This window comes from Nocardioides bizhenqiangii, assembly GCF_034661235.1.
GTDB classification, from domain to species: domain Bacteria; phylum Actinomycetota; class Actinomycetes; order Propionibacteriales; family Nocardioidaceae; genus Nocardioides; species Nocardioides bizhenqiangii.
In genome coordinates, this window is record NZ_CP141059.1 from 2,312,504 (window position 1) to 2,368,158 (window position 55,655).

Below are 55,655 nucleotides of genomic sequence, written 5' to 3' on the forward strand. Positions count from 1 at the left end.
TCGCACCGGGGGCTATTTGGGCTCTTCGCAGTCGCAGTTGAGGGTGTAGTCCGGTCGGCGCGTCGGTGGCCGGGTAGGGGTCGAGGTCTCCCGAGGATGGAGGTGACTATGCCGTCCATCTGGAAGACCTCGACGTGTCTGACGCTACCTTCGCCCGCCCTGACCTGACCACGTTCGCTCGTCTTGATGATCTCGGGCTCGAAGTGCTCGGGCAGCGGTTGGAGCCCGATCGGGCGATTCTCCGGTGCCGGGTTGTCGAGCCCGACAGATGGTGTCGTCGCTGCGGATGCCAGGGCGCGGCCAGGGACACGGTGGTCCGGCGGTTGGCGCAGGAGCCGTTCGGGTGGAGGCCCACGGTGTTGGAGGTCAGCCTCCGCCGATACCGGTGCACCGGGTGCGGTCACGTGTGGCGCCAGGACACGTCGCGGGCCGCCGAGCCGCGGGCGACGCTGTCGCGACGAGGCCTGTGGTGGGCGCTGGAAGCCCTGGTGTGCCAACACCTGAGTGTCGCCCGCGTCGCCGACGCTCTGGGGGTCTCGTGGAACACCGCCAACGACGCGGTCCTGGCCGAGGGCCGCCGGGTCCTGATCGACGATCCGCACCGCTTCGACGACGTGCAGGTCATCGGCGTGGTTTCCGCAGGTCAGGAGGCGATTCCTCGTTGACAGCGGGGTAGTGGATCCAAGCTGCGTGGGTGATTCATCTGATGCGATACGCAGACTAGTACATGACATAATGTCACTTATCGGCGAACTGCTAGCCGGGCCCCTGATCACTCCTGTGGCCAGTGGGACCAGTGACATCAACGGTGTCGGGATTGCCCGTTCAACGCCCTAAGCACCGGTCCGTTCCGGCCCTGATCCGTCGCCGGCTTCTGGTTTGCTCGACATGTTGCGGCGGCTCCACGTCGCAACTATCAGGGGGATCAAGATGAATACTGCTACGCCTACGCGACCGGAATTCCACGGGACGATCGACCGTCTGCGGGAGATTCGACCACGCATCGCCGCTTCGCTCGAACGCCTCGACCTGCCCGAGGGCGGGCCGCATCAGCAGACCTTCGCACGCCTGCTCCAGGAGCTGGACTCCTTCTCCGCGTCCTCCCGGCACGATGTGCAGGCGGCCGTCCTCGCCAACATGTTCGAAGTCGTTGCGCGCGGTGACGCCGAGGACTACGCGGAGACGGCGCTGCTGTCCCAGACGTGGGGCAAGCGTGTCGCCCAGGTCCAGAACGAGTTCGAGGATCAGCTGGGCATCGCGCCGAACAGGCCGTACACGACCGCGGCCGTCCTTCGGCTCGCCCGTGGCGAGCACATCCGCGGGGTCCTGACCGACGCCGGACACACGGACGCCGACGCCGAGCGGATCGCGGCCGAGTGCGGGAAGGTCGCCCTCCGGTTGCTCCTGGAGGGCGTGGACGGGGCAAACCCCGTGCCGCTCCCCGACTCGCCGGAACTCCTGCGGCTGATCGTCGAGAAGCGTGGCGTGAGCGTGTGGCGTGCACTCCTGGCGAACATCGCTGCCAACCCGTTCGGGCCGGAGGCCCGCCAGCTGACCGACCTTGCCCACGAAGCGGAGCTCCCGCCCGTGGCACTGGTGGTCGAAGCCTGCACGAGGGCCTACCGCAAGCGGATCGAGGTTGCCGAACGACTCGAGGTCTCCCGGGAGATCCGCAGGCTGGTGGCCATCAGCGGCTGCAGCCAGCGGCGGTTCGCGGCGCACATCGGCACCTCGGCGTCGCGACTCTCGACCTATGTCAACGGCTTGGTGACGCCGTCCGCGACCCTGATGGTCAGGATCCGCTGGGCTGCGGCCGAACTGACGCCGAGCATGGCGGAGCGCAGCCGACTGGCCAGCTAGGTCACGACGACCCGTAGAGCCGGGCGACATCGGGCGAGTCGAGCCACTTGGAGTAGGTGGGCGACTTCGGCCAGCCGTCGGGTGAGTCCTGCCATTCCTCTTGGCGGCCCCACGGCAGGATGTCGATCAACGCGAACGTGTAGCTGAGCTGTTCGGTGCCGCGGCCGTCGGTGCGCCAGGTGTGGTAGACCTTCTCGCCGTCGCGGAGGAACACGTTCACCGCGAAGCCGCCGCCGGGTGGCGCGCCGACGTCGGCGCCGAACGAGCTGTCCGACGACGAGTACCAGTGCATCTTGTTGCCGACCTTGGTCCGGTAGGCCAGCGCTTCTTCGATGGGGCCGTTGGTGACGATGACGAACCGGGCATCGTAGTTGCTCAGGAACTCCAGTCGGACGTACTGCGACGTGAGCCCGGTGCAGCCACCGCACTGCCATTCCTCGCCGTCGGACCACATGTGGTTGTAGACGATGAGCTGCGAGCGCCCGTCGAACACGTCGACCAGGCGGACGGGCCCGTCCGGACCATGCAGGGTGTAGTCCGGGAGCTCGACCATCGGCAGTCTTCGACGTTGTGCAGCGACGGCGTCCAGCTCACGGGTGGCGGCCTTCTCCCGGATCCGCAGGTCGTCGAGGGCAGCCTGCCAGGTCTGTCGGTCGACGATCGGGGGCAGGGCAGCGGCGGACTGATCGGTCACGGTTCCTCCCGGGCTCGGATGGATCTGCGCTGATGTGTTGACCAGCGAGAGCCGCAGAAATCATCGCGGCCGGTCCCCCGCCGTCCGCCCCCCAAGGCCGAAAGGCCCGCGCCGTGACCAAATCAGCGCAGCCAAGTTGAAGGAATATGGTCAATCTCGGTTCTTCACGAAAGGCATCGACGTGGTCTCTCGGGTTCGTAGTCTCGCCCTCGCTGGCGCCGCCAGCCTTGCCCTCACCGGCATCGCCGTAACGGCTGATTCCGCTGCTCAGGCCGCACCCACCTGGGCGCCGGCCGCCACCGCCGCGATCACCCCCGGCGTGCAGACCAACACCGACGGCTCGGGTCAGTGCACCGCCAACTTCGTGTTCACCGACGCGGCAGGGAACGTTTATCTCGGTCAGGCTGCGCACTGCTCCGGCACGGGCGCCGCGACCGACACCAACGGCTGTGACGCCGGGACGCTCCCCCTCGGCACCGCGGTGACCTTCAACCGCGGCGGCAGCCTGCTGAGCGCGGGCACCCAGGTCGGGTCCGGAACGCTCGCCTACTCGTCGTGGAACACGATGCAGGCGCGCGGTGAGACCGACGCGAACACCTGCGCGTACAACGACTTCGCGCTGGTCAAGGTCAACCCCGCCGACGTCTCCAAGGTGAACCCGACGATCCCGTTCTGGGGCGGTCCGGACGGCATCAACACGACCGGGACGGCCGCCGGCGACCGGGTGTACAGCTACGGCAACTCGGGGCTGCGGTTCGGTGTCGAGCAGCTTTCCCCGAAGACGGGCACCAGCCTCGGCCAGGACCCGGCGGACGGCGGCTGGACACACCCGCTGTACACCGTGACACCCGGTGTTCCCGGTGACTCCGGCAGCGCCTTCCTGGACGCCTCAGGGAACGCCGTCGGCACCCTCTCGACCCTCGGGCTCGCGCCGCTCCCGGCTTCCAACAACATCGGCGACCTGGCCCACGAGCTCGCGTACGCGCAGCAGCACTCGGGCATCGCGGGTCTGCAGCTGGCGCTCGGCACCGAGCCGTTCGACCCGTCGATCTAGCGCGCGTAGCTCGCGGCGATCGCAGCGGCGCGGTTGCGCAGGGAGTCGCGCAACCACTGCGGGGTGAGGACCTCCGCGTGGCTGGCGAGCTGCCACAGCGCCCACTCGGCATGTCGAGGATCCTGGAAGGTCACCTCCAGCCGCAGCCGGCCGTCCGGATCGGAGTCTTCGGTCAGGACGACCAGCGCGGTGCCGACCAGGTCCTCCCGCCGCGACGGCTCCACTCGCGCCTGCACGGTGACCTGGTCACCGCCGGTCCGGAACCGGACGCTGCGCTCCTGCCAGGCCCGGTCAAGGTCGACCCGGTCTGACCGTTGCGCCAGCTCGGGGAGCTCCTCGGCCTCCAGGATCCGGGACAACCGGTAGGTGCGGTCCGCGCCCGACCTGGTGGCCAGCAAGTAGCCCTGGTCGCGGACGGTGACGAGGCCGATCGGGTCCACCGTGCGCCACTGCGGGGTCTGGTCGACGGCTGCGTAGTGGATGCGCAGCTTATGACCGGCGAGCACGGCGCGCCGGACCTCGGCCACGACGGCGTCGGGCGCTTCCTCGGCGACCAGCCGGCGCGAGAGGAGATCGGTCTCCGGGTCGACGAGCAGGCGCTCGGACGCGTCGGCGGCGGAGTCGCGATGGCTGTCGGGTAGCGCATCGGCCACCTTCAGCATGGCCGAAGCGAGCGCCGAGCCGAGCCCGAACGCCTGCGCGCCGCGCCGCGACCCGGCGACGAGCAGCGCGAGCGCCTCATCGTGGTTGAGTCCGGTCAGCTCCGTCTGGAAACCGGGCAGCACCGCGAACCCACCGTGCCGGCCGCGTTCGGCGTAGACAGGGACGCCGGCCGCGGACAGCGCCTCGATGTCGCGCAGCACGGTGCGGGTCGACACCTCCAGTTCGCGGGCCAGCGTGTCCGCCGACAAACGACCGCGCTGGCGCAGGAGCAGCACCAAGGAGACCAACCGGTCCGCGCGCATGCGGAAATTGTACGGAAATACATGACAGAAGATGTCGTGATTCGCTGGAAGGCTCCGGCGTACGAACTCTCGACGAACTTGACTGGAGCTGAAGTGGCGATGGAGCGTACGGCGATCAACCCGTGGGAGTGGTCGGTGGAGCTGGGCTACCACCAGGGTGAGGTCGTCTCCGGGCACAGCCGCACTCTCTACTGCGCCGGACAAACCGCGATGAGCGGCGCCGGACAGCCCCAGCATGCCGGCGACATGGCGGCGCAGGTGGCGCTGAGCCTCGACAACCTGGAGGCCGTTCTCGTTGAGGCCGGCATGTCCCTCGCGAACATCGTCCGGCTCAACGTCTACACCACCGACGTCGATCTGCTCTTCCAGCACTACGGCGTGCTGGCTGCGCGGTTGGGCGCCGTCCGGGTGGCACCGCCCACCACGATGCTCGGGGTGACCCGGCTGGCGATCCCCGTCCTGATGGTCGAGCTGGAGGCGACCGCCGTCGCGTGACCTCCGACTACAGCCCCTCCAGTTACAACGTATAGCGCGTCGGGGGGCTTGCCGCAAGACCCTGGTCGTGCCGGAGAATCGCCCGCCGTGACTCCCTTGTCGACCACCGCGTTCGCTCTTCCCGACCACCTCTCCCCCAAGGCCGACCCGGCGCTGATCGCCGCCGACGAGCGGCATTTTGCCGCCATCGCCCGCACCCTCGAGCACACGATCGGCGACCTCTCCGAGCGCCTCGACGCCGAGCGGAAGGCTCCCGCCGGGAGCGGCCAGGAGGCCATGGACCGCGACAACGAGATCCACCGGCTGACCGCCCGCCTCCGCACGCTGCGGCGGTTCAGCCTGGACCTGTGCCTGGGCCGCGTCGTGAGTGCGGAGGACGGCGAGCCCGTCTATGTCGGACGGCTCGGTCTCACCGATCGCGAGGGACGCCGGCTGCTCGTGGACTGGCGCTCCCCCGCGGCGGAGCCGTTCTTCGCGGCGACCCACGCCAACCCCATGGGCCTGGCCAGCCGCCGCAGGTACCGGTGGACCGGTGGCCGGGTCAGCGACTACTGGGACGAGGTGTTCACGCCGGACGGCCTGGAGGGCCACGCCGCGCTCGATGACCAGTCCGCGTTCATCGCCAGCCTCGGCGCCAGCAGGTCGCCGCAGATGCGGGACGTCCTCGGCACCATCCAGGCCGACCAGGACGCGATCATCCGAGCCGGGTCCCGCGGCGCCCTGGTCGTCGACGGTGGTCCGGGCACGGGCAAGACGGTGGTCGCGCTGCACCGCGCGGCGTACCTCCTCTACGCCGACCCTCGGCTGGGTCACCGACGCGGCGGAGTGCTCTTCGTCGGGCCGCACCAGCCCTACCTGGCGTACGTCGCCGACGTCCTTCCCAGCCTCGGCGAGGAGGGCGTGCAGACCTGCACCGTGCGCGACCTGGTCGTGGAGGGTGCCTCCGCCGCGGACGAGACCGACCCCGAGGTGGCGCGACTGAAGGCGTCGGCCGCGATGGTCACCGCGATCGAGCCCGCCGTCCAGCTGTACGAGGAGGCCCCCACCGACGGCATGGTCGTCGAGACGCAGTGGTCCGACGTCTGGCTCAGCGCGACCGACTGGGCCGAGGCCTTCGACGCGCCGGATCCCGGCACGCCGCACAACGAGGCGCGGGACCAGGTCTGGGAGGAGCTCATCTCCATCCTCGTCGACAAGCACGACGACGAGGAGGTACCACCCGAGCTGGTACGGAGGTCCCTGCTCGGCAACCGGGACCTGGCCGAGACCTTCAACAGGGCGTGGCCGCTGATCGAGCCGACCGACCTGGTCGGCGACCTGTGGGAGGTGCCCGCCTACCTGCGCCGGTGCGCGCCGTGGCTCTCCCCCGACGAAGTCAGGTTGCTGCAGCGCGCCGATCCCCAGGCGTGGACCGTCTCAGACCTGCCACTCCTGGACGCTGCCCGGCGACGGCTCGGAGATCCGGAGGCGTCCCGGCGTCGGCGACGCCGGGCCGCCGCGATCGCGGCCGAACGGGAGGAGATGGACCGGGTCGTCGACCACCTGGTCGCGACCGACGACACCGAGATGAAGGTGATGTCGATGCTGCGCGTGGAGGACGCGCAGAGCATCATCGTCGACGAGGATGCGCTGCCCACGACCGAGCCCAACCTGCTCGCCGGCCCGTTCGCTCACATCGTCGTCGACGAGGCCCAGGAGCTGACCGACGCGGAGTGGCAGATGCTGCTGAGCCGCTGCCCGTCGCGGAGCCTCACGATCGTCGGCGACCGCGCCCAGGCCCGGCACGGGTTCACGGAGTCGTGGGAGGAGCGACTGCTACGGGTCGGGCTCGACCACGTCGCCCTGGCATCGCTCGGAATCAACTACCGGACCCCGGAGGAGGTCATGGTGGAGGCCGCGCCCGTGATCAGGGCAGTGCTGCCGGACGCCAACGTCCCGACGTCGATCCGCAGCACCGGCGTCCCCGTTGTCCACGAACACCCCGAGCAGCTGGAGACGATCCTCGACGGGTGGCTGGCCACGCACGTCGACGGCACCGCGTGCGTGATCGGCGACGCCACGTTCGCCGAGACCGCCCGGGTTCGCTCGCTGAGTCCCGAGCACGTCAAGGGGCTCGAGTTCGACCTGGTCGTGCTGGTGGACCCCGAGAGGTTCGGGTCCGGCATCGAAGGTGCAGTCGACCGCTACGTCGCGATGACCCGGGCCACCCAGCAGCTCGTCGTCCTGACGCGCGCGTGATCAGGTCGCGGGCGCGAGCTCCTCGATCAGCTGGACGACGCGCGCCCTGATCTCGTCGCGGATCGGACGCACCGCATCGATCCTCTGCCCGGCCGGGTCGTCGAGCGTCCAGTCCTCGTAGCGCTTGCCGGGGTAGAACGGGCACTCGTCGCCGCAGCCCATCGTGATCACGACGTCGGAGTCCTGGACCGCGTCGGACGTCAGGACCTTCGGCTGTTCCCGCGCGATATCGATGCCCTCCTCGGCCATGGCCGCCACGGCAACCGGGTTGATCCGGTCCGCCGGCTGCGACCCCGCGGACAGGACCTGGATCCGATCCCCCGCCAGGTGCTGGAGATAGCCCGCGGCCATCTGGGAGCGGCCGGCGTTGTGGACGCAGACGAAGAGGACGGTCGGCTTCGGGGTCATGTGGCTCCTCCGGGATCGTCGGCGGTCGGGAACAAGACGTGCACCAGGGCGGCGGCCAGACCACCGCCGAGGATCTGCATGAGGATGAAGACCGGCACGGACGCCGGGTCGATGCCGGCGAAGGTGTCGGAGAACATCCGAGCGAGGGTCACCGCCGGGTTCGCGAACGAGGTCGACGAGGTGAACCAGTACGCCGCGCTGATGTACGCGCCGACCGCGAACGCGATCGTCTCCGTGCGGCCGGACCGGACCGCACCGAACACGACGAGCACCAGCCCGAGGGTGGCGACGACCTCACCGAGCCACAGGCCGGCGCCGGTGCGCTCCTGGGTGGAGAAGGAGACGGCGTCGAGCTCGAACATGAGGTTCGCGACCACGGCGCCGACGGTGCCGCCGAGGACCTGCGCAACGGCGTACAGGCCCGCCTCCCGCCAGGAGATGTGACCGAGGAGCGCCTCGACCGCGGTCACGACGGGGTTGAACGATGCCGAGACCGGTTGCAGCGTGAGGATCAGCGCCACCAGCACCGCCCCGGTGACCAGGCTGTTCTCCAGGAGCTGCAGTCCGACGTCGTCCGGAGAGAGCCGGGCCGCCATGATGCCCGAGCCGACGACCGCCGCGACCAGGAACGCGGTGCCGACGAGCTCCGCAGCGACCTTGCGCGGCAGGTCGGTCGTCATCCTCGCGCCGGCCGCTGGGCATGGCGCTCCAGGGCTGCGCCCACGCGCGGGAGGGCGGCCTGCACGTGGCCGTCTGCCTTGCCACGGAGCGCCCGGTAGACCTTCTTGACCGGTTCCCGGCCACTGCCCGCGATCTTCGCGTCGGTGACCGCCAGCAGCGCCGCGGACACCTCGCGACCTCGTCCGGCGAGGTGCTGACCGAAGGCGGTCGCACCCGACGACTCGTAGCTGGCCCAGAACGGGTCGAGGGCGACGCTCAGGTCAGGAAGCAGCTTGTTGAGCGCCCGCTCGGTGAGGTCGGGCACCACCCGCGACGCGGCGCCGTACCCGGCCTTGACGGCCGTGCCCGCCACGCCCTTCTTGGACGCAACCTCCTGCTGCACGACCTCGACCAGGTCCTTGATCACGGCAGGACGGGTCCTCCTCGCCAGGAGCTGCTGCGACAACATCATGGGAGCGAACCGTAGCGGCCAGCGGTGAACCCCGGATGAGGCGCCCGAAGTCGGGTATCTAAACACCCTCGGTCGACTAGGTGTCGACGCGAAGAACGGAGTCGGATAATGGTCATCCTTGGAGTCATCTTGCTGATCGTCGGCCTGGTGGCCGACATCGGGATTCTCGCCATCATCGGCGCGATTCTGGCCATCGTCGGCCTGGTCCTCAACCTGGTGCCGATCGGTGGCACCCGCCGCCTGTACTACTAGCGGCAGCAGCCAACCCAGCGCCGCCGCGCCCGACGAGCTCGTGCGCGGCGGCGCTGCTGGTTTTCAGCCCGGTCCTTAGTCCAGGCAGAACTCGTTGCCCTCGGGATCCGCCATCACGATGAACCCGGCGCTCATCGGCGGCTCCGGCTCGGAGCGACGGAGCCGGGCAGCGCCGAGGGCCACCAGCCGCTCGCACTCGGCCTCGAGCGCAGCCATCCGCTCCTCGCCCGCCAGGCCCGGCGCGGCGCGGACGTCGAGGTGGACGCGGTTCTTGGCGACCTTGTCCTCGGGCACCTGCTGGAAGAAGAGTCGCGGCCCGGTGCCGTCCGGGTCCTCGATGGCCGAGGCGGAGTTGCGGCGGTCCTCCGGCACCCCGGCGCTCTCGAGGAAGTCGTCCCAGGCTGCCAGCGGATCGGCGCCCGCGGCGAGGTCGGCACCCGGCGGCCCCGGATGGACGTAGCCGAGGGTGTCGCGCCAGAAGGACGAGAGTGCCCGCGGATCGTGTGCGTCGAAGGTGACTTGGATCTGACGGCTCATCTGCTCATCGTGGCACCGGCCGCCGACAGCCCTCAGCCGCCGACGTACTCCGCCAGGTGCTCGCCGGTCAACGTCGACTTCGCGGCGATCAGGTCGGCCGGAGTGCCCTCGAAGACGATCTTGCCGCCGTCGTGGCCGGCGCCCGGCCCGAGGTCGATGATCCAGTCCGCGTGCGCCATCACCGCCTGGTGGTGCTCGATCACGACCACCGACTTGCCCGAGTCGACGAGCCGGTCCAGCAGGCCCAGCAGGTTGTCGACGTCGGCGAGGTGCAGGCCGCTGGTCGGCTCGTCGAGGACGTAGACCCCGCCCTTGTCCGAGAGGTGGGTGGCCAGCTTGAGACGCTGCCGCTCTCCCCCGGACAGGGTGTTGAGCGGCTGGCCCAGCTTGACATAACCGAGCCCCACGTCCTCCAGTCGCGCGAGGATCGTCGCAGCCGCCGGGGTCTTGGCATCACCGGACGCGAAGAAGGTGTGCGCCTCGGACACCGGCAGGTCCAGCACCTCGGCGATGTTGAGCCCGCCGAACCGCAGCTCGAGCACCTCCGCCTGGAACCGCTTGCCGCCGCAGTCCTCGCACACGGTCGCGACGGTCTCCATGAAACCAAGCTCGGTGTAGATCATCCCATTGCCGTTGCACGACTCGCAGGCGCCCTCGGAGTTCGAGGAGAACAGCGCCGGCTTCACCCCGTTGGCCTTCGCGAACGCCTTGCGGATCGGCTCGAGCAAACCGGTGTACGTCGCGGGGTTGCTGCGGCGGGAGCCCTTGATCGCCGACTGGTCGACCACCACGACGTCCGCGTCGCCCGCCCCTCCCCCACGAGCCAGGGACCCATGGATCAGCGAGCTCTTGCCGGACCCGGCGACGCCGGTCACCACGCAGAGCACTCCGAGCGGCACGTCGACGTCGACGTCCTGCAGGTTGTGCGTGTTGGCACCGCGGATCTCGATCTTTCCCGTCGCCGCCCGCACTGCCTCCTTGAGGCGCACCCGGTGGTCGAGGTGGAGGCCGGTCATGGTCCCGCTCGACCGCAGGCCCGCGACAGTGCCCTCGAAGCACACCGAGCCGCCCGCCGTACCGGCCTCCGGCCCGAGGTCGACGACATGATCGGCGATCGCGATGGTCTCGGGCTTGTGCTCGACGACCAGCACGGTGTTGCCCTTGTCGCGGAGGCTCAGCAGCAGCTTGTTCATCCGCTGGATGTCGTGCGGGTGGAGGCCGACGGTCGGCTCGTCGAAGACGTAGGTCACGTCGGTGAGGGCCGAGCCCAGGTGCCGGATCATCTTCGTGCGCTGGGCCTCTCCACCCGAGAGGCTGCCGGACGGCCGGTCGAGCGACAGGTAGCCGAGGCCGATCTCGACGAACGCGTCGAACAGGTGGAGCAGGTTGGCGACCAGGGGCGCCACCCCGCGGTCCTCAATGGTGCGGATCCAGTCCGCGGCGTCGTTGATCTGCATGGCGCACACGTCAGCGATGTTGACGCCCTTGATCGTCGACGACCGCGCGGACTCGTTGAGCCGGGTGCCGTCGCACTTCGGGCACGCGGCGAACACGGCAGCGCGTTCGACGAAGGCCTTGATGTGGGGCTGAAGCGAGTCGACGTCCTTGCTGAACATCGACTTGCGGATCTTGGGGATCAGCCCTTCGTAGGTGATGTTGATCTTCTCGACCTTGACCTTGCGGGTCTCGCCGTACAGCAGATCGTTGCGCTGCTTCTCCGTGAGGTCCTTGATCGGTACGTCGGGCGGCACGACCTGCTTGTACGGCGCCACCATCCACCCGTCCGCGGTGTAGCCGGGCACCAGGATCGCGCCCTCGACGAGCGACTTCGACTCGTCGATGATCTCCGACATGTCGAGGTCGGAGATGGTGCCCCGGCCCTCGCACTCGGCGCACATGCCGCCGAGGTAGATCGCTTGGCGGACCACGTTCTTCTCCACCTTGCCGCCGGCCTTCTCGGTGGACATGACCCCGCTCGCCTTGCGGGTGGGCACGTTGAAGGAGAACGCCGTCGGCGGGCCGATGTACGGCGTCCCGAGCCGGCTGAAGAGCACGCGGAGCATCGCGTTGGCGTCGGTCACGGTGCCGACCGTCGAGCGGGCATTGGCTCCCATCCGCTCCTGGTCGACGACGATCGCCGGCGTGATGCCTTCGAGCACGTCGTAGTCGGCGCGGTTCAGCGACGGCATGAACCCCTGGACGAACGTCGAGTAGGTCTCGTTGATCAGCCGTTGGGACTCAGCGGCGATGGTCCCGAACACCAGCGAGCTCTTGCCGGAGCCGGAGACCCCGGTGAACACGGTGAGCCTTCGCTTCGGGAGCTCGACGTTGACGTCCTTGAGGTTGTTCTCGCGGGCGCCTTGGACGCGGATCAGGTCGTGGCTGTCAGCCGTGGGGGTCGCCATGGGTCAATCCCTATCAGGAAGCAGGTCAGCCGGCCTGCTGGATCCGGAGCTCGTTGCCGGCCGGGTCGCGGAAGGCGCAGTCGCGCACGCCGTACGGCTGGTCCATCGGCTCCTGGATCACCTCTGCTCCGCGACCCTGGAGGGTGTCGAAGGTGCCGTCGACGTCCGTCGTCGCCAGGTTGACACCGAAGTAGGTGCCCTTGGCCATCAGCTCGAGCAGCATCCGGCGCTCGTCCTCGGTCAGCCCCGGCGTGGCGGCGGGCGGGTGGAGCACGATGTTGGTGTCCGGCTGGCCGGCGGGACCGACGGTGATCCACCGCATCCCTTCGTAGCCGACGTCGTTGCGCACCTCGAAGCCGAGCACGTCGCGGAAGAACTCGAGGGACTCGTCAGGGCTGGAGTGCGGGAGGAAGCTGGCATTGATCTTGAGGTCCATGGGCGCCACCGTAGTAGCGGGTTAGGAGCCGCTGCTTCTCGATTCCTGATCAGTGTCGGCGCAGGCCGACGATGACCAGCGCGACACCCAGCCCGGCGATGGCGGGGCCGGCGATCGCCCAGAAGTCGACGTCGGACATCGGGCTGCCCCCGACGTACCCGAGTCCCTGCAACGTGAACACCGCACCGGCCAGGACCATCACCAAGCCGGCGACCACCGCGAGCGGGTTGCGCACGGGTCAGAGCACCTCGGCGCTGATCCACGCCTCGCTGCGCTCCCACAGCTCGGCTGCCAGCTCCGGGGTGGCCACCTTCGACGGCGCCTTCTCGCGCTCGCCGTCGTAGTAGCGCCCGGTGTGCTCGGCGACGTCGGGCGACGTCGCGCAGTACAGCGACGTGCGAGCGCCCTGCTCGGTCGACTTCATGAACAGCTTCATCGCCTGGCGGAGCCCGAACGGCACCTCGCGCCACACGTCCGACGCGATCGTGCCCGGGTGGAGGGAGTACGTCGTCACGCCCGTCCCCTCGAGCCGCCGGCCGAGCTCCTGCGCGTGCAGCACGTTGGCCAGCTTCGACACGCAGTACTCGTCGAACGCCGTGCGCGTGACCGTCGGTCGGCGGACGGCGTCCCAGTCGATGCCCTTCGGTCGGTAGTGGCCGGTGCTGGCGACGTTCACGATCCGGCCGGGCCCGCTGGCGACGATGTGGTCGCGCAGCAGCTCGGTGAGGTAGAAGGTCCCGACGTGGTTGGTGCCGAAGGCCAGCTCGAACCCGCTCTTGGTCATGCCCCGTGACCCCGCCAGGCCGGCGTTGTTGACCAGGACGTGCAACGGCTCGCCGCCGGCGAGGACGGTCTCGGCCGCGGTCCGCACCGACGCCAGGTCACCCAGGTCGAGCGGGACGAAGTCGAGATCGGTGTTGCCGGTGTCGTCGGCGATCTCCTTCATCGCGGCGCGTGTCTTCTCCTCCGAGCGGCCGGCCAGCACCACGCGGGCGCCGCGGCCGGCCAGGCCACGAGCGGTCTCCTTGCCGATGCCGGAATTGGCTCCTGTCACCAGGAAGGTGCGTCCGTCGAGGTCCGTCATGCGTCACATCGTCGCGGGATCGGTCGTCACTGTCGTCCGACCACGGTCGGATTCCTGACCGGGCGGGTCACCTTCTTCGCCACGCAGGCGATCATCCCCTCCGTCGACCGCTCGGGGTCGCTCCGGTAGACGCTCGGCGACACCCCGACCAGCTCGGTGAACCGGGTGCTGAAAGTGCCCAGCGAGGAGCAGCCGACGGCGAAGCAGACGTCGGTCACGCTGAGGTCGCCGCGGCGCAGCAGGGTCATCGCTCTCTCGATGCGCCGCGTCATCAGGTAGGAGTACGGCGGCTCGCCGTACGCCTCCCGGAACTGGCGGCTGAGGTGGCCCGCCGACATCCCGACACCCGCCGCGAGCGCGGCGACGTCGAGGGGCTGGTCGTAGTCGCGGTCCATCCGGTCCTTGACGCGGCGGAGCAGGGCGAGGTCGCGCAGGCGCTGCTCGTCGGCTGGTCGGCTGGTCATGGCACAGATCGTGCCATGCCCCCGCGGCCCCGGGCGCTAGTCATCGATGAGGTACTGGTCCGCCCACGCCGAGATGATCCGCCCGGCCCGCTGGCCCTGGCCGGGCTTGGTCAGCAGGTGGTCGGAGCCCTCCAGCGACACGAAGCTGCGCGGGTGGCGAGCGGTGCGGAAGATCTCGCTCGCGTTGGCGATCCCCACCGTGTTGTCGGTCGGCGAGTGCATCACCAGCAGCGGGCGGCGGAGGGAGCGGATGGCCTCCCGGAGATCGGCCCGGCGCATGTCCTCGACGAAGGAGCGCCGGAGCGTCAGCGCCCGCCCGCCGACCAGCCACTCGGCCTGCCCCTCGGCGAGCACCCGGTCGACCAGCGCGTCGTACTGGTTCTCCGCGTGGCCGGGCTCGATCGGCGCGCCGATGCTCACGACCGCCCGGACGTCGGTCTCGCCGGCGGTGGCGAGCGCGGCGGCGCCGCCGAGCGAGTGGCCGACGAGGACGTCGACGGGCGTGCCGCGCTCCGCCATGAACCGGATGGCCTCGATGGTGTCGGCGACCTTCTGGGTGAACGAGCCGTCCCCCCAGTCTCCGTCGGAGTCCGCCAGCCCCAGGTTGTCGTAGCGCAGCATCCCGATGCCGTCGCGTGCGAGCTGCTTGCAGATCCGCGCGGCCGCCGGACAGTCCTTGCCGAGCGTCAGCCCGTGGACGAACAGCCCCCAGCCGCGCACCGGCTCCGCGGGCTCGTCGATGAGCCCCGCCAGGAGCGGACCGGTGCTGCTGGAGAACCGGACACGGGTCGCCATGACCGCAGGCTACTGCGCTGAGCGGCTAACCGATCCGCTGGATCAGCACGTCGAGGTCACGCTCCGCATAGAGCCGGTGCTGCCACTCCTCGTTGAGGACGACGAGGAGTGGCTCCGCGAGCGGGAGCTCCTCCGAGGGCGGCCAGCTGTCACCGGGCGGGGGTGTGATCGACGACGAGAGCCTCTCGACGGTCAGACCATCGATCACGCTGGCGACCATCGCCCGTCGCTCGGCGCGCAGGGCGAGCACGGTCTCGAGGTCGGGCCGCACCTCCCGGTCCCGCGGGATGCCCGGCTTGTCGGGCATCCCGTCCCAGGGCAGGTCGAGCGGGTGCCAGGGAGTGAGGTCGCCGAGGATCCCCCGACCCACCCAGGCGGCGCTCGCGAACGACAGGTGGCGCAGCGTCTCGATGAACGACCACTCCCCGTCGACGCGCTCGTGCAGCTTCTCCGGCGGCAGCGCGCGGGCACGGTCGACGGTGCCGCCCCAGAGCCGCCCCAGGATCTCCCACGCCTCGGCGAAGCCGGCTGCCGTGGTCGGCCGCATCTTCTGGCGTTGCGGGTAGCGCCGGTCGAGCTCGGCCTCCACCAGGGGCGCGACATCGACGCCGTTGATCCGCACGTTGCGGATCTCCGCGTTGATCTCGACGTCGTCGAGGATCGCTTCGTTGACCCGCATGCCGCTCAGGATCGCGTCACGGATCCGGACGTCGTTGAGATAGGCGTCGGTGAACGTGGAACCGCGCAAGTCGACACGCTCGAACCGCGAGCCGCTGAGGTCCTGGTAGTCCGCCATGGGAGGAGCCTGCCACCCGGCGCCGACACTGGCCACGGCTGCGTCTGGTCATTTCGGGCCATGACGGCAGGGCCGACAGTGCCGACTCGGCGCGTTCCCGAGGCACCCGAGCGCAGGGGACCTAGTGTCGGTGGTGCCTGGAAAACTCGGGCACCAGCGATGAGTCAGGACCCCCGTCGGGGTCTCAATCTGCAGGACGACGTATCACCAGCGTCAGGTAGCGATCAGTAGGAGAGGAGGTGCCGAAAATGTGGACCGACACACTGACCACGACCCACGTGGGTCACCTGTCCCACGACCTGCCGTGCCTGAGCTGCGGACACGGCATCCACACCTTCCTCCCCTGCGGCGACGGCTGTGACTGCCCGCCGGTGGTGCTTCCCGGCAACGCGGCCTGAACGTCGCTGTCGGCGGCTCCGTCTAGGTTGCCGCCATGACGACACCACCGATCGTGCTGGTCCCCGGTTTCTGGCTCGGCGCCTGGGCGTGGGATGAGGTCGCCGCGCAGCTCCGCAACCAAGGACACGACGTCCATCCCGTCACGCTGCCCGGTCTCGACTCCCCCTCGACCGACCGCTCGTCGATCACCTTCGCCGACCATGTCGACGCCATCTGCGACGCGGTGGCCGCGGCCGGCCCGCCCGTCGTGCTGGCCGTCCACAGCGGCGCGGGGATGCCGGGCTACGCCGTCACCGACAAGATCCCTGACCAGATCGCAGCGATGGTCTATGTCGACACGGCGCCCGGCAAGGGGTCGATCAACCCGGAGCTCGAGGGTGTCGAGCTGCCCCTCCCCCCGACCTGGGAGGAGCTCGGAGAGAACCTCGACGGGATCTCCGAGGAGCAGCTCGCGCGGTTCCGCGAACGGGCGGTGCCCGAGCCGGCGGCGGCGCTGCGGGAGGAGTGGACCTTCGCCAACGACGACCGACGTGCGGTGCCGAGCACGATCATCTGCACCGCCTTCACCTCCGAGCAGAACCAGCAGGGCGCCGAGGAGGGCCACAGCTTCCTCGCCGGGCTCGGCGAGCTGACCGACGTCACCTGGGTGGACCTCCCGACCAGCCACTGGCCGATGTGGTCGCGCCCGGACGACCTGGCCACGATCCTCGGCGACGTTGCGAAGGGTGTGGGAACCTGACGGCGTGACGCCACGTCCCATCGGCATGAGACTGACGCTTCTGGCCGCGACCGCGCTGCTCGCGGTGACCCTGGCCGGCTGCGGCGACGAGGAGCCCACCACCATGGCTGACGACGCACCCGCGGCACTCTCCCGCGACGACCTCGACGGTCGCGCGTTCTCGTCCGTGCGGGTCGACGGTCACCAGCTGGTCGGCGACACGCGGGTCCGGCTCGGGTTCTCCGGCGAAGAGGTCCGGGCCGAAGCCGGCTGCAACCACCTCTTCGGCACGGTGGCGATCGATGGCGGCACCCTGACCGCCAGCAACATGGGTGGCACCGAGATGGGCTGCCCGAACGGGCTCCACGACCAGGACTCCTGGCTCGCGGCGTTCCTGTCCGCCGGTCCCGAGGCGGTCCTCGTCGACGACACGCTGACCCTCAGCAAGGACGGTGTCGTCATCGAGCTGGTCGAGCTGGACCTGCCCGACGCACCCACTGGCGATCCGGACGAGCCGAGGTCCGACGACGACGGCAGTGTCGTCAGCAGCGGCTAGCCTGCGTCCGACCGTGCGGCCGAACGCAAGGCCGAGAAGGCAGCGGAACGCGCATCTCCGCGTGGCTACTCACCAGGGCTGACCAAACCGCACTCGTACGCGAGAATCACGGCTTGGACCCGGTCGCGGAGCCCCAGCTTGCGCAGCAGCGACGACACGTGGGTCTTGACCGTCGACTCACCGACGAACAGCCGGTCGGCGATCTCGGTGTTGGTAAGCCCGCGTCCGATCTCGACGAGCACCTCGCGCTCGCGTGCCGTGAGGGACGCGAGTCGTCCGTCCTCGCGCCGCACCGGGCGGGCGAAGCGCTCCACGAGGCGGCGGGTGACGGCGGGGTCCACCAGCATGTCGCCACGGGCCACAGCTCGCACGGCCTCGGCGAGCCGTTCCCGGGGCGCGTCCTTGAGTAGGAACCCGGAGGCGCCCGCGCGAACGGCTTCGTAGACGTACTCGTCGAGGTCGAACGTCGTCAGCACGAGGACCCGCGCAAGCCCGGCGGTCACGACCGCACGGGTGGCCTCGATCCCGTCCACCCCCGGCATCCGGACATCCATCAGCACGACGTCCGGGCGCAGCCGCCGCGCGGCCGCCAGCGCCTCCGCGCCGTCGGCGGCCGTCCCGACCACGTCGAGATCGGGCTCCGCGTCGAGGATGGCCGCGAGCCCGTCCCGCACCATCGCGTGGTCGTCGGCCACCAGCAGGCGAGTCACGCCGTCAGCTCCGGCGTCGGCAGGACGGCCCGTACGCGGAAGCCGCCCTCGGGGACCGGGCCGGCCTCCAGGCTCCCGCCCACGAAGGCCGCCCGCTCCCGCATCCCCGCGAGCCCGTGGCCCGGCTGCGGTTCCGGGACGGTCGGGCCGTTGTTCTCGACGCACACCTCGACAGCACCGAGCAGGTAGGCCAGATGCACGCGGGTCGGCGCCGCGCCGGCGTGCTTAACGACGTTGGTGAGCGACTCCTGGACGATCCGGAACGACGCGAGGGAGACGGCCGGCGGCACCGGTCGCGGCTCTCCGTCGATGGTGAAGCCTGCTGGCAACCCGCCTGCTCGGACCTCGTCCACCAGGTCGCCGAGGCGGCCCAGGTCCGTGTGGCGCGGTGAGCGGGACGCCGGCGGCTCCTCGTGCAACAGGCCGAGTATCGACCGCAGCTCCACGAGAGCCTCCCGTCCGGCATCCTCCACAGCGCCGATGGCGACGCGGGCCCCGGCAGGGTCCCGCTCGAGCAACGTGTCGGCAAGCTGACTCTGCACGACGATCATCGACACCCGGTGCGCCACGACGTCGTGGAGCTCGCGGGCGATCCGGAGCCGCTCCTCCTCGGCACCGGCACGCGTCGCCGCGAGTCGACGCAGCTCGAGCGATCCGAGGTCGTCCGTGCGGCGCCCCACCACGACGCCGGCCGCCCATGCCGAGCCGAGCACGACCATCACGAACAGGTTGTCCGCGAGGTCTTCGCCGATCCCGAAGCTCGCGCCGGCCACGAGCGCGGCGCCGGAGTACCCGGCCGGTCGCGGCGCGTAGCGACCCAGCGAATAAGCCACCACCAGCATCGCCAGCAGGTTGCCGAGACCGTCCGAGAGGGTCCCGAGCCTGCTCTGGGCCACCACGGTGCCGAGCGCGACCGTGGCAACGGTCCACGGCGCGGTACGGCGGAACGCCAGCGGCACGGTGACCAACAGGCTCGAGACCGCAAGCCAGCCTCGCCCCGACCCGATCGGGTCCGCGCCGAGCAGCTCAGGCACGAGGATCTCGACCTGGAGGGCGAGCGTGACGGCCAGGGCGAGGACCACGTCGACCGGGTCGACCTTGGCCCAGGGCACGCGCATGGCCTGACGCTACTGCCGCCCCTCGCTCGACGCCTCCCACCACGGGGGGAGAGGAATCAGTCCGTAGCGGGGCGCTCTGGGCAGCTAGCGCACCCATGCTCGATGCTCCCGAACAAAGGAGAACGCCATGAAGAACATCGCCATCGCCGCCATCGCCGGCCAACTCGTCGGGCTGCTCGGCTACGTCGACCCGATCTACGTCCTGCTCGTCCTGGCGGCCCCGTTGGTCACAGGCGCCGTCGCCGCCGCCCGCAAGGTCCCGCTCATCCTCGTCGCCGTCCTCTGGCTGAGTGCCGGCATCTGCATGACATGGGTCGACTGGGCGCGCTTCCGGGAGGACGTCGCCTACCACTTGGTCCTGACCGCGGTCATGCCCGCGCTCGCGGCGCTGGGTTTCGGCGTCGTGGCAGGGTTCACCCGGCTCCGCCGGCGGAGCCCTAGCCCCGCCCACTAGCCGCGACAGCCCTACGGCTGGAGCAGCACCTTGATCGCGCGCCGCTCGTCCATCGCCCGGTATGCCTCCGGCGCCTCCTCGAGCGGGAGGGTCAGGTCGAAGACCCGACCGGGGTCGATCCGGCCAGCAACCACCAGGTCGAGCAGGTCCGGGAGGTAACGCCGCACCGGCGCGATGCCGCCGCGCAGCCCGACGTTCTTCTGGAACATCTTGCGGACCGGCAGCTCCACGCCGTGCGGCACGCCGACGAAGCCGACCATCGCGCCGGGGCGGGCGACGGCGAACGCCGCCCCCATCGAGTCGTCGGTGCCGACGCACTCGAGGACCGCGTCCGCCCCCACTCCCCCGGTGATCTCCTTGACTGCCTTGGCGCCCTCACGGCCGCGTTCGGCGACGATGTGGGTCGCGCCGAACGCGCTGGCCAGCTGCTGCCGGCTCTCGTGGCGGGACATGGCGATGATCGTCTCGGCGCCCATCACCGATGCGGCGAGCACGCCGCACAGTCCGACCGCACCGTCGCCGACCACGACGACCGAGCCGCCGGCGGTGACGCCCGCCGACACCGCTGCGTGCCAGCCCGTCGGCATCACGTCGGACAGGGCAAGCAGCGACGCGAACAGCTCCGGATCGGGCACACCGTCGGTGGCGACCAGGCTGCCGTCTGCCTGCCCTACCAGGGCGTACTCGCCCTGACCGCTCGCCGTCATGCCGAGGTTGACGCACGCGGACTGCACGCCGGCCAGGCAGTGTGGACAGGAGTTGTCACAGGTGCAGAACGGCACGATCACGAAGTCACCGGGCCGGAAGTCGCTGACCTCGGCACCGACCTCCTCCACGACGCCGATGCACTCGTGCCCGATCGTCGAGCCGGCCTGGATCGGGTTCTCCCCGCGGTAGGGCCAGAGGTCGGACCCGCAGACGCATCCGGCGGCGATCTTGACGATGGCGTCGGTGGGTCGTCTGATCGCGGGATCCGGCACGTCCTCGACGCGGACGTCGCGGGTCCCGTGGATCGTCGTGGCGCGCATGGCGGCCATCCTGCCGCACCGCGGATGACGCGCTCGGGGCGGCCGGGTTGTTGGCGATATCTCACATGTGAGTTACCGTCTTTGCCATGACAGTCTCCCCTGATGTCGAGAGCGAATCCGGCCACGGCACCGACTACAAGGGCCGGATCGGCAACCTGATCCGCGACGCGCGCAAGCATCGCGGGCTCACGCAGACCCAGCTCGCCGAACGCCTCGCCACCAGCCAGAGCGCGATCAACCGGATCGAGAAGGGCCACCAGAACCTCTCCCTCGAGATGCTGGCCCGGATCGGCTCGGCCCTCGACTCCGAGATCGTCGCCCTCGGTGCCGGCCCGACCCACCTGCGCGTCAAGGGCCCGACCACCCTGTCCGGCACCATCGACGTCAAGACCTCCAAGAACGCCGGCGTCGCACTGCTGTGCGCGTCCCTCCTCAACCGGGGCCGCACCACGCTCCGCAAGGTCGCCCGGATCGAGGAGGTCAACCGCCTGCTCGAGGTTCTCGGCAGCCTCGGGGTCCAGACCCGATGGATCAACGAGGAGAACGACCTCGAGATCATCCCGCCCAAGGAGCTCGACCTCAGCCGGATCGACGAGGTGGCCGCGCGCCGGACCCGCTCCGTGCTGATGTTCCTCGGCCCGCTCCTCCACCGGGCGGAGACCTTCGAGCTCCCCTACGCAGGCGGCTGCAACCTCGGCAATCGCACGGTCGAGCCGCACATGTCCGCCCTGCGGCCGTTCGGGCTCGAGGTCAAGGCCACCGACGGCTGGTACCACGGCCAGGTCAACCGGGCTATCGTCCCCGGCCGGCCGATCGTGCTCACGGAGCGCGGTGACACCGTGACCGAGAACGCGCTGATGGCGGCTGCGCTGCATCCCGGCACCACCGTCATCCGCAACGCCTCGTCCAACTACATGGTCCAGGACCTCTGCTTCTACCTGCAGGCGCTGGGCGTCGGGGTCGAGGGCATCGGTACGACGACGCTCACCATCACCGGACAGTCGGTCATCGACGTCGACGTCGACTACGCGCCGAGCGAGGACCCGATCGAAGCGATGTCGCTGCTCGCCGCGGCGATCGTCACCCAGTCCGAGATCACGGTGCGGCGCGCGCCGATCGAGTTCCTCGAGATCGAGCTGGCCGTCCTCGAGGAGATGGGCTTCCGCTACGAGCTCTCCGAGGAGTACCTCGCCGCCAACGGTCACACCCGCCTCGTCGACATCCGCACGCTGCCGTCCGAGCTGGTCGCCCCGCGCGACAAGATCCACCCGATGCCGTTCCCCGGCCTCAACATCGACAACCTGCCGTTCTTCGCGGTCATCGCGGCGGTCGCGGAAGGCCAGACCTACATCCACGACTGGGTCTACGACAACCGCGCGATCTACCTGACCGACCTCAACAAGCTCGGCGGCCGGGTGACCCTGCTCGACCCGCACCGGGTCATGATCGAGGGCCCGACGTCGTGGACCGGAGCCGAGCTGATGTGCCCGCCGGCGTTGCGTCCGGCCGTGGTCGTGCTGCTCGCGATGCTGGCCAGCAAGGGCACGTCGGTCCTGCGGGGCACCTACGTGATCCACCGCGGCTACGAGGATCTCGCCGAGCGGCTCAGCTCGCTCGGCGCCGAGATCGAAACGTTCCGGGACATCTGAGCCACTGCCGAGCTCGCGAGGCAGTGGATCCAGGAGCCAGACCGAGTAGCGCCACGACCGAGCTCGCGAGGTCGTGACGCGCGTATCGAGATCACATCTGCAAGGCTCAGCACATGGCGTACCTCTCGCACGGGCGGGTCCTGGCGTTCGCCCACCGGGGTGGGGCCTACCACCCCGAGATCGAGGGGCTCGAGAACACGCTGGCCGCGTTCCGGCACGCGGTGGAGCTCGGTTACACCTACCTCGAGACCGACGTGCACGTCACCAAGGACGGCGCCCTGCTGGCCTTCCACGACCACGTGCTCGACCGCGTGACCGACCGGATGGGCTCGATCGCCGACCTGACGCTCTCCGAGATCCGCGAGGCACGGATCGCCGGCCGTGAGGAGATCCCCACCTTCGGCCAGCTCCTCGAATCATTCCCGGACGCCTTCTTCAACATCGACATCAAGGGCCCGGGCGCGGCGGCGGTGCTGGCGGACGTCATCCGTGCCCACGAGCTCTGGGACCGGGTGCTCGTCGGCTCGTTCTCACCGGCCCGGATCCGTGAGTTCCGCCGGCTCACCGACGGCCGGGTGCCGACCGCGGCGCACGTCTGGGAGATCCTCGCCTTCCGTTTCCTGCCCAGCGCGCCGCTCGCCGACCGGCTCGCGGGGCGCCACTTCGTCGCGTTCCAGATACCCCACCGGCGGTACGGATTGCGCGTCGTCACCCCCGGCCTGGTCCGCCGCGCGCACGCCACCGGCAAGCAGGTGCACGTCTGGACCGTCGACGACCCCGACGAGATGCGGCTGCTGCTCGACCTCGGGGTCGACGGCCTCTTCACGGACCGCACGGACCTGCTCAAGGATGTGCTGCTGGCCAGAGGTCAGTGGCAGTAGTCTCCCGGCGGGAGGGGAGCCCATGAACAGCACGACGCCCATCGCGGACCTAGGACCGCTCAACCGCGCCCGCGAGCAGAAGGCGTGGTTCTTCTACGACTGGGCGAACTCGGCGTTCGCGACCACGATCGCCGGGGTCCTGTTCGCGCCGTACCTGATCACCATCGCCGAGCGCGCCGCCTGCGGGTTCGTCGGCGACGAGGACCGGAAGTGCCGCGAGACGCTCGAGGTGCTCGGCATCGGCATCGCGCCCGGGTCGCTGCCGTCGTACGTCATCACGCTGTCCACGGTGCTGGGAGCAGTCCTCTACCCGCTGATCGGTGCGATGGCCGACCGCACCGAGCGGAAGACCGACCTCCTCGCGGGCTTCGCATGGGTGGGCGCGGCCGCCGCCGGGCTGCTGTTCTTCCTGACCGACGACCGCTGGCTGTTCGGCAGCCTGGTCTTCCTCGTGGCCAACCTCTGCTTCGGCGCGTCGATCGTGATCAGCGACTCCCTGCTCAACCTGATCTCCGAGGAGCACGAGCGCGACCGGGTGTCGTCCGTCGGATGGGCCTACGGGTACGCCGGCGGCGGGCTGCTGCTCGCCGCCAACTTCCTCGTCGTGACCTTCCACGACTCGATCGGACTCAGCACCGAGATGGCGGTGCGGATCAGCCTGCTCTCCGGCGCCGTCTGGTGGGCGGCGTTCACCCTGATCCCGTGGCGCGGCATCAAGGACAAGCCGCCCGTAGGTGTCGAGGAGGCCAGCGGCGGTCTCGTGGCCCGGTCGTTCGGCCAGCTGCTGGCGACGCTCAAGGACCTCCGCAACTATCCGGTGGCGGTGACCTTCCTCCTCGCCTACCTGTTCTTCAACGACGGCATCCAGACGGTGATCGCGTCGGCCGCGATCTTCGGCGAGAAGGAGCTCGGCTTCGACACCGGCGTCGTGCTCGGCGCCTACCTCCTGGTGCAGTTCGTGGCGGTCGGTGGCGCGATCGCGTTCGGCCGGGCGGCGGCGCGTGTCGGCGCCAAGCGGGTGATCCTGGCCGGCCTCGTCGTCTGGATGGTGATCGTCACCGTGGCGCTGTTCGTGCCGGAGGAGAACCTGGTCGCGTTCCTCCTGCTCGCCACGGCCATCGGCATCGTCCTGGGGGGCACCCAGGCGCTCGCCCGCTCCTACTTCTCCCTGCTCATCCCCCGCGGCAAGGAGGCGGAGTTCTTCAGCCTCTACCACGCGATGGACCGCGGTACGTCGTGGCTCGGCACGCTCACGTTCGGCCTCGTCTACCAGTTCAGCGGGTCCTACCGACCGGCCGTCTTCGCGCTCATCGTGTTCTTCACCATCGGCGGGCTGCTGCTCCTGCGCGTCGACACCGAGCGCGGCATCCGGGACGCGGGCAACGACCGCCCCGCGATTGTCTGATCCCGTCGTCGATACCCGATGATTCTGCGGGGATGAAACCTTTTCACGCCGGGTAGCGTTGAAGTAGTAACGGCCGCGTCGGTCAACAGCGCCCGGGGAGATCCCCCGGCGACCACGCTGCCGGACCCAGCCAGGAGCAGGGTCACGACATGGGAGGAAATCATGGCGGAGCGCACCTTGCGAGGCGCACGACTGGGCGGCCAGTCGTTCGAGGACGAGCGCGGCATCGAGTTCGCAGCTCGCCAGCAGGTCGGATACCTCTGCCCCCACGGGCACTCGTTCGAGATCACGATGTCGATCGAGGCCGATGTCCCCGCTGTCTGGGAGTGCCCGCGCTGTGGCGCGGAGGCCGAGAGCACGGCCGGCATCGAGCGCGTGGAGAAGGCTGAGAAGCCCCAGCGCACCCACTGGGACATGCTGCTGGAGCGGCGCTCCGAGAAGGAGCTCGAGGACATCCTGACCGAGCGGCTCGAGCTGCTCCGGGGCGGCGAGATCGGTCCTGCCCACCTGCACCGCACCGGCCGCAAGCGCAAGGCCGCCAACGCCTGAGCGCGTGCGGGGACTCAGTCCTCGACGACCTCGCCCCGGACGACGGTGTCCCCTGCCGTCGGGCCGGGAGCCCGTCCTGCCCGGCCGACCGCGACGGTCGTGAGCCGCGACCCGACGTAGACCGAGAGGGCGCGTCGGAAGAGCGGCCGGGTGAAGGGCAGCACCAGCAGGAACCCCACCACGTCGGTGGCGAAGCCGGGCGTCAGGAGCAGGGTGCCGCCGATCAGGATGAGGGCGCCGTCGGCGAGCTCCTTGGCGGGCGGCCGATAGCTGTCGAGCGCGGCGCGCAGAGCCTGCCAGGCGCGGCGGCCCTCCCGCTTGACCAGCCAGGCGCCGATCATGCTGTCGAGGACCAGCAGCCCGATCGTCCACCACGCACCGATGGCCTGACCGACCTGGATGACGACGTAGATCTCGACCAGCGGCACGACGACGAACGCGACGAACAGGATCAGGGGCAGCCACCGGCGCCGGCGCCTCGTCGTACTCACACTCCGAGCGTAGATCAGCGGCGGTTGCGCCTGCGTGCCTGCGCCTGCTCCCAGCGCTCGCGGAGGCCCCACAGGGTGATCCGCTCGAGCGACTCGAGGGCGACCTGCCTGCTCATCTTGGACTCGCCCCGCACCCGCTCGATGAACTCGATCGGCACCTCGCGCACGACCATGCCGGCCCGAAGGCAGCGGGTGACCAGGTCGGTCTGGAAGACGTAGCCGGTCGATCGCACCGACGCCAGGTCGATCTTCTCCAACGCCTCGCGCCGGAAGACCCGGTAGCCGGCGGTGGCGTCGTGGACGTCGATGCCGAGCAGCAGCCGGACGTAGAGGTTGCCGCCCCGCGAGAGCACCTCGCGGCGTCGGGGCCAGTTGACGACACTGCCGCCGGGCACCCACCTCGAGCCGATCACGAGGTCCGCGGAGCGCACCGCGTCCAGGAGCCGGTGCAGCTGCTCCGGCTGGTGCGACCCGTCCGCGTCCATCTCGCCGACGACGTCGTAGCCGGCCGCGAGCGCCCACGCGAACCCGGCGAGGTAGGCCGCGCCGAGACCGCCCTTGCCGGTCCGGTGCAGGACGTGGACCTGTGCGTCCTCCGCGGCCAGCGCGTCGGCGATGTCGCCGGTGCCGTCCGGTGAGTTGTCGTCGACGACGAGTACGTCGACACCCGGCTGCGCGCGACGGAGCCGCCCGACGATCCAGGCCAGGTTGGCCGCCTCGTCGTACGTCGGGATGACGACGACCACCCGGCCCGGTCCGCGGGCACGGTCGACGTCAGCGGTCTCGGCTTCAGCCAACGGAGGTCTCACTCGGACTCGGGGACGTCTCGGGCGCCGGCGCGTCGCTGGCGTCTCGGGTGGACGCGGCATCTTCTTCCCGCTGCCGACGGTACGCGATCGCGCCCAGCACGAGACCGAGGAGCGCCAGCCCGGTGAGGACTCTCGCCGGCCAGGCCCCCAGCCTGATCGCCGGCGTCAGCTCGGTGCTCAGACCGACCTGTTCCACGAGCACGGCCGTCGTCCGCGGATCGGCCGACGCCACCACGGTGCCGTCCGGGGCGATCACGCCGGTGATGCCGTTGGTGGCTGCCACCACCAGCCAGCGGCCGGACTCGATCGCCCGGAGCCGGGTGATCGCGAACTGCTGGTCGATCTGGTCGGTGAAGATGAAGCTCGCGTTGCTGGTCTGGACGGTCATCAGCTCCGCGCCCTCCTGCAGCTGGTCGCGCGCCACGTCGTCGTAGGCGACGTCGAAGCAGATCGCGTCGGCGACCTTGATCCCCGCGACCTGGATCGGGCTGGTGCGGGTGCCGCTCTTCATGTCGCGGCCGATCTCGCGGAGCGCACCGAAATTGGGGTCCCAGTAGCGGCGGAACGGGATGTACTCGCCGTAGGCCACGGGGTGCTGCTTGGTGTAGCGCTCCCCCGGTCCGGTGACGGGATCCCACACGATTCCCTGGTTGAGGACGTGGTCCTCGCCGTCGTCGATCAATCCGCCGACGACCACCGGCACGCCCACCGCGGCAACGGCCTCGCGAATGCCGTCGTTGACGTCGCTCTCCCGGAACGGGTCGACCGCCGTCGAGTTCTCGGGCCAGAGCACGAAGTCGGGGCGCACGTCACCGTCGGCCAGGTCGATGGTCGCGTCGACGTGGTTGCGGGTGACGCCGCGGTGGTCGTAGAGGATGTCGTCGGCCGGCCCGGGCAGGTTGCCCTGCACCGCCGCCACGACCGCCGACCCCGTCACCTCCGTCTCGTAGGGCGCGACGGTCGGGATCACCAGCACGGCCAGGATCGCCAGGGCTCCTCCGAACCCGAGCTGCCGGGCGCGCGGGACCGGTGCCTCCGACCGGTCCAACCACGTCTCGACGCCTGCGGCCAGCAGGAAGCCGACCAGTGCGAGCAGGAAGGACAGGCCGGTCATGCCGACGTACGCGAGTGCTGCTGCGACGGGGGTGTCCACGACCGCGAAACCGAGCCGTCCCCAGGGCATCCCGCTGAACGGCCAGCCGCTCCGAAGGCCGTCGGCGGCCGTCCACGTGGCGGCCAGCCAGACCGGCCAGGCCGGGAGCCGACGGACGAGGGGGACGGCGAGCCCCACCAGGCCGTAGAACAGCGCCTCGATGGCGGACAGCGCCACCCAGGCGTCGGGACCGATCGACGTCCGCATCCAGTCGATGTGGGTGAAGTAGAACGCCACCCCGAAGACCAGTCCCACCAGCCCGGAGCGCCAGAAGGTGAGATCGCGCGTCGCGAGCGCAAAGGCGGCCAGCCCGAACGGCAGGAGGTAAGGGATCGCGATCGGCTCGAACGACGCCGTGAGCGCCAGGCCGCCGAGGGCGGCGAGAACGAGGCGGAGCGGCACCTGGCCAGCCTAGTGACCAGGCCTGCGTCGCCCGGAAGCAGCACCACTGGTGACGTGCCGCAAGCCGCCGAACCACCGCAACCACAGACCACGTCAACTGCGGGCCGGCAGCGTGGCGCCCGCGGGCGAAGCCCGCATCGTGCGGCGTCCGCGGCCCGAGCGGAGCGATGGGCCGTGCGGCGCCGGACGATGGGCGACACGCTCGGCCGATTCGGAACGGAAGGGTCGGCCTCACCTTCGGACCATCCCGATTCCCGACCGGCTGCCGGGACTCGGATGTTGTCTAGGGGGAGGGCGACCCTTCCGTGTCGCTCTCGAGGTGCGAACCGACCTCCGCGAACCGGCGACGGGAGGTGTTGGCGCTACACCCCCGAGTGCCGGCCACTCGGACGTCGGTCCGCCTACCACGACCTGCACGAGCAACGGTCACGTACTTTGGCGAGCCTGGGCGGGAGTGTCAACCGCCCGCTGACCTGCGCGGATACGGGAATGCGCAGGTCAGAGCGGGGTCCCGGGACCCCCAAATTCCGCACAATTCTCTGGGACGCGCGGCGTGTCGCATGCGACGCGCCGACCGATCGTGCGACTACGGGACGACGACCGTGCCGGTGGCGGTCGTCGCCACCAACGGCGGCTCGAGCAGGGTCGCGGCGCCGGGCCGGTCCGCGGTCGCCGCGCCGCGCGCGACGACGGTCAGGGTGAACGCCATGACCCGCGACCGGTTGCCGACCCTGACCAGCTCCGCGGTCGCCTCGACGACATCGCCGGCACGAACCGGCGCGCGGAACTGGACATCGTCGTAGGACGCGAACAGACCCTCGTCGCCGTCGGTCTGGATGCTGAGCTCGGTGGCCACGTCGCCGAACAGGCCGAGGCCGTAGGCGCCGTCGACGAGGTTGCCGGCGTAGTGGGCGTGGGAGTAGGGCACGTAGCGTCGCTGGGTCGCTCGGGCGCCTGTGGATGCGGTCACGACTTTGGGGTCCCCGCCGGGTTGTTCGCGGAGGAGCGACGCGGGGGAAGCGAAGAACCCGGTGGGGTAATCATGACGCGATCCTATGGACCAGGAAGCTGGCTACCTCGCCGGGCGTCGTGCCCCGACCGAAGATCCGGTCGACTCCGAGCTCGTCCGCCATTGCCTCGTCGAACCGCGGGCCACCGACGACGAGCAACGGACGGTCCTCGGTCTGGAACGCCTCGCCGAAGGCGGCCGACATCTCCCGGGTGTTGAGCAGGTGCGCGTCGCGCTGGGTGACCACCTGCGACACGAGCACGGCGTCCGCCTGCTCCGCCACCGCACGATCGACGAGCTGGGGCACCGAGACCTGCGCCCCCATGTTCACGACCTTGATCTCCCGGTAGTACTCCAGCCCCTTCTCCCCCGCGAACCCCTTGATGTTCAAGATGGCGTCGATGCCGACGGTGTGCGCGTCGGTGCCGATGCAGGCGCCGAGCACGACGAGCCGCCGGCGCAGGCTGCGCTTGATCGCCGCGTTCGCCTCCTTCGGGGTGAGCAACGGGTAGTCGCGCTCGACCACCTCCACCGCGTCGAGGTCGACGAGGTGGTGGACCCGGCCGTAGACGACGAAGAAGGTGAAGTCGTCCCCCATCGGCTTCGCATGGACGACCAGCGCAGGGTCGAGACCCATCTTGGCCGCGAGCTGCTGGGCCGCACCCTCGGCCCGCTTCGAGTGCGCAACCGGCAGCGTGAAGCTGATCTGCACCATTCCGTCGCCGGTGGTGTCGCCGTACGGACGGACGAGAGTGCTCACTTCTCCTCCAGGATCTCGGAGGCGGGGTTGTAGTAGCCGTCTGCCTTGCGGGCGACACCCTCGAGCCCGCGGCCCCCGTCCGGCGGCCGCTTCATCGTGCCGAAGGTCCCGTCGGCGATCGCGGCGAGCAAGGGCGGGTCACCCTCCTGGTCCGAGTCGTTCACGATCCGCTCGAGCAGGTCGATGGTCTCACCCAGCACCTGGCGGGCGCGGGTGGCGATCAGCCCGTCCGGAGCGGGGTGGAAGTCCTCGCCCAGGCCACCGGCGGCGTCGAGGACGTAGCGGACGTTCTGGAGGGCGAGGTCGCGGTCGGACAGCCAGGGCGTCACGACGGCCTCGGTCATCATGCCGACGAGCAGGATGCCCTGGCCGGTCATCGCGCCGACCAGGTTGAAGAACCCGTCGAGCAGGTAGCCACGGAAGACGTCGCCGGTCATGTGCCGGGTCGGCGGCATCCACTTGAGCGGCGCCTTGGGGAACAGCTCGCGCGCCAGCAGGGCGTGGGCGAGCTCGAGCCGGAACGACTCCGGCACCGCCGGATCGATCTCGAACGCGTGGCCCAGGCCGAGCTGCCAGTCCTCCAGGCCGGCCTCCTTGGCGAAGTACTCGTTGAGCAGCTGGCTGGTGGTGACCGTATGGGCTGCCTCGACAGCGTCGGCGGTCGTGAGGTAATTGTCCTCGCCGGTGTTGATGATGATCCCGGCCCGGGCGTGGACCTGCCGGCTGAACCGCTGGTCGACGAAGGTGCGGACCGGGTTGATGTCGCGGAAGAGGATCCCGTACATGGAGTCGTTCAGCATCATGTCGAGGCGCTCGAGACCGGCGAGCGCGGCGATCTCCGGCATGCAGAGGCCGCTGGCGTAGTTGGTCAGCCGGACGTAGCGGCCGAGCTCCTTGCCGGTCTCGTCGAGCGCCGCCCGCATCAGCCGGAAGTTCTCCTGGGTGGCGTAGGTGCCGGCGAAGCCCTCCCTGGTCGCGCCCTCGGGCACGAAGTCCAGCAGGCTCTGGCCGGTCGACCGGATCACCGCGATCACGTCGGCCCCCTCCCGGGCGGCCTGCTGCGCCTGCGGGATGTCCTCGTAGATGTCACCGGTGGCGACGATGAGGTAGATCCACGGTTGCCGCGGCGCGTCGCCGTGCCGCTTGATCAGCCGGTCGCGCTCGGCCCGACGGCGGTCGACCTGGCGGATGCCGGCGCCGACCTGGCGACGGCTCGCCGTACGGGCCCGCTTGGCCCGGGTGCCGTCCGGGATCTCGAACCGCACCGAACCGGCCGAGGCCTTCTGCGCCAGCGTCGTCAGATCCTCCGCCTCGCCACGGACCAGCGCGTCCCACACCGGCAGTGCCACGCCGTGGTCGAGACCGACGTCGGCTCGGACGGCGTCGAGGAGCCGGTTGGCCCAGGGCGTGCCCTCCGCGTCGGCCCCGCTCAGTCCCGCGAGGCGCAGCGTGGCGCGCTCGACGGAGACGGTGGTGTGCTGCTGCGCCAGCCGCACGATCGGCCGACCGGCCTTGCGGGCCAGCGACCGCGCCTTCCGGACGGTGGCCGGATCGAGGTCGAGCTTCGTGGCTGCCCTGGTCGTCATGCGAGTCGCTCCTCGAAGAGGCGCCGGACGCCCGCGTCGGTGCGGAGCAGGTCGAGCGCGAGCGCCGCATGACCGGGCACGTAGCCGTTGCCGACGAGCATCGTGACGTCGGCGGCCACGCCCTCGGCGCCGAGCGCGGCCGCGGAGAACGAGGTGGCCATCGAGAAGAAGATGACGGTGCCGCCGTCGGCCGTGGAGAGTACGGCCCCGCCTTCGCAGCCCGGCACGTCCACGCACACCACGGTGACGTCGGCGGGTCCGCCCGCCGCGGCGACCGAGTCCCGCAGCGCGATCGGGTCGCGGGCGTCGGTCACCACGACCGCGTCGGCGAGACCCGCACCCTCGAGGGATGCGGCCTCCCGCTCGGTCGGGACCACGCCGACCAGCCGGCCCGCGCCCGCGGCGCGGGCCGCGGCCAGCGCGAGCGAGCCGGACTTGCCGCCACCGCCGATGACGGCGACGCGCGGCGCCGACCCGCGGTCGACGTACTGGCTCACGACGCGCGAGGTCAGCGCCGGTGCCCCGCAGACGTCCATCACGGCCAGACTGAGCCCGGTCGGCAGGTCGTCCGGGAGCACCGCCGCGATCGACCGGCCGAAGAGGACGGCGTAGCCGGCGCACGGCACCTGCTCCGAGCGGCCGTCCCAATCGGCGAGCCCGTCGGTGATCACGAGCGGCGTGAGGGTCAGCGACACCAGGGTGGCGACCCGCTGGCCGACCTTGAGACCCAGCGGCGACTCCGGACCGACCTCCTCGACCGTGCCGATGAGCATCCCGCCCGAGCCGGTGACCGGATTCTGCATCTTGCCCCGGTCGGCCACGATGCCCAGCACGGCGTCGCGCACCGCTCCCCCGTCGCCCTCGTGCTGCTGCTCGAGCTGGCGGAAGGAGGCGGCGTCCAGGTTGAGCCGCTCGACGCGGATCCGGACCTCGTCAGGCCACAGCTCAGGCCGGGTGTCCAGTCGGCGGGCCGCCTGCGGCAGCACCCGGAAATCGTCCAGCACGCGGTGCAACCCCGTCGGGTCGCTCTGCTGAATCACCGTCGACACTGTCCCTCCACCTTGCTGTAGGCCGCAAATTCTCCGGCGCGTGGATGTTGCAGCCGGATTATCTTCACGTATTCTGACACATATGAGCATCGAGTCGTCGATCGCAGTCGGCATCCCCGAGCCCGCCGGTCAGCCGTATCCCTACCGCAGGGTCGAGCTGACAGAACCGGACTGGACCCGCTTCCCGGGTTGGAAGGACGTCACCGCCGAGGAGTGGGCCTCGGTGCAGTGGCAGCGCGCGCACTGCGTCAAGAACATCAAGCAGCTGCGCGAGCTCCTCGGCGACCTCGTCGACGAGCGCTTCTACGCCGACCTCGAGCGCGACCAGACCGAGCGGGCGACCATGTCCATGCTCGTGCCGCCGCAGATGCTCAACACGATGGCCCCGCACGTCGAGCCCTCCGGCCCCGGAACCCTGACCGACGCGTTCTACGCCGACCCGATCCGTCACTACATGCTGCCCGTCTTCTCCGACCGGCGCACCGACTGGCCGTCCCACCCCCACGCCACGCGTGACTCGCTCCACGAGCACGACATGTGGGTCGCCGAGGGCCTGACCCACCGCTACCCCACCAAGGTGCTCGCCGAGCTGCTGCCGACGTGCCCGCAGTACTGCGGCCACTGCACCCGGATGGACCTGGTCGGCAACTCGACGCCGACGGTCGAGAAGCTCAAATTCGTCGCCAAGCCCAACGACCGGCTCACGGACATGCTCGACTACCTGCGCCGTACACCGTCGGTCCGCGACGTCGTCGTGTCCGGCGGCGACGTGGCGAACATGCCGTGGCCGCGGCTCGAGTCGTTCCTCGACTCGCTGCTCGAGATCGACAACATCCGCGACATCCGGCTGGCGACCAAGGCGCTCATCGGACTGCCCCAGCACTGGGCCCAGCCCGACGTCGTCGACGGCGTCGGCCGGGTGGCCGCCACTGCTCGCAAACGGGGTGTCTCGATCGCGATCCACACCCACGCCAACCACGCGCAGTCGATCACGCCGGCGGTTGCCAGCGCGACGGCGCTGATGCTCGAGGCGGGTCTCCGCGACGTGCGCAACCAGGGCGTCATCCTCAACGGCGTCAACGCCGACCCGCACGCGCTGCTCGACCTGTGCTTCGCGCTGCTCGACGGCGCGCGGATCATGCCCTACTACTTCTACATGTGCGACCTGATCCCCTACAGCGAGCACTGGCGGATCTCCGTCGCCCAGGCGCAGCACCTGCAGCACCAGATCATGGGCTACCTGCCGGGCTTCGCGACCCCGCGGATCGTGTGCGACGTTCCGTTCGTCGGCAAGCGCTGGGTGCACCAGCTCGCCGACTACGACGTCGAGCGCGGCATCAGCCACTGGACGAAGAACTACCTGACCTCGATCGAGGCCGGCGACCCCGACGCGCTCCAGCGCACCTACGAGTACTACGACCCGATCCACACCCTCCCGCCCAGCGGTCAGTCGTGGTGGGCCAACCACGCCGATCTCGACGACTCGGCGCTGCGGGCGGCAGAGGTCGCCGAGGCTTCACGTCGTACGGCGGCGCTCCAGGCGCACTGACCGTCAGCCGGTGACCGGCCGGTTCTCGTAGTACGTCGAGAGCACGATGGTGGTCCGCGTCGACACGTTCGCGGCGGCGCGGATCCGGGCCAGGAGCTCCTCGAGCTCCGAGGGTGAGTGCGAGCGCACCTTGATGACGTAGGACTCCTCGCCGGCCACCGACCAGCAGGACTCGATCTCGGGCAGGTCCTCCAGCCGCTCGGGGGTGTCGTCGGGCTGGGACGGGTCGAAGGGCGCGATCGCGATGAACGCGGTGAGCGGGAGCCCGATCTCCGCGTGGTTGACGGTGGCGCCGTACCCGAGGATCAGGCCCCGCTGCTCGAGCCGCTTCACGCGCTGGTGCACGGCCGAGGTGGAGAGCCCGGTCGCCTTCCCGAGATCCGTGTAGGACATCCGGCCGTCCTTGGCCAGCAGTTCGAGGATCTGGCGATCGATGGCCTCCACGGAGGAGGAACTGCCGCTCTGGCTCACGACCGCCACCCTAGGACATCCCGGAACCCCTGGGCCCTACGATCGGCGTGATGGACACCTCTCCCGGACGCCTGATGCTCCTCGACACCGCCTCGATGTACTTCCGGGCGTTCTTCGGTTCCCCCGAGCTGCTGGCCCCTGACGGCACCAACGTCAACGCGGTCCGCGGCATGCTCGGCTACATCACGTTCCTGGTCGAGCAGTACCGGCCCAGCCACCTGGTCTGCTGCTGGGACGAGGACTGGCGGCCGGAGTGGCGCGTCGACCTGCTGCCGACCTACAAGGCGCACCGGGTGGTCGTCCCGGTGGCGGGCGCGCCCGACATCGAGGAGGTCCCTGACCCGCTCGAGGCCCAGGTGCCGATCATCCGGGAGGTGCTCGACGCCTTCGGCATCGCGGTCGTCGGTGCCTCGGGCTACGAGGCCGACGACGTCATCGGCACCCTGGCCACCGGCGCCGGCCGGCCGGTCGACGTGGTCACCGGCGATCGGGACCTGTTCCAGCTCGTCGACGACGCAGCCGGCGTCCGGGTGCTCTACATCGGCAAGGGCGTCGGGAAGCACGAGCGGGTGGACGAGGCCTGGATCCTCGAGAAGTACGGCGTGACGTCCCGCCAGTACGCCGACTTCGCGACCCTGCGCGGCGACGCCTCCGACGGGCTGCCGGGTGTGAAGGGCGTGGGTGAGAAGACGGCGGCGACGCTGCTCCAGCGGTTCGGCGACATCGACGGCATCGTCGCCGCCGCGGCCGATCCCGCGAGCGACCTGGCGCCCGGGCCGCGGCTCAAGATCAAGGAAGCCGCGGACTATCTCTCCGTCGCACCGACCGTGGTCGCCGTCGCTCGCGACATCGACCTGCCGCGCGGCGACGCGCTGGCGCTGCCCTCCGCACCCGCCGACCCGGACGCGCTCGCGGAGCTGACCGTGCGTTGGGGACTCACCAGCCCGGTTGAGCGACTGACCGGAGTCATCGCCGGCTAGTCACGGCCGTCCAGCACCTCGCGCAGCTTCGTCGCGAAGGCCTCCGGGTCGTTGTCGGGCGACCACTCGTTGGCCACGAAGCCGCCGTGGTCGCCGGGAAACTCGACCGGCTCGACGCCGAGCACCGCGGCCAGCGCCTCGGCACCCCGCCGCGGCACGCCCTGGCCGCTCGCGGCCCCGAAGGCAGGCACGATCCGCACGCCCGACGCGCACAGCGCGTCTCCCTCCGGGTGGTACGGAGCCATCCGCATGTTGTGGCCGAGCAGCGCGTCGTCGCGGCTGCCGTCGTCCTCGCTGGAGAAGCCGAACTGCTCGGGCGAGGGTGCCGGCTGGTCGAGGTAATCCTCGGTGAAGACGCCGTCGTGCATGACCATCTGGATGAACTTGGCCATGGCGGGGCCCTGACCGAGGCGTTCATAGGTGTCGACGATGTCCTTGCCGATCCGATCCAGCACGTCGGCGTCCTCGAGCAGGACCGACAGCGGTGGTTCGTGGAGCACGACGGTGCCGACCTCCTCGGGGTGCGCGAGCAACCACGGCAGCGCGGCCACCGCTCCCCCGCTGGACGCGAACACGTCCACGGGGCCGAGCCCGGTCGCCGCCACGACCCGGTGGACGTCGTCGCCGTGCGCCTCGTAGCTGACCTCGCCGCCCTCTTGGAGCCGGCTGCGGTCGGCCATCCGCGGGTCGTAGGTGATCACGGTCCGGTCGGAGAGGTGCGGGACGAGCTGGGCGAACCCGGAGGCGCCCATCGGGGAGCCGAACACCATGACCGGCCGGTGGGGTCCGGCGGCTTCGCTGTCGGGCTCGTGCACGTCATAGGTGACGACGGCGCCGGGGACGTCGAGCTGGTGGGTGATCGTGGTGGTCATCAGGCCTCCTCGGTCGGGTGCTGGGACAGACTGGCGCAGCGGCGACGACTCATCGCTCGTGTCAGTCCGGCGACACGATTCCCCGGCGCAGCAGATCGATCGTCGCGCGCGCCGTCTTCCGCACCGGGGAGTCCCCTGCAGCGTCCGCGATCTGACCGGCGAAGTCGACCAGCTGCTTCATCTGGCGCACGAAGTCTCCCGCAGTCAGGTCGGCACGGACGAGGATCTCGTCGAGCGCGTCGCCCTCGGCCCAGCGGTACGCCGTCCACGCGAAGCCGGGGTCCGGGGCGCGCAGGAAGGCCAGCCGGTGGTCCTTCTCGAGCTGCTCGAGCTCCACCCACAGCCGCTGCATCGCCTCGATCGTCGCCGCGATCGCGCCGCCCGGGAGCCGCGGTGCCGACTCGTCGGGGCGACGGGCCTCGTAGACCAGCACCGACAGCACCGCAGCGAGCTGGGAGGGCGACAGGTCGTCCCACATCCGCTCGCGCAGCGCCTCGGCCGCGACCAGGTCGAGGTCGGAGTAGATCCGCATCAGGCCCCGGCCGCGGTCGGTGACCCGGTCCCCGTCGAGGTACTTGAGGGCGTCGAGCACCTCGCACACGCGGTCGAACTCCCGCGCGACGGTGTTGGTACGACGCTCCACTCGCCGCGCGAGGGTCTCGGTGTCGCGCTGCAGCTTGAAGTAGCGCTCGGTCCAGCGCGCGTGGTCCTCCCGCTCGGGGCAGCTGTGGCAGGGGTGGGACCGCAGCCGGTCGCGCAGGGCGGAGACCTCGGCCGCGACCGCGGGATCGACCGAGCCCTTTTCCAGGCGCGGCCGGGTGACCGAGTGCGGGAGGTGCTCGACGGCTTGGCGGATGGACTCCGCCACCTGCTTGCGTTGGTGCGGGTTGCGGCCGTCGAACCGCTTCGGCAGCCGGATCCGCCCCACGGCCTCGACCGGCACCGGGAAGTCCGGCGCGGCCAGTCGCTTGGACTGCCGGGTCGCCGTCACGACGAGCGGACGGTGCCCGTGCTCGGACAGGCCGGGCTCGACCACCACCGCCGGACCGGCGTACTTCCCGGCCGGCACCACGATCACGTCCCCCGGCTTGAGCCGCTCGAGGGACGTCGCCGCCTCGTCGCGCCGCTCCGCGCGGCGCGAGCGCTTCGCGTCCTTCTCGAGGTCGTTGACCTGGCGGCGCAGGTCGGCGTACTCGAGGAAGTCGCCGAGGTGGCACTTGGCCGCCTCTGCGTACCCTGACAGCGCGTCCTCGGCCTTGCGCAGCTGCCGGGCGAGCCCGACCACCGCCCGGTCGGCCTGGAACTGGGCGAACGACTGCTCGAGGAGCTCCCGCGAGCGGTGGCGACCGTACTGGTGCACCAGGTTGACCGCCATGTTGTAGGAGGGCCGGAAGGACGAACGGAGCGGGTAGGTGCGCGTCGACGCCAGACCGGCCAGCTCGCGCGGGTTCATGCCCGGCTGCCAGAGGACGACCGCGTGCCCCTCGATGTCGAGGCCGCGGCGGCCGGCCCGACCAGTGAGCTGGGTGTACTCCCCCGGGGTGATGTCGGCGTGCGTCTCGCCGTTCCACTTCGTCAACTTCTCGAGGACGACGGTCCGCGCCGGCATGTTGATCCCGAGGGCAAGGGTCTCGGTCGCGAACACCACCTTGACCAGACCGCGCAGGTAGAGAGACTCGACGCACTCCTTGAACGCCGGGAGCATCCCGGCGTGGTGAGCGGCGACGCCACGGCTGAGCCCGTCGAGGAAGTCGTGGTAGCCGAGCACCTCGAGATCGGCGCCCGGGAGCGCGCCCACGGTCTGCTCGACGAACGAGAGCACCTCGTCGCGCTCCTCGGGGGTGTTGAGCCGGAGGTTGGCGTCGAGGCACTGCTGGACGGCGGCGTCACACCCCGCACGGCTGAAGATGAACACGATCGCAGGCAGCAGCAGCTCGCGCTCCAGCCGGTCGAGCACGTCGATCCGCCCGGGGATCCAGACCCGACGGCCGTTGCCGACGCTCCGCGGGTTCTTCGACGAGCCGGGCTTGCCCTTGCGGGGCGACCGGCGGTCGCGCATCAGTCGGGTGCTCGCCCAGTCGTCGCGGGCGATCCGCATCAGCTCGTCGTTGACCGGAGCGCCCTCCCGCACGAATCCCGCGGAGGCGTCCACGTCGGAGGACGCGAACAGGTCGAGGAGCCGACGGCCGACCATGACGTGCTGGTAGAGCGGCACCGGCCGCCGCTCGGCGACGATCGTCCGGGTCTCGCCGCGGACGGTCTCAAGCCACTCGCCGAACTCCTCGGCATTGGAGACCGTCGCCGACAGCGAAGCCACGGTCACGGACTCCGGAAGGTGGATGATCACCTCCTCCCACACCGCACCCCGCGCACGGTCGGCGAGGTAGTGCACCTCGTCCATCACGACGAACCCGAGCCCGATCAGCGTCCGCGACCCGGCGTAGAGCATGTTGCGGAGCACCTCGGTGGTCATCACGACCACCGGCGCCTCGCCGTTGACGGTGGTGTCGCCGGTCAGGAGGCCGACGCGCTCGGGGCCGTAGCGGGCGACGAGGTCGTGGTACTTCTGGTTCGACAGCGCCTTGATCGGCGTCGTGTAGAAGCACTTGCGGCCGGTCTCGATGGCCAGCTGCACGGCGAACTCGCCCACCAGCGTCTTGCCGGCGCCGGTCGGCGCGGCCACCAGCACGCCATGGCCGGCCTCGAGGGCGCGGCAGGCGTCGATCTGGAACTGGTCGAGCTCGAACGGGAAGGTCGCCGCGAAGCCGTCGAAGACGCTCATGTGAGCACCGTGAGGGCTTGGGGGACGCACTCGACCGTGAGCGGCAAGGCACCGTACCTCTCGCCGTCGGCGTAGCCGACGATGCCCGGGCACGCCACGGTGACCCGCCGGGCCAGGTGGCGGGAGAACTGGGGATGGTGCACGTGCGTGCCGCGGAACAGCTTCGGGTAGGTCCGGACCAGCTCACGCTTGCTCATCGGGCCGATGACCACCACGTCGAGCAGCCCGTCGTCCAGGATCGCGCCCTCGGCGATCCGGAGGCCACCGCCGAACGACGGCCCGTTGGCGATCGCGACCAGCATCGCTTGGAGCTGGAGCTGCTCACCATCGAGGTCGATCTCGTAGTGCAGCGGCTCGAAGGTGCGCAGCTCGGCGAGAGTGGCGAGGTTGTAGCGCATCTGGCCGCGCGGCCAGGTCATCTCGTTGGCGCGCTCGTTGACGACCGCGTCGAACCCGGCGGCGAGCACGGCCGCGAACCAACGGTCGCCCGAACGGGCCAGGTCGATCCGCCGGGGCTCCCACGCGAGCAGCCGGCCTGCGGCGCCCGCCGGGTCGCGCAATGGGATGCCGACCGATCGGGCGGCGTCGTTGCCAGTGCCGGCCGGCAGGATGCCCAGGGGTACCTCCGTCCCCGCCAGCACCTGCAGCGCGAGGTGGACCAGCCCGTCGCCGCCGCAGACGACCAGCGCGTCGACGCCGTCGGCGACGGCCTTGCGGGCCAGGTCGGCCGCCTCGCCGGCGTCACGGCCCTCGATCGACCGGACCCGCCAACCGGCTCCGTGGAGCAGCGGCAGCGTCTCGTTCCGGACCCGTCGGGCGCGACCCTTGCCCGCCGTGGGATTGGTGAGGAGGGCGATCTCGCGGGTCACGGTGCCCAACCTATCGACGGGCCCTATCCCGCACCCCGGTCCCAGCCCGATCCGTCACGGGCGACCCGGAGCCGCACCGCGAAGTGGCCGGGCGGCGCACCGACCGCCTTCGCGAGCCGACCGATCGCGTCGAGGACCCGCGGTGCCGTGAAGTCGGTCCCGGGCGCACCGAGCGTGAGCCGGTCGCCGCGCCGTACCAGGTGGACCTGGCCGTGGCGCCACGCCTGGTGGATCCGGACCCTGGTCTGCTCGTCCGCGACCATCACCGGGTAGGCGACGTCGCCCGCCATCAGGTCGCACGCGAGCTCGACACCGCTCGTGTCGCTGCAGATCACGCCGGGCACGATCCCGAGCCGGAGCGGACCCACCGCGGACCAGGTCACCGGGTCGGTGCCGAGCCACTCCGGCAGGTCGAACGCGTCGACCTCGCTGCACGCCGTGCGCGGATCAGGACCGGTCACAGCGGAGACGCCTCGTCGGGGCTCAGCCCCGCGTTGATGTTGGCTCTCGCGCGCCGCCGGTCGTTGAACCGGGCGATCACCTCGGAGATCACGAACAGGACCACCATCGGCACCGCCATGAAGGTCATCGTGAACGGGTCGCCCGACGGCGTCGCGACGGCAGCGAACAGGAAGCAGCCGATGATGATCCACGGTCGGTGGGCCCCCAACGACCGGCCCTTGACGACGCCGGCCAGGTTGAGCAGGACGACGAACACCGGGATCTCGAAGGCGATGCCGAAGACGAGAAGGCTCCGGGTGAAGAACACCAGGTAGTCGTTGAACTCGACCAGGTTGGTGAGGTCTGCAGGAGTGAAGCCGATCAGGATCTCGAGGCCGAGCGGCAGGGTCAGGTAGCCGAGCACGACGCCGGCGATGAACAGCGGCCCCGCGATGGCCGCGAAGATCCCGGTCCACTTCTTCTCGTTGGAGTGCAGGCCGGGAAGGATGAACGCCCAGATCTGGTACAGCCAGAACGGGCTGGACCCGACCAGTGCCGCCAGACCGCACAGCTTGAGGTAGAGCAGGAAGCCGCCGGCGGCACCTCCGGTCGTGGCTTCGGTCTGGCCGTCCGGCAACGACTCCTGCGCCTGGAGGTAAGGGTCGAGCACCAGCTGGAACAGCGGGTCGAAGAAGAACAGCGCCACCACGAACGCAGCCACGATGACGAGAGCTGCCTTCAGGATCCGAGCACGAAGCTCCCGCAGGTGGTCCGACAGGGCCATCCGGCCATCCGGACCGACAGGGTGGACCGGCCTGCCAACGAAAAGCTGGAGGACTCCGGTGAGCGACAAGTGCTGCTCAGGCGTTGTGCTTGCGCTCGTCGACGATCTCGCCCTCGGCGACCTCGTCGGCGGCGTTCAACTCGCCGGCCGGCGTCGGCTTCGGCTCCGGCTTCCCGTCCTCGTCGTCATCGCGAAGGCCCTTGGTCTCGGCCTTGAAGATCCGCAGCGCCTGGCCCGTGCCGCGCGCGAGCTCGGGCAGCTTCGCGGCACCGAAGACCAGGATCACGATTGCGAGGATCACCAGCCATTCAGCGCCCTGCGGCGTCCAGATCATCGGAAGCACGTCAACCAACTCTCATCGTCGCTACGGCAGCGGTTGCTGCCGCCCTCAATAGTACGCCGCCGTCACCGATACAGGGCGAGGGTCTCCTGTGCTGTCGCTGTGAAAGTCTCGGTGAACTCTTCGGGGGCGACGACGGCGGCGTGGGGCGCCAGCCGCAGCAACAGTCGCATCAGCCACCGCGGGTCGGCCACCGGCAGGTCCACCTCGAGGACGCCGTCGCCCCGTGGCCGCACCTCCTGCATGGGGTAGTAGAGCGGCACCCAGTCGGCCGCCGGTTGCAGGACCAGGGTGGCGACCGTGCCGCCGGGAGGCGCCTCGCCGGTCAGCAGGCCCTCGTTGACCTCGCGGGGCTCCCGCGGCTCGGTCACGATCGGAGTGTCGAGCACGGTGGCCTCGGTGATCCGGTCGAGGCGGAACAGCCGGTCGCTCCCGGCAGTGTGGCACCACGCGTCGAGGTAGTGGAACCGACCGTGCGCCACCACCCCGTGGGGGTCCACGACCCGCTCGGAGAGCTCGTCGCGGGCCGGCACGTGGTAGGTCAGGCGCACCTGGCGGCGTTCGTCAGCCGCACGCACGAGCGTGTCGGACAGCGCGATCAGCGCCACCTCGTCCGACCGCGCGTCGACGGCGATCCGCCGCGACGCCGCGGCGGTGCTCGCGGCCGCCTCGAGCTTGGCGAGGACCCCGTCGATGATCAGCTGGGTGTCGCGGGGCGAGACGTCCCGCAGCGTGTGCAGGGCGACCATGACGGCCGAGGCCTCGGTCGGGCTCAGCCGCAGCGGCCGGGCGAGGTAGTCGGCGTTCTCGATCCGGATGACGCCGTCGCTGACCGGCCCGCCTTCGTCGGACTCGATGGCGTCGAGGTCGACGTCGATCAGGTCGTCGGGCAGCCCGCCGGGGAGGCCGCACATGAAGAGCACCTTGAGGTCGCCCAGCACCTGGGCGGGTGAGGTCCCGAGCAGGTCGGCGGCGTCGGCGAGCCGGACCTGGTCGCGGTGGTGCAAGAACGGCACCAGGGTGAGCAGGCGGGCGACCTGGTCGCGGGCGCCCGGGGCCGCGGTCGTCGACGTCGTCATCCGGCGACCGCCTCGAGCCGTCCGATGACCTCTGCGCGGAGGGCTGCCGGTTCCAGCAGCACGACGTCCGGCCCGTGGTAGAGCACCTCGTCGACGAACCCGCGCGCCGGGCGGTCCAGCTCGACGCAGTCCCAGGTCGTGCGGGTGTCGGGGCCGTCGACGCCCTCCTTCACCCGCGCGGCACGGCGCCGGAAGCTGTGCCCGGTCTCCTTGCGCACCAGCAGCACGGCGCGCTCGGCGGCGGGGACCGGCGCCAGCCGGTCGATCACCTCGCGGAGATCCGTGTCCGGCGGTACGTCGTACGCCCGGGCGGGTCCGACCTTGCGCACCGTGCCGGTCACCCGGTCGAGCCGGAACACCCGTTCGGCCTGCCGGTCGGTGTCGAAGCCGACGAGGTACCAGCGTCCCGACGTCCGCACCATGCCCCACGGCTGGAGGTGGCGGCGGCGGGCCGCTTCCTCGTCCGGCCGCTGGTAGTCGAACTCGATGCAGGTCCGGTCGCAGACCGCCTCCCAGCAGGTCGCGAACGCCGGCTCATCGGCCGTCAGGCGCGGCTGGGCGATCTCGAGCGCGGTCAGGTCGACGTCGATGCCCGCGGCGTTGAGCTTGCGGACGGCGTCGGTGGTGGCCTGCGCCATCGTCGCCTGCTGCCAGACCCGGGACGCGAGGCTCACGACCGCGGCCTCCTCCGGCGTCAGCGAGACGTCCGGCAGCGCGAACTGGTCGGGCGGGATCCGGTAGCCGATCTCGTCGTCGAAGAGCGGGTCGAGCTGGGCGACCTCGACGGGTACGCCGAGGCTCCGCAGCTCGTCCTTGTCGCGCTCGAACATCTTCTCGAACGCGTCCGGGCGCGAGTCGGGGTAGAGCAGCTCCCGGATCCGGTCCTTCGCGATCGGGCGCCGCTGGACCAGGAGCATGATGAGGAGGTTGAGCAGGCGCTCGCTCTTCGGCGCAGGCATGGTCCTAGCGGATCACGCTGCGGCCAGGATGTCGACGACGAAGTACAGGGTGGAGTCGCCGGGGATGTCCTCACCCTGACCCTTCTTGCCGTACCCGAGCTTCGGGGGGATCTCGAGCAGGACGCGGCTGCCGACCTTCTCGCCGACGAGCCCCTGGTCCCAGCCCTTCACCACGGCTCCGGTGCCGATCTCGAAGATCGCCGGGTCGGGCCGGGCGTACCCGCTGTCGAAGGGCTTCTTCGCGCCGTAGACCTGGCCGATGTAGTTGGCCACGATCTGCTGGCCCTTCTCGACGACCGGGCCGGTGCCCTCGACCAGGACGGCCTTGCCGAGCTCGGTCGCCTTCGGGTCGGGCTCGGGGAGGCCGGAGGAGTCGAGCGCGGTCGGCTTCCCCTTCTCCTGCACGATCTCGGGCGCCCAAGCCGGAGCGGGCCGGGTCTTGCCCTCCGGTCCGTCGAGCGCGACGGCCTCGAAGTCGGCGACCAGGACGAACCCGTCCTCGTTGCCGATCCCGAGCGAAGACAGGTTGAGCGCGAGGTCGCCGAACTCCTCCTCGGCGTCAGCGACGATCGCGACCCGGGTGCCGACCGTGGTCGTGCCGGGTTCGATCTCGTCCTTGACCAGCTGCGTCATCAGGTCGACCACCTGCGCGGGCTCGGCCTCCGAGCCGACCTCGAGGAGGACTCCCTGGTCGGAGTAGGTGTCGAACGAGATGTCCTGGCCGAAGTCGTTGGAGATCGCAAGGTTGGTGAGCACCTTGTCACCGTCCTCGATGACGGCGCCGTCTCCCTCCTCGACGACCTGGGCCTCGGTCTCGCCGGGCTCGAGCATCGCCGACCAGTCGACCTCGGGGACCTCACCGACCGGTCCGGACACCTCCACCGCGTCGAAACCCGAGGCGGTCTCGCCCTCCGGCGAGTCGTCGCCGCAGGCCGTGAGGACGGCGAGGGCGCACAGCGAGACGGCGGTGAGCGCGGTGGGACGGGTCAGTCGGCTGAGCACGCCGAAACCATACAAGTTGAATTTGCCGAGCGCGTCTTCGGCGTCAGGTGGAGCAAGCAAGCTTGCGAAGGACGCCTCCCGCCGCGCTGCCGGCTGACGACGCCTACATCCCGTCGATCAGGCGCTGGACCCGTTCGTCGTAGGCCCGGAACGGGTCCTTGCACAGCACCGTCCGCTGCGCCTGGTCGTTGAGCTTGAGGTGCACCCAGTCGACGGTGAAGTCGCGACGGCGCTCCTGCGCCTTGCGGATGAACTCGCCGCGCAACCGGGCGCGAGTGTTCTGCGGCGGCACCGACTTGGCCTCGAAGATGCGGAGGTCGCTGCTGACCCGGGCGACCGCACCACGCTTCTCGAGCAGGTAGTAGAGGCCACGGTTGCGGTGGATGTCGTGGTAGGCGAGGTCGAGCTGAGCGACGCGGGGGTGGCTCAGCGGCAGGCCGTGCTTCGCGCGGTAGCGGTCGATGAGCTTCCACTTGATCACCCAGTCGATCTCGCGGTCGACGAGGCCGAGGTCGTCGGACTCGACCGCCTTGAGGCCCCGCTCCCACAGGTCGAGCGTCCGCTCGATCAGGGGCGTGCTGATGCCTCGTCGATCGACGAAGTCCCGAGCCTTGGAGAGGTACTCACCCTGGATGTCGAGCGCGCTCGCCTCACGGCCGTTGGCCAGCCGGATCTTGCGCCGGCCGGTGACGTCGTGGGAGATCTCCCGGATCGCCCGGATCGGGTTCTCCATCGTGAGGTCGCGCATCACGACGCCCTCCTCGATCATCCGCAGCACCAGGTCGCAGGACGCCACCTTCAGCATCGTGGTGGTCTCGCTCATGTTGCTGTCGCCGACGATCACGTGGAGCCGGCGGTACTTCTCCGCGTCGGCGTGCGGCTCGTCGCGGGTGTTGATGATCGGCCGGCTGCGGGTGGTGGCGCTCGAGACGCCCTCCCAGATGTGCTCTGCCCGCTGGCTGACGGAGTACGACGTACCCCTCGGCGTCTGGGTGACCTTGCCGGCCCCGACGATGATCTGCCGGGTGACGAGGAACGGGATCAGCACGTCGGCGAGCCGGCTGAACTCGCCCGCCCGGCTGACCAGGTAGTTCTCGTGGCAGCCGTAGGAGTTGCCGGCGGAGTCGGTGTTGTTCTTGAAGAGGTAGATCTCGCCGGCGATGCCCTCGTCGTGCAGCCGCTGCTCGGCGTCGAGCAGCAGGCCCTCGAGGACCCGCTCCCCCGCCTTGTCGTGCGTGACCAGCTCGACCACGTCGTCGCACTCGGGAGTGGCGTACTCCGGGTGACTGCCGACGTCGAGGTAGAGCCGGGCCCCGTTGCGGAGGAAGACGTTGCTGGACCGCCCCCAGGACACCACCTTGCGGAACAGGTAGCGCGCCACCTCGTCCGGGCTCAGCCGGCGCTGCCCCTTGAACGTGCAGGTGACGCCGTACTCGTTCTCGATCCCGAAGATGCGGCGGTCCACGCCTAGAGCCTACGGGGCGGAGCCCGGGTCTGGGGGATGTCTGCACCGGGTACCGCGCCCGCATGACTTCGATGACCCCGCTGTGGCTGGACCGACCGCGCGCGACCCACCCCACCTTGACCGCACCGGCGAGCTACGACGTCGTGGTGGTCGGTGCCGGCATCGTCGGGATCCTGACCGGGCTGCTGATGGCCCGCTCCGGACGGCGGGTTGCGGTGCTGGAGGCCCGGCAGGTCGGCGACGGCACCACGGGGCACACGACGGCGAAGGTCAGCCTGCTGCAGGGCACCCGCCTGAGCCGGATCCTCCGCACGAACGGGCCCTCGGTCGTCCGCGACTACGTGACGGCGAACCAGGAGGGCCAGGCCTGGCTGCGGGATTTCTGCAAGGTGCACGACGTCGCCTACCAGGAACGGCCGGCCTACACGTACGCGACGTCCCGGCCGGGCGAGCTGCGGGTGCGCGCGGAGCTGTCCGTGGCCGGCCTCGCGGGGCTCGACGCGACCTGGGAGGAGACGACCGAGCTGCCCTACCCGGTCCGCGGGGCGGTGCGCCTCGCCGACCAGATGCAGCTGCACCCGATGGAGCTGATGGACGCCCTGGTCGCCCAGCTGGTGGCCGAGGGCGGTGAGCTCTTCGAGGGCAGCCGGCTGACCGACCTGAGCGACCGCGACGGGAAGGTGACCCTCACCACCGAGCAGACGAACGTCACCGCTGCCCACGTCATCCTCGCGACCGGACAGCCGGTGCTGCGCCGGCACGGCTTCTTCGCGCGCCTCCACCCCCAGCGGTCCTACGCTGCCGCACTCCGTTCGCCGTGGGTCCCGGAGGGCATGTACCTGTCCGCCGACTCCCCCAACCGGTCGGTGCGGTCGTTGCCCGTGGCCGGCGGGGACGAGCTGCTGCTGGTCGGCGGCAACGGGCACATCACCGGTCGCGCCGCATCCGAGGCCGCGCGGGTCGAGGACCTGGTGGGCTGGGCGCGCAGCACCTTCGGCGGCGAGGTCACGCACACCTGGTCCGCGCAGGACCAGGCGACGGTCAGCGGGCTTCCCTACGTGGGCCGGATGCTGCCCGGCAACGACGCGGTCTGGGTGGCGACCGGCTTCGACAAGTGGGGCCTGGCCGCAGCTCCCGCGGCAGCACTGATGGTGACCAAGTCTCTCTTCGCCGAGGACGGCGCCGGGGAGCGGCCTCCGTGGCACCGCGCCTTCAGCAGCTGGACGCCGCGGGAGGTCGCCGGCGTCGGCCGGGCGGCCCAGTTCAACGTCGGGGTGGGCGTCGAGATGGTCAAGGACGTCGCCCGGCGCCAGTGGCGCGACGCCGAGCATGCCGAACCCACGTTGAGGGGCATCTGCACCCACCTCGGCGGCTCCGTGCGCTGGAACGACGCCGAGCGCTCCTGGGACTGTCCGCTCCACGGGTCGCGGTTCGACACCGACGGCTCGGTCCTCGAGGGACCGGCCGTCTGCGGCCTCCGGAAGCTGTAAAGCCGCCATCGAACCTGTATCGAAGACGACGTCAACTGCGAGCGCGGCAGCGCGGCGCACGGCGGCGAAGCCGCACGTCGCGAAGGCCGCGGGCCGAGCGGAGCGATGGTCCGTGCGCCGAGCGGCGTATGCGACGCGCTCGCGCAGTCAGGTCAGAGCGGAGGGGCGACAGGCGGCTCGCCGGACTCGGGGTCCTCGAGCGGCGGCACGTCGCCGCTGACCTGGTCCGTCGGGTCGGCGGGATCGTCCTGGGCCGGCGGCGCGGAGGGCGGGGGCATGGACGACGGGGCGTCCGGACCCACCTCCGGCGCGGCGTGCTCGGTCGGTCCGCGGTCGCCCAGCAGCTCCTGCAGGCGAGCGGGACGGATCCGCGCGAACTTCCGCGGCTGCGGGCGGGCCCGGTCGAGCACGGCGACCTCGAGATCGGTCACGGGGATCGCCCGATCGGTCGTCTGGCCGCCCTCGGTCGAGTGACCGAGCGCCGCCACCGCGACGGCGAGCGCGTCGCCGAGGGAAGCGCCCTCGGCGTAGTGCTCGGCGAGGTAGGACGCCACCGTCTCGGCATCGCCGCCCATGACGGCGTAGCCGTGCTCGTCGGCGACCCGGCCCTCGTACGTGAGCCGGTAGATCTGGTCCTCGTCCGCGCTCCCACCGACCTCGGCCACGAAGATCTCCACCTCGTACGGCTTCTCGCCGCCGCTGGAGAAGATGGTGCCGAGCGTCTGCGCGTAGGCGTTGGCCAGGCCCCGGCCGGTGACGTCGCGCCGGTCGTAGGAGTAGCCCCGCATGTCGGCGAGCCGGACGCCGGCGATCCGCAGGTTCTCGAACTCGTTGTAGCGGCCCACCGCCGCGAACGCGATGCGGTCGTAGATCTCGGAGACCTTGTGGAGCGCCTGGGAGGGGTTCTCGGTGACGAACAGGACGCCGTCGGCGTACTGCACGGCGACCAGCGAGCGGCCGCGCCCGATGCCCTTGCGCGCGAAGTCGGCCCGATCCTTCATCAGCTGCTCGGGCGAGACGTAGAACGGCATGCTCATCGGATCGCCTCCCCACCCGGCAGGTCGAGCGGGGCGACCGGGCCGTCGGGCCGGGCCATCCGGGCGCCGACCACCCGGTCGGCGAGCTCGGCGATCTCGTCCTCGGGCAGCTTGCGTCCGCCGTCGGCCGTCACCACGTGGATGATCGGGAAGATCCTCCGGGTCAGGTCGGGCCCGCCGGTCGCCGAGTCGTCGTCGGCGGCGTCGTACAGCGCCTGCAACGCGAGCGTCACGCACTCGATCTCGCTCAGGTTCTCGCGATAGAGCTTCTTCATCGCTCCGCGGGCGAACAGCGAGCCGGAGCCGACGGTGAAGAAGTGCGTCTCCTCGTGGCGACCGCCGGTCACGTCGTAGCCGAAGATGCGGCCGATGCCGCGGTCGAGGTCGAACCCGGCGAACATGGGTACGACGGCCAGCCCCTGCATCGCCATGCCGAGGTTGGCGCGGATCAGCGCCGACAGCCGGTTGGCCTTGCCGTCGAGGGACAGGATGCTGCCCTCGATCTTCTCGTAGTGCTCGAGCTCGACCTGGAAGAGCCGCACCATCTCGACCGCGAGCCCCGCGGTGCCGGCGATGCCGACCACGGAGAACTCGTCGGCGGGGAAGACCTTGTCGATGTCACGCTGGGCGATCACGTTGCCCATCGTGGCGCGGCGGTCGCCGGCCATCACCAGACCGCCCGGGAACGTCGCCGCGACGATGGTGGTGCCGTGCGGCGCGAGCTCGGCGGCACTGCCGGCTGGGAGAGAGCGGCGAGCCGGCAGCAGGTCGGGCGCGTGGGCGCTCAGGAAGTCGCTGAAGGAGGAAATGCCCGGCTGCATGTAGCCCTCCGGGATCCGGGCGTCGTTCATGCGGGGTCCCCGCCGAGGTGCGAGTGCAGCGAGCAGGTCCCTCGGGTGCTCATTCGCCGCCCTTCTGGATGAACGACTTCACGAAGTCCTCGGCGTTCGACTCGAGCACGTCGTCGATCTCGTCGAGGATCGCGTCGACGTCGTCGTCCAACGCCTCCTTGCGCTCGGCGACGTCGGACTCAGGGGCGACCTCGGTCGCCTCCTGCTCCTCGCCGCTCTTGCGCGGTTGCTTCTGCTCTTGGGCCATGTCCCGAGCCTAGCCGAGCGCGACGAAGGAGCGCGCGGCGTGGCGAGGGAGGTTGAGCAAGCCCGCGGCCGAGCTTGCGAGGCCGCGACGGCGCGTCGAAACCAAGGAGCCTATCCAGTCGACGGTCGCAAGTGCTGTCCAGTCACCGACTGAGCGCGGCGACCAGGGCCTCGGCGGTGTCGCAGGCGTCGATCAGGCCGCCGACGTGGGCCTTGCTGCCCCGCATCGGATCCATGGTGGGCACCCGCTGGAGCGACTCCCGCCCGGGCAGGTCGAAGATCACGGAGTCCCAGGACGCAGCAGCCACGTGGGCGGCGTACTTCTCCAGGCACCGGCCGCGGAAGTACGCCCGGGTCTGCTCGGGGGGCTCGGTCATCGCCCGCTCGACCTCGTCGTCGCCGAGCAGCCGCTGGATCCGGCCGGCCTTGACCAGACGGTGGTAGAGGCCCTTCTCGGGGCGGACGTCGGAGTACTGGTAGTCGATCAGCTGGAGCTTGGCGTCGTCCCACTCCAGGCCGTCGCGGGAGCGGTACTGCTCGAGCAGCTTGAGCTTGGCGACCCAGTCGAGCTGGTCGGCGAGCGACATCGGGTCCCGCTCGAGCCGGTCGAGCACGTCCTCCCAGCGGGCGAGCACGTCGAGCGTCTGCTCGTCGGCGTCGGCACCGAGCCGGTCCTCGACGTACTTCTTCGCCAGGTCGAGGTACTCCAGCTGCAGCTGGATCCCGGTCAGCCGGCGGCCGTCCGACAGCGTGATCGTCTGGCGGAGCGTCGGGTCGTGCGAGACCGCGCGCAGGGAGGCGACCGGCGTGTCGACGGTGAGGTCGTTGCCGATGAACCGCTCCTCGATCATCGAGAGCACCAGAGCGGTCGTGCCGACCTTGAGGTACGTCGCGATCTCGGACAGGTTGGCGTCGCCGATGATGACGTGCAGCCGGCGGTACTTCTCGGGATCGGCGTGCGGCTCGTCGCGGGTGTTGATGATCGGCCGCTTGAGCGTGGTCTCCAGCCCGACCTCGACCTCGAAGAAGTCAGCCCGCTGGCTGATCTGGTAGCCGTCCTCGCGGCCGTCCTGCCCCTTGCCGACCCGTCCGGCGCCACAGATGACCTGACGGCTCACGAAGAACGGCGTCAGGTGGCGCACGATGTCGGCGAACGGCGTGGACCGTCGCATCAGGTAGTTCTCGTGCGCACCGTACGACGCGCCCTTGTTGTCGGTGTTGTTCTTGTAGAGCACGATCGACGGGTTGCCGGGCAGCTGCTGGGCCAGCCGGGCGGCGTCCAGCATGACCAGCTCGCCCGCCTTGTCCCACCGGACGATGTCGAGCGGGGTGACGACCTCGGGCGTGGAGTACTCCGGGTGCGCGTGGTCGACGTAGAGACGGGCCCCGTTGGTGAGGATGACGTTGGCCAGGCCGAGGTCCTCGTCGGTGAGCTGGGTCGGATCGGCGACCTGCCGCGACATGTCGAACCCGCGTGCGTCGCGCAGCGGGGACTCCTCCTCGAAGTCCCACCGGGCGCGGCGGGCCCGCACGGTCGCCGAGGCGTAGGCGTTGACGACCTGCGAGGACGCGACCATCGGGTTGGCGGTGGGCATGCCCTGGACCGAGATGCCGTACTCCACCTCGGTGCCCATCACCCGCCGGACGCTCATGCGTCCAGCGTACGCGGAGCCGGGTGTCCGGCCCTCGTGACACTCACGCGAGGATGCTCCCCCTCCGCCGCGGGTAGTGAGCACCTGACGACAGGAGCACACGATGGCGGAGCAGGCAACGACCCGCGACCCGGGCGGCGGCGCGGAGCAGAAGGCCCGGGACGCACGGGACCACCCGGCGCTGTCATGGATGGCCCGGATCGGGTTCGCGATGTACGGCGTCGTGTACGTCGTCGTCGGCGTGCTCGCCGTGACGCTCGCGGTCGGGGACAGTGCCGGCGAGGTCTCCGGTCAGGGCGCCCTCCACGAGCTCGCCCAGAAGCCGCTGGGGTCGGTGGCGCTGGTCGTGGTCGCGCTCGGTCTGATCGCGGTGACCGTCTGGGAGCTCTGCGAGGCGGTCGGAGGCCACAACGACCACGACGGGGCCCGTCGGCTGGCATCGCGGGCCGGCTCGGTCGGCCGAGCCATCATCTTCGGGGCGCTCGCGTTCCTCTCGATCCAGATCGTGCTGGGTGGCTCCAGTGGCGGTGGCAGCACGGACGGCTACACCGCCCAGGTGATGCAGCTGCCGTTCGGGCCCGCCCTCGTGGTCGCCGTCGGCCTGGCGATCGTGGCGTTCGGGCTGTTCTCCGTCTACAAGGGCCTGTCCGACCGGTGGCGGAAGGAGCTCGAGACGAAGGCGAACGTCGGCGACGTCGGCACCGCCCTCACGATCCTGGCGCGCACCGGGTTCACCGCGCGTGGGCTCGCGTTCTGCCTGATCGGAGGGCTCTTCATCTGGGCCGGCTTCACCCACGAGGCCCAGAAGTCGGCTGGCCTCGACCAGGCGCTGCACCGGTTGCGCGACGCCTCGTACGGCCCGGTGCTGCTCTGCGGCATCGCCGTCGGCCTGGCGGCCTACGGTCTCTTCAACATCGCGAAGGCGTGGGCGCTCCGGGAGAACTGATCGGCGAGGCTTCGGCCGCCTGTCACTCGATCCGGGCGACCACGCCGAGCTCACCCTCCAGGAGCTGGAGCACTCTTCGAGGGCCGAGGCGCGCGGCCTCCGCCCGCAGCGCGTCCACCTGCGCTTCGTCGACCAGGTCCGAGATCGGCACGTACGCGCGGCCGCTGTGCCGGGCGATCACCGCGCTGACAGCCGCAGCCGCAGGCTGGGCGTCCGCACTGAGCAGGACGAGAGCCGCGAGGCGCTGCCTCCCCGTCGCCGCCAGCAACGCAGCCGCGTTGCGTGCGGTGGTCCACAGCTGGGTGTTGTGACCGGTGCGCCGCCAGGAGTCCAAGAGCCGGCCGAAGTCGGCCGCCGCCTCCGCGAACTGGCCGGTCCGCGTCCGAGCGGACGCCAACCCCACGCGCGCCACCCCGACGACGAACACCGCCCCCGCTCGCGAGCCGTACTCGATCGCCTCGACGTAGTGCGGGACCGCCGCCTCGGGATCGGTCGGGGCCAGCATCTCCCCCTCGACGTAGGCCGCGAACGCCGCCTCCGACAGGCAACCCGACACCGCCACCTCGCGGAACGCACGGTCCAGCAGTGCCCGGGCCTCTCCCGGCTCGCCGTCATAGGACGCGGCCAGGGCGGCCGAGGCGATCATGCCCGCCGCCCACGGCGGCGACTGCTCGGCCCCCCGCAACCAGTGCTGGCGCGCGGTCGCGAAGTCGCCGCGGAAGTGCGCGACCGAGCCCAGCGCCGCGTAGGCGCGCGTCGGCTCGAAACCCGTTCCGGCCGCGGCGATGGCCTGTTCACCGAGCCGCTCGGCCTTGTCCAGCTCTCCGAGAAGGCGGGCCGCGTCAGCTGCACAGCCGAGCAGCGCCGACCGCTCCGGACGATCCGAGAGCGATCCGTCGGTGGCGATCTCGAGAGCCCAGCTCCACGGCTCCCGCACGTCGCGCCAGATCGCGGCGTCAGCCAGGGCGAGGGTCATCCCCACCCGGACGTCGTCGCGTCCCCGCGCGGCCGCCAGGTCGCGGGCCGCACGGAAGTTGTCGAGCTCGGCGCGGAGCCTGCGGTCGGCCAGCGGTTCGTCCGGCCCCATGATGAGGGTCCCCACCTCGCGGGCCACCGCGAGGCACCGGTCGACGAACTGACGTTCCGCCCGCTCGAGGTTCCCGTCCCGGCGGAGCTCGTCGGTCAGGAACGCACGCACGGTGAAGAGCAGCCGGAACCGCCCCGAGGACGGGTCGGCGACGACCAGCGAGGTGTCGACCAGCCGGTGGACGACGTCCACGGGGTCGACCTCGCCACCAGGGTCGTCGGCCGCGAGCGCCTCCACGGTCGCGACGTCGACCCCACCAGGGAACGGCGCGAGAGCGCAGAGCAGACGACGCTCGTGGTCGGCGAGCAGCCGATAGGAGGAGTCGATGGTGGCGCGCAGCGTGCGCTGTCTGCCGTCCTCGAGGTCCTGTCTTCCCGTCGAGAGATCGAGCGCACGATCGAGCCGGCCTCGCACCTCGCGGAGCGGCATCACGACGGCCTGCCGTGCGGCGAGCTCGATGCCGAGCGGGAGGCCGTCGAGCCGGCGCAGCACCTCGACCAGGTCGGGGGCATCGTCAAAGGGGAGGTCGTACCCCGGCCGCAGCCGCCGGGCGTGCTCCAGGAACGCGCGGACACAGGTCTGGCGGCGCAGCGCGACGACATCGCTCGAGTCGCGGGGCACGGGGAGCGGCTGAAGCCGGACGACGTACTCCCCCGGCAGCTGGAGGGTGCCACGCGAGGTCGCCAGCACGCGGACATCCGGCGCGTGCCGGCGCAGCGTCACCACCAGCTCGCGGCAGGCGCCGATGACGTGCTCGCAGTTGTCGAGGACGAGCAGGAGCGGCTGACCGGCCAGAGCCGCGGCGACGTCTCCCGGCCGGACCGCGCTGCTGGTCCGCAGACGCAACGTGGTGGCCACGGCCTGGAACACCCGTTCGGGGAGGTCCACGGCGGCGAGGTCGACGACGACGGCGTCTCCAGGGGCACCCGAGGCTCGCGGTGGCGCGGCGGTGGGGTCGGCCGCGACGTCGATCGCCAAGGTGGTCTTGCCGACGCCGCCGGCACCCGTCAGGGTCACGACGCCGTGCGCTTGAAGCAGGCGCAACACCTCCTCCCGGTCGTGCTGGCGGCCGACGAGCGGGCCGTCCGGACGTCCGACGGTTCGGGTGGGACCCGGTCCTGCGTCCGCCAGACCGCCGTCCCCGCCCGACAGCGTCCCCGACGCGACCCGTTGCTCGAGCTCGGCGAGGGCAGGACCGGGGTCGAGGCCGGTCTCCTCGGCGAGCCGGTGCCGGTATCCCTGCGCGGCGGCCATCGCTTCGGCGGTCCGCCCGTCGGCCGCCAACGCGCGGACGAGCAGGAGCGCCGTTCGCTCACGGAGCGGTGCGGCATGCGCAGCGGAAGTCGCCGCCACCACTGCGGCCCTGTCCCCGAGCGCCAGCCGGGCCTCCAGGAGGTCATCGATCAGCCGGAGCCGCAGCTCGTCGAGGCCGACAGCCTCGGCCTCGAGCTCCGGAAGCGACCGGAACTCCTCCAACGCGCTCCCGCGCCAGAGCTCCAGTGCAGCCCGCGTGGTCGAGGCCAGGGTCGACGGAGCGGTGCCGGGCGCGGCCGACGCCCGCGAGAGCCGGCGTGCTTCCTCGACGTCGAGCTCGCCCCGATCAAGCCGCAGGGCGTAGCCCCCGCCGCGCCGCTGGAGCCGGTCGCTGAGACGACCCAGATGGCTGCGCAGTCTGGATATGTGGTTGTAGAGGGCTTGGGCGGCGTTCTCCGGGAGATCGTCCGGCCACAGAGCGGTCATCAGACGTTCGGCCGTCACGCCGCGATCTCCGGCCAGCGCCAGCAACGCCAGCGCTGCGCGCCGCCGGGCGCCCGGCACCGCGACGGGGACGCCGTCGACGCTCAGGCGCAGGGTGCCGAGCAGGTCCACGCGCAGTGCGGGCGGCGCATCTGCCACCTCGGTGCGCTCCTGCGGCGTCTCGGACACGGGATCACGATGCCCGAGCGTCGTGGTCGCCGTCACCCGCTTTCGGCGCGCGCCCGGGCGGGCGCGGCCAGCATCTCGACCGAGACCCAGTTGCGGAACCGGTCCCTCCCTACCCCCGAGATCAGCCCGGCCGTCTGGGATTCCTGGCACGCCAGCGCCGCGACCTTGCGGTCCAGCAGGTCATCGGCGAGCGACAGGTGCACGCGGACCTCGTCGGGCGCGACCACGCGCGGCCGACCGAGCTCGTAGACGCCGTACTCCTCGTCCAGCGCGCGGTCCAGACCCAACACCTCCGCGGTGACCACGGGATGGAGGAGCGTGGTCCCGCGCTGCCATCGGGCCAGGGCGAGGTCGACCCACCTGCTCACGGCGCGATGGTCGGGGTGGCCGGTGAATCCGTCCGGCCCGAACGTCACCACGGTGTCCGGGCGCACTTCCTCCAGGAGCTCGAGCACACGGCCGACCGGTCGCTCGGCGTCGACGTCC

At 70.7% G+C, this 55,655-nt stretch carries 57 protein-coding genes and 1 pseudogene (1 of these 58 cut by a window edge); 18 read left to right on the plus strand and 40 right to left on the minus strand.

What is annotated here, in order from left to right; all coding sequences use genetic code 11:
* Nucleotides 1-134: 134 nt before the first annotated feature.
* Together SHK19_RS11170 and SHK19_RS11175 are read left to right on the plus strand one after the other, a co-directional pair.
* Nucleotides 135-632, plus strand: a pseudogene (locus SHK19_RS11170) (ISL3 family transposase); the annotation flags it as partial.
* A gap of 247 nt (nt 633-879) precedes the next feature.
* The gene (locus SHK19_RS11175) at nt 880-1,860 is read left to right on the plus strand and encodes a helix-turn-helix transcriptional regulator (protein ID WP_322936272.1); all 981 of its coding nucleotides are present in this window, start codon (nt 880-882) and stop codon (nt 1,858-1,860) included.
* Nucleotide 1,861: 1 nt separating this feature from the next.
* On the opposite strand, the gene SHK19_RS11180 is transcribed toward SHK19_RS11175, so the two are convergent.
* Nucleotides 1,862-2,554: a DUF899 domain-containing protein gene (locus SHK19_RS11180; RefSeq protein ID WP_322936273.1), complete on the minus strand. Its 693-nt coding sequence runs from the start codon at nt 2,552-2,554 to the stop codon at nt 1,862-1,864.
* A 181-nt stretch (nt 2,555-2,735) separates the two neighbouring features.
* On the opposite strand from SHK19_RS11180, the gene SHK19_RS11185 reads away from it, so the two are divergent.
* Complete coding sequence (locus SHK19_RS11185; RefSeq protein WP_322936274.1) at nt 2,736-3,608, plus strand: chymotrypsin family serine protease; 873 nt, start codon at nt 2,736-2,738, stop codon at nt 3,606-3,608.
* Here SHK19_RS11185 and SHK19_RS11190 read toward each other — a convergent pair.
* Nucleotides 3,605-4,573 (minus strand): helix-turn-helix transcriptional regulator, encoded by a 969-nt coding sequence (locus SHK19_RS11190; RefSeq protein WP_322936275.1) that lies wholly within the window; start codon nt 4,571-4,573, stop codon nt 3,605-3,607. The two genes, SHK19_RS11185 and SHK19_RS11190, sit on opposite strands and share 4 nt — an antisense overlap.
* A gap of 99 nt (nt 4,574-4,672) precedes the next feature.
* On the opposite strand from SHK19_RS11190, the gene SHK19_RS11195 reads away from it, so the two are divergent.
* Both SHK19_RS11195 and helR read left to right on the plus strand, forming a co-directional pair.
* Nucleotides 4,673-5,068 carry a RidA family protein gene (locus tag SHK19_RS11195; RefSeq protein WP_322938690.1) on the plus strand — a complete coding sequence of 132 codons (396 nt, stop codon included), beginning with the start codon at nt 4,673-4,675 and terminating at the stop codon, nt 5,066-5,068.
* Nucleotides 5,069-5,155: 87 nt separating this feature from the next.
* A complete protein-coding gene (helR, locus tag SHK19_RS11200; RefSeq protein ID WP_322936276.1) occupies nt 5,156-7,306 on the plus strand; it encodes an RNA polymerase recycling motor ATPase HelR in 2,151 nt (716 codons plus the stop codon).
* Here the strand turns inward: helR and SHK19_RS11205 are convergent, their stop codons facing one another.
* The 3 genes from SHK19_RS11205 to SHK19_RS11215 are packed head-to-tail and all read right to left on the minus strand — an operon-like array spanning nt 7,307 to nt 8,846.
* The gene (locus SHK19_RS11205) at nt 7,307-7,714 is read right to left on the minus strand and encodes an arsenate reductase ArsC (protein WP_322936277.1); all 408 of its coding nucleotides are present in this window, start codon (nt 7,712-7,714) and stop codon (nt 7,307-7,309) included.
* Nucleotides 7,711-8,394, minus strand: coding sequence for an MIP/aquaporin family protein (locus SHK19_RS11210; RefSeq protein WP_322455044.1), 684 nt, complete (start codon nt 8,392-8,394; stop codon nt 7,711-7,713). The genes SHK19_RS11205 and SHK19_RS11210 overlap by 4 nt, the downstream gene beginning before the upstream one ends.
* Complete coding sequence (locus tag SHK19_RS11215) at nt 8,391-8,846, minus strand: DUF6918 family protein (RefSeq protein ID WP_322936278.1); 456 nt, start codon at nt 8,844-8,846, stop codon at nt 8,391-8,393. Before SHK19_RS11215 ends, SHK19_RS11210 begins: the two co-directional genes overlap by 4 nt.
* A gap of 129 nt (nt 8,847-8,975) precedes the next feature.
* On the opposite strand from SHK19_RS11215, the gene SHK19_RS11220 reads away from it, so the two are divergent.
* The gene (locus SHK19_RS11220; RefSeq protein ID WP_322455046.1) at nt 8,976-9,098 is read left to right on the plus strand and encodes a hypothetical protein; all 123 of its coding nucleotides are present in this window, start codon (nt 8,976-8,978) and stop codon (nt 9,096-9,098) included.
* A 75-nt stretch (nt 9,099-9,173) separates the two neighbouring features.
* On the opposite strand, the gene SHK19_RS11225 is transcribed toward SHK19_RS11220, so the two are convergent.
* From SHK19_RS11225 to SHK19_RS11260, 8 genes are read right to left on the minus strand one after another with little or no spacing between them, the layout of a single operon-like run.
* Entirely contained in the window at nt 9,174-9,635 is a 462-nt protein-coding gene (locus tag SHK19_RS11225; RefSeq protein WP_322455047.1) for a VOC family protein, read from the minus strand.
* Nucleotides 9,636-9,667: 32 nt separating this feature from the next.
* The gene (locus SHK19_RS11230; RefSeq protein WP_322936279.1) at nt 9,668-12,040 is read right to left on the minus strand and encodes an excinuclease ABC subunit UvrA; all 2,373 of its coding nucleotides are present in this window, start codon (nt 12,038-12,040) and stop codon (nt 9,668-9,670) included.
* Between the two features lie 25 nt (nt 12,041-12,065).
* On the minus strand, nt 12,066-12,476 hold the full coding sequence (locus SHK19_RS11235; protein ID WP_322936280.1) for a VOC family protein: 411 nt from the start codon (nt 12,474-12,476) through the stop codon (nt 12,066-12,068).
* A gap of 49 nt (nt 12,477-12,525) precedes the next feature.
* The gene (locus SHK19_RS11240) at nt 12,526-12,711 is read right to left on the minus strand and encodes a hypothetical protein (RefSeq protein WP_322455050.1); all 186 of its coding nucleotides are present in this window, start codon (nt 12,709-12,711) and stop codon (nt 12,526-12,528) included.
* Between the two features lie 3 nt (nt 12,712-12,714).
* Nucleotides 12,715-13,560, minus strand: coding sequence for an SDR family oxidoreductase (locus tag SHK19_RS11245; RefSeq protein WP_322936281.1), 846 nt, complete (start codon nt 13,558-13,560; stop codon nt 12,715-12,717).
* A 26-nt stretch (nt 13,561-13,586) separates the two neighbouring features.
* The gene (locus tag SHK19_RS11250) at nt 13,587-14,024 is read right to left on the minus strand and encodes a helix-turn-helix transcriptional regulator (RefSeq protein ID WP_322455052.1); all 438 of its coding nucleotides are present in this window, start codon (nt 14,022-14,024) and stop codon (nt 13,587-13,589) included.
* Nucleotides 14,025-14,060: 36 nt separating this feature from the next.
* On the minus strand, nt 14,061-14,819 hold the full coding sequence (locus SHK19_RS11255; RefSeq protein ID WP_322936282.1) for an alpha/beta hydrolase family protein: 759 nt from the start codon (nt 14,817-14,819) through the stop codon (nt 14,061-14,063).
* A gap of 25 nt (nt 14,820-14,844) precedes the next feature.
* Nucleotides 14,845-15,615 carry a DinB family protein gene (locus SHK19_RS11260; protein WP_322936283.1) on the minus strand — a complete coding sequence of 257 codons (771 nt, stop codon included), beginning with the start codon at nt 15,613-15,615 and terminating at the stop codon, nt 14,845-14,847.
* A gap of 248 nt (nt 15,616-15,863) precedes the next feature.
* Here SHK19_RS11260 and SHK19_RS11265 point away from each other — a divergent pair, with 248 nt between their 5' ends.
* From SHK19_RS11265 to SHK19_RS11275, 3 genes are read left to right on the plus strand one after another with little or no spacing between them, the layout of a single operon-like run.
* A complete protein-coding gene (locus SHK19_RS11265) occupies nt 15,864-16,013 on the plus strand; it encodes a hypothetical protein (RefSeq protein ID WP_322455055.1) in 150 nt (49 codons plus the stop codon).
* A gap of 35 nt (nt 16,014-16,048) precedes the next feature.
* Nucleotides 16,049-16,753, plus strand: coding sequence for an alpha/beta fold hydrolase (locus SHK19_RS11270; protein WP_322936284.1), 705 nt, complete (start codon nt 16,049-16,051; stop codon nt 16,751-16,753).
* A gap of 4 nt (nt 16,754-16,757) precedes the next feature.
* Nucleotides 16,758-17,288 carry an META domain-containing protein gene (locus tag SHK19_RS11275; protein ID WP_322936285.1) on the plus strand — a complete coding sequence of 177 codons (531 nt, stop codon included), beginning with the start codon at nt 16,758-16,760 and terminating at the stop codon, nt 17,286-17,288.
* Between the two features lie 65 nt (nt 17,289-17,353).
* On the opposite strand, the gene SHK19_RS11280 is transcribed toward SHK19_RS11275, so the two are convergent.
* Complete coding sequence (locus SHK19_RS11280; RefSeq protein WP_322936286.1) at nt 17,354-17,998, minus strand: response regulator transcription factor; 645 nt, start codon at nt 17,996-17,998, stop codon at nt 17,354-17,356.
* Entirely contained in the window at nt 17,995-19,116 is a 1,122-nt protein-coding gene (locus SHK19_RS11285) for a sensor histidine kinase (RefSeq protein ID WP_322455059.1), read from the minus strand. Before SHK19_RS11285 ends, SHK19_RS11280 begins: the two co-directional genes overlap by 4 nt.
* A 127-nt stretch (nt 19,117-19,243) precedes the next feature.
* Here SHK19_RS11285 and SHK19_RS11290 point away from each other — a divergent pair, with 127 nt between their 5' ends.
* Entirely contained in the window at nt 19,244-19,570 is a 327-nt protein-coding gene (locus SHK19_RS11290; protein WP_322455060.1) for a hypothetical protein, read from the plus strand.
* An 11-nt stretch (nt 19,571-19,581) separates the two neighbouring features.
* Here SHK19_RS11290 and SHK19_RS11295 read toward each other — a convergent pair whose 3' ends face one another.
* The gene (locus SHK19_RS11295) at nt 19,582-20,598 is read right to left on the minus strand and encodes a zinc-dependent alcohol dehydrogenase family protein (RefSeq protein ID WP_322936287.1); all 1,017 of its coding nucleotides are present in this window, start codon (nt 20,596-20,598) and stop codon (nt 19,582-19,584) included.
* 86 nt (nt 20,599-20,684) lie between these two features.
* Here SHK19_RS11295 and SHK19_RS11300 point away from each other — a divergent pair, with 86 nt between their 5' ends.
* From SHK19_RS11300 to SHK19_RS11315, 4 genes are all read left to right on the plus strand, one after another.
* Nucleotides 20,685-22,247 (plus strand): helix-turn-helix domain-containing protein, encoded by a 1,563-nt coding sequence (locus tag SHK19_RS11300; RefSeq protein ID WP_322455062.1) that lies wholly within the window; start codon nt 20,685-20,687, stop codon nt 22,245-22,247.
* Between the two features lie 113 nt (nt 22,248-22,360).
* Entirely contained in the window at nt 22,361-23,128 is a 768-nt protein-coding gene (locus tag SHK19_RS11305) for a glycerophosphodiester phosphodiesterase (RefSeq protein ID WP_322455063.1), read from the plus strand.
* Nucleotides 23,129-23,150: 22 nt separating this feature from the next.
* Nucleotides 23,151-24,533: an MFS transporter gene (locus SHK19_RS11310; RefSeq protein ID WP_322455064.1), complete on the plus strand. Its 1,383-nt coding sequence runs from the start codon at nt 23,151-23,153 to the stop codon at nt 24,531-24,533.
* A 162-nt stretch (nt 24,534-24,695) separates the two neighbouring features.
* The gene (locus SHK19_RS11315; protein ID WP_322455065.1) at nt 24,696-25,082 is read left to right on the plus strand and encodes an RNA polymerase-binding protein RbpA; all 387 of its coding nucleotides are present in this window, start codon (nt 24,696-24,698) and stop codon (nt 25,080-25,082) included.
* 14 nt (nt 25,083-25,096) lie between these two features.
* On the opposite strand, the gene SHK19_RS11320 is transcribed toward SHK19_RS11315, so the two are convergent.
* The 7 genes from SHK19_RS11320 to kdd all read right to left on the minus strand — a co-directional run bounded on the left by SHK19_RS11320 (nt 25,097) and on the right by kdd (nt 32,332).
* Entirely contained in the window at nt 25,097-25,573 is a 477-nt protein-coding gene (locus SHK19_RS11320; protein WP_322455066.1) for an FxsA family protein, read from the minus strand.
* A 14-nt stretch (nt 25,574-25,587) separates the two neighbouring features.
* A complete protein-coding gene (locus SHK19_RS11325) occupies nt 25,588-26,370 on the minus strand; it encodes a polyprenol monophosphomannose synthase (RefSeq protein ID WP_322455067.1) in 783 nt (260 codons plus the stop codon).
* Nucleotides 26,363-27,937: an apolipoprotein N-acyltransferase gene (lnt, locus tag SHK19_RS11330; RefSeq protein WP_322936288.1), complete on the minus strand. Its 1,575-nt coding sequence runs from the start codon at nt 27,935-27,937 to the stop codon at nt 26,363-26,365. The genes SHK19_RS11325 and lnt overlap by 8 nt, the downstream gene beginning before the upstream one ends.
* A 586-nt stretch (nt 27,938-28,523) precedes the next feature.
* Complete coding sequence (gene kal, locus SHK19_RS11335; RefSeq protein WP_322455069.1) at nt 28,524-28,907, minus strand: 3-aminobutyryl-CoA ammonia lyase; 384 nt, start codon at nt 28,905-28,907, stop codon at nt 28,524-28,526.
* Between the two features lie 70 nt (nt 28,908-28,977).
* Nucleotides 28,978-29,706 (minus strand): lysine 5,6-aminomutase subunit beta, encoded by a 729-nt coding sequence (gene kamE / locus SHK19_RS11340; protein ID WP_322455070.1) that lies wholly within the window; start codon nt 29,704-29,706, stop codon nt 28,978-28,980.
* Nucleotides 29,703-31,292 (minus strand): lysine 5,6-aminomutase subunit alpha, encoded by a 1,590-nt coding sequence (gene kamD, locus SHK19_RS11345; protein ID WP_322936290.1) that lies wholly within the window; start codon nt 31,290-31,292, stop codon nt 29,703-29,705. The genes kamE and kamD overlap by 4 nt, the downstream gene beginning before the upstream one ends.
* Nucleotides 31,289-32,332 (minus strand): L-erythro-3,5-diaminohexanoate dehydrogenase, encoded by a 1,044-nt coding sequence (gene kdd, locus SHK19_RS11350; protein WP_322936291.1) that lies wholly within the window; start codon nt 32,330-32,332, stop codon nt 31,289-31,291. The genes kamD and kdd overlap by 4 nt, the downstream gene beginning before the upstream one ends.
* A gap of 91 nt (nt 32,333-32,423) precedes the next feature.
* Between kdd and SHK19_RS11355 the strand changes: the two genes are divergently transcribed.
* On the plus strand, nt 32,424-33,890 hold the full coding sequence (locus tag SHK19_RS11355) for a KamA family radical SAM protein (protein WP_322455073.1): 1,467 nt from the start codon (nt 32,424-32,426) through the stop codon (nt 33,888-33,890).
* 3 nt (nt 33,891-33,893) lie between these two features.
* Here the strand turns inward: SHK19_RS11355 and SHK19_RS11360 are convergent, their stop codons facing one another.
* Nucleotides 33,894-34,361: an AsnC family transcriptional regulator gene (locus SHK19_RS11360; protein ID WP_438862030.1), complete on the minus strand. Its 468-nt coding sequence runs from the start codon at nt 34,359-34,361 to the stop codon at nt 33,894-33,896.
* 50 nt (nt 34,362-34,411) lie between these two features.
* Here SHK19_RS11360 and SHK19_RS11365 point away from each other — a divergent pair, with 50 nt between their 5' ends.
* The gene (locus tag SHK19_RS11365) at nt 34,412-35,341 is read left to right on the plus strand and encodes a 5'-3' exonuclease (RefSeq protein WP_322455074.1); all 930 of its coding nucleotides are present in this window, start codon (nt 34,412-34,414) and stop codon (nt 35,339-35,341) included.
* Here the strand turns inward: SHK19_RS11365 and SHK19_RS11370 are convergent.
* The 10 genes from SHK19_RS11370 to pafA form a co-directional block, all read right to left on the minus strand.
* On the minus strand, nt 35,338-36,213 hold the full coding sequence (locus tag SHK19_RS11370; RefSeq protein ID WP_322936292.1) for an alpha/beta fold hydrolase: 876 nt from the start codon (nt 36,211-36,213) through the stop codon (nt 35,338-35,340). The genes SHK19_RS11365 and SHK19_RS11370 overlap by 4 nt on opposite strands.
* Before the next feature lie 61 nt (nt 36,214-36,274).
* Nucleotides 36,275-38,995: a DEAD/DEAH box helicase gene (locus SHK19_RS11375; RefSeq protein ID WP_322936293.1), complete on the minus strand. Its 2,721-nt coding sequence runs from the start codon at nt 38,993-38,995 to the stop codon at nt 36,275-36,277.
* The gene (locus SHK19_RS11380; protein WP_322936294.1) at nt 38,992-39,864 is read right to left on the minus strand and encodes a diacylglycerol kinase; all 873 of its coding nucleotides are present in this window, start codon (nt 39,862-39,864) and stop codon (nt 38,992-38,994) included. The genes SHK19_RS11375 and SHK19_RS11380 overlap by 4 nt, the downstream gene beginning before the upstream one ends.
* Before the next feature lie 23 nt (nt 39,865-39,887).
* Complete coding sequence (locus SHK19_RS11385; protein ID WP_322455078.1) at nt 39,888-40,325, minus strand: hypothetical protein; 438 nt, start codon at nt 40,323-40,325, stop codon at nt 39,888-39,890.
* Nucleotides 40,322-41,089, minus strand: coding sequence for a twin-arginine translocase subunit TatC (gene tatC, locus SHK19_RS11390; protein ID WP_322455079.1), 768 nt, complete (start codon nt 41,087-41,089; stop codon nt 40,322-40,324). The genes SHK19_RS11385 and tatC overlap by 4 nt, the downstream gene beginning before the upstream one ends.
* A 76-nt stretch (nt 41,090-41,165) precedes the next feature.
* Nucleotides 41,166-41,423, minus strand: coding sequence for a twin-arginine translocase TatA/TatE family subunit (gene tatA / locus SHK19_RS11395; protein WP_322455080.1), 258 nt, complete (start codon nt 41,421-41,423; stop codon nt 41,166-41,168).
* Between the two features lie 71 nt (nt 41,424-41,494).
* Complete coding sequence (locus SHK19_RS11400; protein WP_322455081.1) at nt 41,495-42,508, minus strand: helix-turn-helix transcriptional regulator; 1,014 nt, start codon at nt 42,506-42,508, stop codon at nt 41,495-41,497.
* Nucleotides 42,505-43,467 (minus strand): helix-turn-helix transcriptional regulator, encoded by a 963-nt coding sequence (locus SHK19_RS11405; protein WP_322455082.1) that lies wholly within the window; start codon nt 43,465-43,467, stop codon nt 42,505-42,507. Before SHK19_RS11405 ends, SHK19_RS11400 begins: the two co-directional genes overlap by 4 nt.
* Before the next feature lie 12 nt (nt 43,468-43,479).
* Complete coding sequence (locus SHK19_RS11410) at nt 43,480-44,469, minus strand: FKBP-type peptidyl-prolyl cis-trans isomerase (RefSeq protein WP_322936295.1); 990 nt, start codon at nt 44,467-44,469, stop codon at nt 43,480-43,482.
* A gap of 103 nt (nt 44,470-44,572) precedes the next feature.
* Nucleotides 44,573-45,934 (minus strand): Pup--protein ligase, encoded by a 1,362-nt coding sequence (gene pafA, locus SHK19_RS11415; protein WP_322455084.1) that lies wholly within the window; start codon nt 45,932-45,934, stop codon nt 44,573-44,575.
* Between the two features lie 62 nt (nt 45,935-45,996).
* On the opposite strand from pafA, the gene SHK19_RS11420 reads away from it, so the two are divergent.
* Nucleotides 45,997-47,424: an FAD-dependent oxidoreductase gene (locus SHK19_RS11420; protein ID WP_322936296.1), complete on the plus strand. Its 1,428-nt coding sequence runs from the start codon at nt 45,997-45,999 to the stop codon at nt 47,422-47,424.
* 152 nt (nt 47,425-47,576) lie between these two features.
* On the opposite strand, the gene prcA is transcribed toward SHK19_RS11420, so the two are convergent.
* The 4 genes from prcA to dop form a co-directional block, all read right to left on the minus strand.
* Nucleotides 47,577-48,461 carry a proteasome subunit alpha gene (gene prcA / locus SHK19_RS11425; protein ID WP_322455086.1) on the minus strand — a complete coding sequence of 295 codons (885 nt, stop codon included), beginning with the start codon at nt 48,459-48,461 and terminating at the stop codon, nt 47,577-47,579.
* Nucleotides 48,458-49,312, minus strand: a complete 855-nt coding sequence (gene prcB / locus SHK19_RS11430) for a proteasome subunit beta (RefSeq protein ID WP_322455087.1) — start codon at nt 49,310-49,312, stop codon at nt 48,458-48,460. The genes prcA and prcB overlap by 4 nt, the downstream gene beginning before the upstream one ends.
* 49 nt (nt 49,313-49,361) lie before the next feature.
* The gene (locus tag SHK19_RS11435; RefSeq protein ID WP_322455088.1) at nt 49,362-49,559 is read right to left on the minus strand and encodes a ubiquitin-like protein Pup; all 198 of its coding nucleotides are present in this window, start codon (nt 49,557-49,559) and stop codon (nt 49,362-49,364) included.
* A gap of 142 nt (nt 49,560-49,701) precedes the next feature.
* Entirely contained in the window at nt 49,702-51,210 is a 1,509-nt protein-coding gene (gene dop, locus SHK19_RS11440; RefSeq protein WP_322455089.1) for a depupylase/deamidase Dop, read from the minus strand.
* Nucleotides 51,211-51,313: 103 nt separating this feature from the next.
* Between dop and SHK19_RS11445 the strand changes: the two genes are divergently transcribed.
* Nucleotides 51,314-52,156: a DUF1206 domain-containing protein gene (locus SHK19_RS11445; protein ID WP_322455090.1), complete on the plus strand. Its 843-nt coding sequence runs from the start codon at nt 51,314-51,316 to the stop codon at nt 52,154-52,156.
* Between the two features lie 22 nt (nt 52,157-52,178).
* Here the strand turns inward: SHK19_RS11445 and SHK19_RS11450 are convergent, their stop codons facing one another.
* Both SHK19_RS11450 and SHK19_RS11455 read right to left on the minus strand, forming a co-directional pair.
* On the minus strand, nt 52,179-55,169 hold the full coding sequence (locus SHK19_RS11450) for a BTAD domain-containing putative transcriptional regulator (RefSeq protein ID WP_322936297.1): 2,991 nt from the start codon (nt 55,167-55,169) through the stop codon (nt 52,179-52,181).
* Nucleotides 55,170-55,201: 32 nt separating this feature from the next.
* Nucleotides 55,202-55,655, minus strand: partial view of a PIG-L deacetylase family protein gene (locus SHK19_RS11455; protein ID WP_322455092.1) — the 3' portion only. 311 nt of this gene lie beyond the right edge of the window; only the last 454 of its 765 coding nucleotides appear in the window; its start codon lies off the right edge, out of view; its stop codon occupies nt 55,202-55,204.

Coding starts and splice junctions, on each gene's coding strand:
- SHK19_RS11190 (WP_322936275.1), bottom strand. CDS start 4,573: ATGCGCGCGGACCGGTTGGTCTCCTTGGTGCTGCTCCTGCGCCAGCGC.
- SHK19_RS11195 (WP_322938690.1), top strand. CDS start 4,673: ATGGAGCGTACGGCGATCAACCCGTGGGAGTGGTCGGTGGAGCTGGGC.
- SHK19_RS11205 (WP_322936277.1), bottom strand. CDS start 7,714: ATGACCCCGAAGCCGACCGTCCTCTTCGTCTGCGTCCACAACGCCGGC.
- SHK19_RS11210 (WP_322455044.1), bottom strand. CDS start 8,394: ATGACGACCGACCTGCCGCGCAAGGTCGCTGCGGAGCTCGTCGGCACC.
- SHK19_RS11215 (WP_322936278.1), bottom strand. CDS start 8,846: ATGATGTTGTCGCAGCAGCTCCTGGCGAGGAGGACCCGTCCTGCCGTG.
- SHK19_RS11225 (WP_322455047.1), bottom strand. CDS start 9,635: ATGAGCCGTCAGATCCAAGTCACCTTCGACGCACACGATCCGCGGGCA.
- SHK19_RS11230 (WP_322936279.1), bottom strand. CDS start 12,040: ATGGCGACCCCCACGGCTGACAGCCACGACCTGATCCGCGTCCAAGGC.
- SHK19_RS11235 (WP_322936280.1), bottom strand. CDS start 12,476: ATGGACCTCAAGATCAATGCCAGCTTCCTCCCGCACTCCAGCCCTGAC.
- SHK19_RS11245 (WP_322936281.1), bottom strand. CDS start 13,560: ATGACGGACCTCGACGGACGCACCTTCCTGGTGACAGGAGCCAATTCC.
- SHK19_RS11250 (WP_322455052.1), bottom strand. CDS start 14,024: ATGACCAGCCGACCAGCCGACGAGCAGCGCCTGCGCGACCTCGCCCTG.
- SHK19_RS11255 (WP_322936282.1), bottom strand. CDS start 14,819: ATGGCGACCCGTGTCCGGTTCTCCAGCAGCACCGGTCCGCTCCTGGCG.
- SHK19_RS11260 (WP_322936283.1), bottom strand. CDS start 15,615: ATGGCGGACTACCAGGACCTCAGCGGCTCGCGGTTCGAGCGTGTCGAC.
- SHK19_RS11265 (WP_322455055.1), top strand. CDS start 15,864: ATGTGGACCGACACACTGACCACGACCCACGTGGGTCACCTGTCCCAC.
- SHK19_RS11270 (WP_322936284.1), top strand. CDS start 16,049: ATGACGACACCACCGATCGTGCTGGTCCCCGGTTTCTGGCTCGGCGCC.
- SHK19_RS11285 (WP_322455059.1), bottom strand. CDS start 19,116: ATGCGCGTGCCCTGGGCCAAGGTCGACCCGGTCGACGTGGTCCTCGCC.
- SHK19_RS11290 (WP_322455060.1), top strand. CDS start 19,244: ATGAAGAACATCGCCATCGCCGCCATCGCCGGCCAACTCGTCGGGCTG.
- SHK19_RS11295 (WP_322936287.1), bottom strand. CDS start 20,598: ATGCGCGCCACGACGATCCACGGGACCCGCGACGTCCGCGTCGAGGAC.
- SHK19_RS11300 (WP_322455062.1), top strand. CDS start 20,685: ATGACAGTCTCCCCTGATGTCGAGAGCGAATCCGGCCACGGCACCGAC.
- SHK19_RS11305 (WP_322455063.1), top strand. CDS start 22,361: ATGGCGTACCTCTCGCACGGGCGGGTCCTGGCGTTCGCCCACCGGGGT.
- SHK19_RS11310 (WP_322455064.1), top strand. CDS start 23,151: ATGAACAGCACGACGCCCATCGCGGACCTAGGACCGCTCAACCGCGCC.
- SHK19_RS11315 (WP_322455065.1), top strand. CDS start 24,696: ATGGCGGAGCGCACCTTGCGAGGCGCACGACTGGGCGGCCAGTCGTTC.
- kamD (WP_322936290.1), bottom strand. CDS start 31,292: ATGACGACCAGGGCAGCCACGAAGCTCGACCTCGATCCGGCCACCGTC.
- SHK19_RS11355 (WP_322455073.1), top strand. CDS start 32,424: ATGAGCATCGAGTCGTCGATCGCAGTCGGCATCCCCGAGCCCGCCGGT.
- SHK19_RS11365 (WP_322455074.1), top strand. CDS start 34,412: ATGGACACCTCTCCCGGACGCCTGATGCTCCTCGACACCGCCTCGATG.
- SHK19_RS11370 (WP_322936292.1), bottom strand. CDS start 36,213: ATGACCACCACGATCACCCACCAGCTCGACGTCCCCGGCGCCGTCGTC.
- SHK19_RS11375 (WP_322936293.1), bottom strand. CDS start 38,995: ATGAGCGTCTTCGACGGCTTCGCGGCGACCTTCCCGTTCGAGCTCGAC.
- tatC (WP_322455079.1), bottom strand. CDS start 41,089: ATGGCCCTGTCGGACCACCTGCGGGAGCTTCGTGCTCGGATCCTGAAG.
- tatA (WP_322455080.1), bottom strand. CDS start 41,423: ATGATCTGGACGCCGCAGGGCGCTGAATGGCTGGTGATCCTCGCAATC.
- SHK19_RS11400 (WP_322455081.1), bottom strand. CDS start 42,508: ATGACGACGTCGACGACCGCGGCCCCGGGCGCCCGCGACCAGGTCGCC.
- SHK19_RS11405 (WP_322455082.1), bottom strand. CDS start 43,467: ATGCCTGCGCCGAAGAGCGAGCGCCTGCTCAACCTCCTCATCATGCTC.
- SHK19_RS11420 (WP_322936296.1), top strand. CDS start 45,997: ATGACTTCGATGACCCCGCTGTGGCTGGACCGACCGCGCGCGACCCAC.
- prcA (WP_322455086.1), bottom strand. CDS start 48,461: ATGAGCATGCCGTTCTACGTCTCGCCCGAGCAGCTGATGAAGGATCGG.
- prcB (WP_322455087.1), bottom strand. CDS start 49,312: ATGAACGACGCCCGGATCCCGGAGGGCTACATGCAGCCGGGCATTTCC.
- SHK19_RS11435 (WP_322455088.1), bottom strand. CDS start 49,559: ATGGCCCAAGAGCAGAAGCAACCGCGCAAGAGCGGCGAGGAGCAGGAG.
- dop (WP_322455089.1), bottom strand. CDS start 51,210: ATGAGCGTCCGGCGGGTGATGGGCACCGAGGTGGAGTACGGCATCTCG.
- SHK19_RS11445 (WP_322455090.1), top strand. CDS start 51,314: ATGGCGGAGCAGGCAACGACCCGCGACCCGGGCGGCGGCGCGGAGCAG.